Origin of the sequence: Paenibacillus vortex V453 (assembly GCF_000193415.1) — a bacterium.
GTDB lineage: Bacteria > Bacillota > Bacilli > Paenibacillales > Paenibacillaceae > Paenibacillus_AQ > Paenibacillus_AQ glucanolyticus.
On record NZ_ADHJ01000009.1, the window covers coordinates 115,343 to 173,013 of the forward strand.

General features: G+C 50.4%; 48 protein-coding genes and 1 pseudogene (1 of these 49 cut by a window edge). 27 read left to right on the forward strand and 22 right to left on the reverse strand.

Annotation, left to right across the window (positions count from 1 at the left end; translation table 11 throughout):
- The first annotated feature begins 60 nt into the window (after positions 1-60).
- From PVOR_RS04505 to PVOR_RS04520, 5 genes are all read left to right on the forward strand, one after another.
- Positions 61-1,725 (forward strand): extracellular solute-binding protein, encoded by a 1,665-nt coding sequence (locus PVOR_RS04505; protein WP_006207900.1) that lies wholly within the window; start codon positions 61-63, stop codon positions 1,723-1,725.
- Positions 1,726-1,916: 191 nt separating this feature from the next.
- Positions 1,917-3,845: a cache domain-containing sensor histidine kinase gene (locus tag PVOR_RS04510; RefSeq protein WP_006207901.1), complete on the forward strand. Its 1,929-nt coding sequence runs from the start codon at positions 1,917-1,919 to the stop codon at positions 3,843-3,845.
- Complete coding sequence (locus PVOR_RS04515; RefSeq protein ID WP_234972775.1) at positions 3,817-5,151, forward strand: response regulator; 1,335 nt, start codon at positions 3,817-3,819, stop codon at positions 5,149-5,151. The genes PVOR_RS04510 and PVOR_RS04515 overlap by 29 nt, the downstream gene beginning before the upstream one ends.
- Positions 5,121-5,402 carry a helix-turn-helix transcriptional regulator gene (locus PVOR_RS31355; protein ID WP_234972776.1) on the forward strand — a complete coding sequence of 94 codons (282 nt, stop codon included), beginning with the start codon at positions 5,121-5,123 and terminating at the stop codon, positions 5,400-5,402. Before PVOR_RS04515 ends, PVOR_RS31355 begins: the two co-directional genes overlap by 31 nt.
- Positions 5,403-5,545: 143 nt before the next feature.
- Complete coding sequence (locus PVOR_RS04520) at positions 5,546-6,097, forward strand: hypothetical protein (protein WP_006207903.1); 552 nt, start codon at positions 5,546-5,548, stop codon at positions 6,095-6,097.
- A gap of 119 nt (positions 6,098-6,216) precedes the next feature.
- Here PVOR_RS04520 and PVOR_RS30935 read toward each other — a convergent pair whose 3' ends face one another.
- Together PVOR_RS30935 and PVOR_RS04525 are read right to left on the reverse strand one after the other, a co-directional pair.
- A complete protein-coding gene (locus PVOR_RS30935) occupies positions 6,217-6,369 on the reverse strand; it encodes a hypothetical protein (protein WP_006207904.1) in 153 nt (50 codons plus the stop codon).
- Positions 6,370-6,557: 188 nt separating this feature from the next.
- Entirely contained in the window at positions 6,558-7,427 is an 870-nt protein-coding gene (locus PVOR_RS04525; RefSeq protein WP_006207905.1) for an AraC family transcriptional regulator, read from the reverse strand.
- 156 nt (positions 7,428-7,583) lie between these two features.
- On the opposite strand from PVOR_RS04525, the gene PVOR_RS04530 reads away from it, so the two are divergent.
- The 15 genes from PVOR_RS04530 to PVOR_RS04595 all read left to right on the forward strand — a co-directional run bounded on the left by PVOR_RS04530 (position 7,584) and on the right by PVOR_RS04595 (position 25,291).
- A complete protein-coding gene (locus PVOR_RS04530) occupies positions 7,584-8,978 on the forward strand; it encodes an MATE family efflux transporter (protein WP_006207906.1) in 1,395 nt (464 codons plus the stop codon).
- Between the two features lie 154 nt (positions 8,979-9,132).
- Positions 9,133-9,675, forward strand: a complete 543-nt coding sequence (locus tag PVOR_RS04535; protein ID WP_006207907.1) for an RNA polymerase sigma factor — start codon at positions 9,133-9,135, stop codon at positions 9,673-9,675.
- Entirely contained in the window at positions 9,665-10,480 is an 816-nt protein-coding gene (locus PVOR_RS04540; RefSeq protein WP_006207908.1) for a hypothetical protein, read from the forward strand. Before PVOR_RS04535 ends, PVOR_RS04540 begins: the two co-directional genes overlap by 11 nt.
- Positions 10,481-10,962: 482 nt before the next feature.
- Complete coding sequence (locus tag PVOR_RS04545) at positions 10,963-12,183, forward strand: asparaginase (protein ID WP_040680193.1); 1,221 nt, start codon at positions 10,963-10,965, stop codon at positions 12,181-12,183.
- Between the two features lie 191 nt (positions 12,184-12,374).
- Complete coding sequence (locus PVOR_RS04550) at positions 12,375-13,751, forward strand: glycoside hydrolase family 5 protein (RefSeq protein ID WP_006207910.1); 1,377 nt, start codon at positions 12,375-12,377, stop codon at positions 13,749-13,751.
- 194 nt (positions 13,752-13,945) lie between these two features.
- Entirely contained in the window at positions 13,946-14,986 is a 1,041-nt protein-coding gene (locus PVOR_RS04555) for a LacI family DNA-binding transcriptional regulator (protein WP_006207911.1), read from the forward strand.
- A gap of 327 nt (positions 14,987-15,313) precedes the next feature.
- Positions 15,314-16,627: an ABC transporter substrate-binding protein gene (locus tag PVOR_RS04560; protein ID WP_006207912.1), complete on the forward strand. Its 1,314-nt coding sequence runs from the start codon at positions 15,314-15,316 to the stop codon at positions 16,625-16,627.
- A gap of 80 nt (positions 16,628-16,707) precedes the next feature.
- A complete protein-coding gene (locus PVOR_RS04565; RefSeq protein WP_006207913.1) occupies positions 16,708-17,589 on the forward strand; it encodes a carbohydrate ABC transporter permease in 882 nt (293 codons plus the stop codon).
- Positions 17,582-18,412, forward strand: a complete 831-nt coding sequence (locus tag PVOR_RS04570; RefSeq protein WP_006207914.1) for a carbohydrate ABC transporter permease — start codon at positions 17,582-17,584, stop codon at positions 18,410-18,412. Before PVOR_RS04565 ends, PVOR_RS04570 begins: the two co-directional genes overlap by 8 nt.
- A gap of 16 nt (positions 18,413-18,428) precedes the next feature.
- The gene (locus PVOR_RS04575) at positions 18,429-19,670 is read left to right on the forward strand and encodes a Gfo/Idh/MocA family protein (RefSeq protein ID WP_006207915.1); all 1,242 of its coding nucleotides are present in this window, start codon (positions 18,429-18,431) and stop codon (positions 19,668-19,670) included.
- Positions 19,667-21,787 carry an alpha/beta hydrolase family protein gene (locus PVOR_RS04580; RefSeq protein ID WP_006207916.1) on the forward strand — a complete coding sequence of 707 codons (2,121 nt, stop codon included), beginning with the start codon at positions 19,667-19,669 and terminating at the stop codon, positions 21,785-21,787. The genes PVOR_RS04575 and PVOR_RS04580 overlap by 4 nt, the downstream gene beginning before the upstream one ends.
- On the forward strand, positions 21,780-23,054 hold the full coding sequence (locus PVOR_RS04585; RefSeq protein WP_006207917.1) for a Gfo/Idh/MocA family protein: 1,275 nt from the start codon (positions 21,780-21,782) through the stop codon (positions 23,052-23,054). The genes PVOR_RS04580 and PVOR_RS04585 overlap by 8 nt, the downstream gene beginning before the upstream one ends.
- 30 nt (positions 23,055-23,084) lie before the next feature.
- The gene (locus tag PVOR_RS04590) at positions 23,085-23,822 is read left to right on the forward strand and encodes a glucosamine-6-phosphate deaminase (protein ID WP_006207918.1); all 738 of its coding nucleotides are present in this window, start codon (positions 23,085-23,087) and stop codon (positions 23,820-23,822) included.
- A 58-nt stretch (positions 23,823-23,880) separates the two neighbouring features.
- Positions 23,881-24,033, forward strand: a complete 153-nt coding sequence (locus tag PVOR_RS30540; protein WP_155984656.1) for a hypothetical protein — start codon at positions 23,881-23,883, stop codon at positions 24,031-24,033.
- 97 nt (positions 24,034-24,130) lie between these two features.
- A complete protein-coding gene (locus PVOR_RS04595; protein ID WP_040680195.1) occupies positions 24,131-25,291 on the forward strand; it encodes an N-acetylglucosamine-6-phosphate deacetylase in 1,161 nt (386 codons plus the stop codon).
- Positions 25,292-25,487: 196 nt separating this feature from the next.
- On the opposite strand, the gene PVOR_RS04600 is transcribed toward PVOR_RS04595, so the two are convergent.
- Positions 25,488-27,488, reverse strand: coding sequence for an alpha/beta hydrolase family protein (locus PVOR_RS04600; RefSeq protein ID WP_006207921.1), 2,001 nt, complete (start codon positions 27,486-27,488; stop codon positions 25,488-25,490).
- A 327-nt stretch (positions 27,489-27,815) separates the two neighbouring features.
- On the opposite strand from PVOR_RS04600, the gene PVOR_RS04605 reads away from it, so the two are divergent.
- From PVOR_RS04605 to PVOR_RS04615, 3 genes are all read left to right on the forward strand, one after another.
- Positions 27,816-28,400, forward strand: a complete 585-nt coding sequence (locus tag PVOR_RS04605; protein WP_006207922.1) for a nitroreductase family protein — start codon at positions 27,816-27,818, stop codon at positions 28,398-28,400.
- 100 nt (positions 28,401-28,500) lie between these two features.
- The gene (locus tag PVOR_RS04610; protein WP_006207923.1) at positions 28,501-28,872 is read left to right on the forward strand and encodes a hypothetical protein; all 372 of its coding nucleotides are present in this window, start codon (positions 28,501-28,503) and stop codon (positions 28,870-28,872) included.
- Between the two features lie 246 nt (positions 28,873-29,118).
- Positions 29,119-29,949: an aldo/keto reductase gene (locus PVOR_RS04615; RefSeq protein ID WP_006207924.1), complete on the forward strand. Its 831-nt coding sequence runs from the start codon at positions 29,119-29,121 to the stop codon at positions 29,947-29,949.
- 85 nt (positions 29,950-30,034) lie between these two features.
- Here PVOR_RS04615 and PVOR_RS04620 read toward each other — a convergent pair whose 3' ends face one another.
- The 9 genes from PVOR_RS04620 to PVOR_RS04660 form a co-directional block, all read right to left on the reverse strand.
- Positions 30,035-30,640 carry a PadR family transcriptional regulator gene (locus PVOR_RS04620; RefSeq protein WP_006207925.1) on the reverse strand — a complete coding sequence of 202 codons (606 nt, stop codon included), beginning with the start codon at positions 30,638-30,640 and terminating at the stop codon, positions 30,035-30,037.
- Positions 30,641-30,644: 4 nt separating this feature from the next.
- On the reverse strand, positions 30,645-32,147 hold the full coding sequence (locus tag PVOR_RS04625) for an MDR family MFS transporter (protein ID WP_006207926.1): 1,503 nt from the start codon (positions 32,145-32,147) through the stop codon (positions 30,645-30,647).
- Between the two features lie 287 nt (positions 32,148-32,434).
- A complete protein-coding gene (locus PVOR_RS04630; RefSeq protein ID WP_006207927.1) occupies positions 32,435-32,842 on the reverse strand; it encodes a VOC family protein in 408 nt (135 codons plus the stop codon).
- A gap of 351 nt (positions 32,843-33,193) precedes the next feature.
- Positions 33,194-34,255, reverse strand: a complete 1,062-nt coding sequence (locus PVOR_RS04635) for a BtaManbiosPhlase (protein ID WP_006207928.1) — start codon at positions 34,253-34,255, stop codon at positions 33,194-33,196.
- A gap of 55 nt (positions 34,256-34,310) precedes the next feature.
- The gene (locus tag PVOR_RS04640; protein ID WP_006207929.1) at positions 34,311-35,255 is read right to left on the reverse strand and encodes an MTP-1 family protein; all 945 of its coding nucleotides are present in this window, start codon (positions 35,253-35,255) and stop codon (positions 34,311-34,313) included.
- 42 nt (positions 35,256-35,297) lie between these two features.
- On the reverse strand, positions 35,298-36,938 hold the full coding sequence (locus tag PVOR_RS04645; RefSeq protein ID WP_006207930.1) for an alpha-glucosidase: 1,641 nt from the start codon (positions 36,936-36,938) through the stop codon (positions 35,298-35,300).
- Positions 36,939-37,084: 146 nt separating this feature from the next.
- Positions 37,085-37,924, reverse strand: coding sequence for a carbohydrate ABC transporter permease (locus PVOR_RS04650; RefSeq protein WP_006207931.1), 840 nt, complete (start codon positions 37,922-37,924; stop codon positions 37,085-37,087).
- Positions 37,911-38,789, reverse strand: a complete 879-nt coding sequence (locus PVOR_RS04655; RefSeq protein ID WP_234972779.1) for a carbohydrate ABC transporter permease — start codon at positions 38,787-38,789, stop codon at positions 37,911-37,913. The genes PVOR_RS04650 and PVOR_RS04655 overlap by 14 nt, the downstream gene beginning before the upstream one ends.
- 5 nt (positions 38,790-38,794) lie before the next feature.
- On the reverse strand, positions 38,795-40,114 hold the full coding sequence (locus PVOR_RS04660; protein ID WP_006207933.1) for an ABC transporter substrate-binding protein: 1,320 nt from the start codon (positions 40,112-40,114) through the stop codon (positions 38,795-38,797).
- A 374-nt stretch (positions 40,115-40,488) separates the two neighbouring features.
- Between PVOR_RS04660 and PVOR_RS04665 the strand changes: the two are divergent.
- A pseudogene (locus PVOR_RS04665) lies at positions 40,489-41,500 on the forward strand (LacI family DNA-binding transcriptional regulator).
- Between the two features lie 43 nt (positions 41,501-41,543).
- Positions 41,544-43,271, forward strand: a complete 1,728-nt coding sequence (locus PVOR_RS04670) for a phospho-sugar mutase (protein ID WP_006207934.1) — start codon at positions 41,544-41,546, stop codon at positions 43,269-43,271.
- Positions 43,272-43,357: 86 nt separating this feature from the next.
- Here the strand turns inward: PVOR_RS04670 and PVOR_RS04675 are convergent, their stop codons facing one another.
- The 9 genes from PVOR_RS04675 to PVOR_RS04715 all read right to left on the reverse strand — a co-directional run bounded on the left by PVOR_RS04675 (position 43,358) and on the right by PVOR_RS04715 (position 54,397).
- Positions 43,358-45,817 carry a UvrD-helicase domain-containing protein gene (locus tag PVOR_RS04675; protein ID WP_006207935.1) on the reverse strand — a complete coding sequence of 820 codons (2,460 nt, stop codon included), beginning with the start codon at positions 45,815-45,817 and terminating at the stop codon, positions 43,358-43,360.
- A gap of 531 nt (positions 45,818-46,348) precedes the next feature.
- Complete coding sequence (locus tag PVOR_RS04680) at positions 46,349-47,602, reverse strand: anti-sigma factor (protein ID WP_006207936.1); 1,254 nt, start codon at positions 47,600-47,602, stop codon at positions 46,349-46,351.
- The gene (locus PVOR_RS04685; RefSeq protein ID WP_006207937.1) at positions 47,599-48,099 is read right to left on the reverse strand and encodes a sigma-70 family RNA polymerase sigma factor; all 501 of its coding nucleotides are present in this window, start codon (positions 48,097-48,099) and stop codon (positions 47,599-47,601) included. The genes PVOR_RS04680 and PVOR_RS04685 overlap by 4 nt, the downstream gene beginning before the upstream one ends.
- A 311-nt stretch (positions 48,100-48,410) precedes the next feature.
- Positions 48,411-49,172, reverse strand: a complete 762-nt coding sequence (locus tag PVOR_RS04690; protein WP_006207938.1) for a stalk domain-containing protein — start codon at positions 49,170-49,172, stop codon at positions 48,411-48,413.
- A 55-nt stretch (positions 49,173-49,227) separates the two neighbouring features.
- The gene (locus tag PVOR_RS04695) at positions 49,228-49,854 is read right to left on the reverse strand and encodes a hypothetical protein (protein ID WP_006207939.1); all 627 of its coding nucleotides are present in this window, start codon (positions 49,852-49,854) and stop codon (positions 49,228-49,230) included.
- Between the two features lie 167 nt (positions 49,855-50,021).
- On the reverse strand, positions 50,022-51,122 hold the full coding sequence (locus PVOR_RS04700; protein ID WP_234972778.1) for an ArnT family glycosyltransferase: 1,101 nt from the start codon (positions 51,120-51,122) through the stop codon (positions 50,022-50,024).
- Positions 51,123-51,297: 175 nt separating this feature from the next.
- Positions 51,298-51,528 (reverse strand): hypothetical protein, encoded by a 231-nt coding sequence (locus PVOR_RS04705; protein WP_006207941.1) that lies wholly within the window; start codon positions 51,526-51,528, stop codon positions 51,298-51,300.
- 129 nt (positions 51,529-51,657) lie between these two features.
- Positions 51,658-53,514 (reverse strand): bifunctional diguanylate cyclase/phosphohydrolase, encoded by a 1,857-nt coding sequence (locus tag PVOR_RS04710; RefSeq protein ID WP_040680197.1) that lies wholly within the window; start codon positions 53,512-53,514, stop codon positions 51,658-51,660.
- Between the two features lie 265 nt (positions 53,515-53,779).
- On the reverse strand, positions 53,780-54,397 hold the full coding sequence (locus PVOR_RS04715; RefSeq protein WP_006207944.1) for a DUF5317 domain-containing protein: 618 nt from the start codon (positions 54,395-54,397) through the stop codon (positions 53,780-53,782).
- 302 nt (positions 54,398-54,699) lie between these two features.
- Here PVOR_RS04715 and PVOR_RS04720 point away from each other — a divergent pair, with 302 nt between their 5' ends.
- Both PVOR_RS04720 and nfsA read left to right on the forward strand, forming a co-directional pair.
- The gene (locus PVOR_RS04720; protein ID WP_006207945.1) at positions 54,700-54,903 is read left to right on the forward strand and encodes a cation transporter; all 204 of its coding nucleotides are present in this window, start codon (positions 54,700-54,702) and stop codon (positions 54,901-54,903) included.
- A gap of 177 nt (positions 54,904-55,080) precedes the next feature.
- Positions 55,081-55,821, forward strand: coding sequence for an oxygen-insensitive NADPH nitroreductase (gene nfsA / locus PVOR_RS04725; protein WP_006207946.1), 741 nt, complete (start codon positions 55,081-55,083; stop codon positions 55,819-55,821).
- Between the two features lie 103 nt (positions 55,822-55,924).
- Here the strand turns inward: nfsA and PVOR_RS04730 are convergent, their stop codons facing one another.
- Positions 55,925-57,671 carry the 3' portion of a helix-turn-helix domain-containing protein gene (locus PVOR_RS04730; RefSeq protein WP_006207947.1) on the reverse strand. Its footprint extends 572 nt past the window's final position, so the window shows 1,747 of its 2,319 coding nt (coding positions 573-2,319); the start codon falls outside the window, past its right edge; it ends in the stop codon at positions 55,925-55,927.

The window sequence follows — 57,671 nt, forward strand, 5'->3', positions numbered from 1 at the left end:
TGCCACATCCGGCGGGAGTTCTATATAATCATATTTTTAAATAAGAAAAGGGGAAAACACATGAGCAAGATGCTTAAGCCAAAGAGCCTTCTGTTGTTGATGTTCGCACTGGTCATGGCCTTTACAACAGCATGCTCGTCCGGCGGTGATAATAGCGCGTCGGAAAAAGAGGAGGAAAAACCGGCAGAAGAAGTGAAACTGACTCAGGATCAGCCGGGGTGGCAAGTTGACACTTCACCGATTACGTTTGACTGGTACATCAACTTTGCCTGGTTCCCGAACAAATGGGGCGAGGATATTACTTCCCAATACGTAACCAAGAAGACCGGGGTGAATCTTAACCTGATCGTACCGGCGGGGAACGAAGCCGAGAAGATGAATACGATGATTGCATCCGGTACCTTGCCCGATTTTATTACGCTGGGATGGTATGAAGACGCTGTCAAAAAAATGATTGAAGGCGATCTGGTCCTGCCTCTGAACGAATTGGCCGATCAGTATGATCCGTATTTCTATAAAGTATCCGACCCTGCAAAAGTGTCATGGTACACGAAGGATGACGGCAACATCTACGGTTATCCGAATGCTTCCTCATCACCGAAGGACTATGAGAAGTTTGGCGACAACATCACGTCGAACCAAACGTTCCTGGTACGTAAAGACATGTATGAGGCGCTTGGAAGCCCGGAGATGCGCACACCGGAAGGTTTCCTGAAAGCGCTTGAGGACGCCAAGAAAATGTTCCCGGATGTGAACGGGCAGCCGCTCATTCCGTTTGGTCTGCATGATTTCCATGAAAAAGGCAACAGCTCGTTGGAAGGCTACCTGCAGAACTTTCTGGCCATTCCACAGGATAAAGACGGAAAGCTGAATGACCGCACGACAGATCCGGAATATGTAAAATGGCTCAAGACCCTGCGTCTTGCTAATGAAAAGGGACTGATGTCCAAAGATATCTTTGTGGATAAACGTCCGCAAATGGAAGAGAAAATGGCACAGGGCCGTTACTTCGCGATGCTCTACCAGCGCAGTGATATGGCGAACCAGCAGAACGCGCTGTTTGCTAATGATCCGAACTCCGTGTACATCGCGGTTGACGGACCGGCCAACTCCAATCTGGATCAGCCGACCCTGTCCGGTCCATCGATTTCCGGCTGGACGGTTACATTGATCTCCAAGAACGTAAAGGACAAAGCACGTGCCATCCGCTTCCTGGATTACCTGATCTCCGAAGAAGGACAGCGTGACACCTACCTTGGCGAAAAAGGCGTAACATGGGATACGATTGACGGCAAAGACCAGTTCCTGCCTGAAGTTGCGCAGCTGCTGAACAGCGACCGCGGAGCGTTCGACAAGAAGTACGGAGCATCGCATACCTTCTGGATGCTGATGGATACCAATATTACGCCTGCTTGGGCACCTCCGGCTGTAGAGCCGTTCAAGCAGCTGGAAGACTGGACGCGCGGCAAGACGGAAAGCTTCTCGCAATTTGACCAATTGGACCCGGATGCAAGTTCTGAGGAAGGCATTATAAATGACAAGGTCATGAACGAGTGGGGTAAAATACTGCCGAAACTGATCTTTGCCAAAACCGATGCCGAGTTTGATCAGATTTGGAACGGTTATTTGGAAAAACGCGAATCGCTCGGATTTGCCAAAGTGCATGAATACAGACAGAAAGAATACGAAGAGAACGTGAAGAAGCTTGAGGAATTCCTGCAATAAGGATTTCGTTTACGATCTGGTAGATGAACAGAATGAAGGCTTTAGGTACCCTATCCTCGATTTTGTCGAAATAGGGTGCCTTTTGTCGCATCACGAGATAATATAGGGTTTGTATCCGATCGGCTGATGCTGTTGTCCTTGTCCATTCTGGATTAGGGTATGTTCATTACATAAAACGGGATGTGACAGTCATGGTGAAACGAATGGCATCGCTTATTCAATCGTTTACTTATTGGTTTGGCCGCAGGTCCATGCAGAGCCGTCTGGTTGCGGCCTATATATTGATTCTGCTCATTCCGAGCATCATCGTATCGAACTATTTTTTCAAGCAGATTCGGGAGACCTATATTAGCGATGCGCTGAACCAGAACTCATTCCTGCTGGAGATCGAGAAGATGAACATGCTTAACCAGATTGAGGCGATCGAAATGGCTGCACAGCTGTCGATTTCGGATGATGGAATCAAGGAGTATCTGCGGTTGAGTGAAGAACCCGAACCGGCATGGCTGATTGAGTTGGCTTGGGGGCCATTTAAGGACATGCAGCGAATTCAGACGAACAACCCTAACATTACCCACCTTCGTTTATTTACGGATAATCCGAACGTTACGGAGATGTGGCCTATTATATTTCAGGAGAACCGGATTGTCGGTGAGCCCTGGTTTTCTAAAATCAAGGAATTAAACGGTGGGGAACTATGGGTGTTCAACCACCGTGACCCTGATATTTTACAGCGTTACGCAGCGGATGTGTCCGAGGAATTGCCGAAGGTATCCTTGATCCGTCAGGTCCATCTCGGGAGTTACAGCGGAGTGGTCCAGGTTGACATGCTGCTCAAGTACTTTGCTCCGAAGACCTTTGCCGGTATCCTGGATGAAAGCTCACAGATGATGATCGTAGATCAGGAGGGACAGCTGTTCATGGACAGAAGCCAATCGTTCATGACCGGCCATGAGGGCTTGCGGGAAGAGGTCGAGGTCCAATTCGCTAACCTGAGGCAGCAGGCCGATGATCTGGAAAAAACGGTGCATGCGCAATTCAGCGTGAATGGTTCCTCGTTCTTGCTGATTGCAACGCCGGTGGAGCGGCTTCATGCTTACGTGCTGAATGTCGTGTCGCTGGAAGGGGCTCTGAATAACGTATCCAAAGCCCAGGGGCAGATTATAGCAGCCAATATCCTGCTGATCATTCTGCTGTCGATCATTACGTACTACATGAATTCCATCATCCTGAAGAGTTTGAGGCGTTTAACGGAGGCAATGAAAAGAGTCCGCAAAGGGGAAGTCACTGCGGGCCTGACCATACAGGGCGGCGGCGAGGTTGGAGAGCTGGCGCATCATTTTAACAAATTAATCCGAACCATTAACGAACTGATTGCCCAAGGGGTAAGGAAGCAAGCGGTGACCAAGGAGGCAGAGCTTCGGACGCTGCATAGTCAGATTGACTCCCACTTTCTGTACAATACACTTGAGAATATTAAGATGCTGGCGGAAATTGAAGGGCAGCGGACGATCTCGGACGCGCTGACCTCGCTCGGCGGGATGATGCGCTACAACTTTAAGTGGTCGGGAGAGTACGTGAAGCTGAGGGATGAGATCCGTCATATCCGCAATTATATTGATGTGATGAATATCCGTTTTGATGAACCGATATGGCTTGAGCTTAACATACCGTCTGAATTTATGGAGCTTGAGGTGCTCAAGATGTCACTGCAGCCGATTGTGGAGAATGCCGTCAAGCATGCCTGGCCAGAGGCGCTGGATCAGGAGAAACGGGTTAAGATCAACGTGATTGCATGGGAAGAGGACCGAATTACGATTAACGTAACGGATAACGGGATCGGTATTGAGCCGTATCGACTGGGCAGGCTGGGTGAGAGTCTGCGCACGGTTGACAATGAAGACCTTCCATCCGGGGACTACGGAAGGGGAGGGGCACAGGCTGGAGGAATCGGACTTCGGAATGTGCACCAGCGAATCCGGTTGTTCTACGGAAACGATTATGGACTCGAAGTGAAGAGCGAAGAAGGAATATTCACGCAGGTGACCATGACGTTCCCTAAGGTTCTTTTAACAGGAGGAGGCAGTGGACATGAGAAGTCTGATGATCGTAGACGATGAGAAGAATATCCGGCATGGACTGAAAATGATGATTGAACGGGAGTTCCCGGATCAATACGATATCCGGATAGCTGCACAGGGACAGGAAGCGCTGGATTCCTTTCATGAGCAGCCGGCCGATATCGTAATTACAGACATCCGGATGCCGGTCATGGACGGGATTCGCCTGATTGAGGCATTTACTGAGCTGGAGAGCACACTGGGGGTTAAGCCCATCGTGCTAATCTTAAGTGGTTATGATGATTTTGAATATGCGAAGGCAGCGATCCGGTATCAGGTGAAGGAGTATTTGCTTAAGCCGATCCGCCGGGATGAACTGTTCGCCGCGCTGAGAAAGACGGAAGAAGCGTTGCTCTGGCAGGCGGATGTGCATAAACGAATGGCGGCCAGCGAGGTGTATTTTCAGCAGCTGCAGGCCCATCGCCTGAAGGAGTTGTTAGAGCAGCCGGAAGGTTCCCTCAAGGATATGGAAGCTGCGGCGAAAGAGATCGGCTTTGATACGTTTATGAAGCCGTTCCGACTTGCAGTGATGAAGTATAAGTATGAAGACGGCAATGCCATGAACAAGAATGAGCTCAAGCAACTGATTGATCATATAATGGCTTCTGTCGAAGGGCGAATCAGTGCTTGCTTCCTGGACGGCACAGGAAAGGTTGTGCTGATCGGGAGCCCGGACGGTTTATTCGAGGAGCTTGCACGGCAGTTTACCGAGCGAGAGATGGACGGGCTCTTCGTAGGGATCAGCTGCGAGGGTTTCCGGGTGGAAGATATCCGGGCTTGCTACAAGCAAGCCCTGACCGCGATGAATTATACGTTCATACATCCTAACGTTAAGTTGATGAGTCATGACGATATTCAGGGAGCGCTGCATACCTATCCGGTGCCGGAGGAGGATATCCGCAAGCTGGGCAATATGCTGGGTACAGAACGCGAGCGTGAGATCAAGGCGCTGCTGCTGGATATTTTTCATATCGAGGATATGCCGCATGTAGCCATTGATTATTTGGAGCAGGTCAGCAAGCGGATTAATGAACAGGTACTGGATGAAGTGTTTCGAATTTACGGGGAGTCTATGGTGGAGGTATTGAAGCTGTACCGCAAGGTAGGCACGATGGACAATTACCGTCATTTTCACGCGTATTTCAGAAATCTGGAGCATCTGCTGCTTAACGTGAATGAATACATCAAGGGCATCCGCTCCGCCCACAGCGAGCATTCCGAGATCAAAGTCGGCTGTAGAGTTACATGGAGGAGAATTTCCATAGACCGCTTAATATGGCGATGGTCAGCAATCATGTTTCTTTGAATTATTCCTATTTCAGTGAAGCGTTCAAGGCTCATACGGGCGAGAACTTTGTGGTCTTTCTCAAGAAGCTGCGAATTGCCAAGGCCAAAGATCTAATCCAGGATGGGACACTGAAGCTTACAGACATAGGCAAAGCCGTCGGGTTCGAGAACATCAAGCAATTCTCACGTGTGTTCAAGGAGCTTGAAGGGATCTCGCCGCATGAATTCCGGATTAAGGTTCAGACGGATGCCGGGCTGCAGCAGGGATAGCCTGGCTGCCATTTCCTGTGCATCCCTTATCATCCTGCCGTTTTCTGCGCTTGGAAAATGGCGGGATTTTTTAAGTGAGAGGAGATATCCAACCTCTTGGTTTATCCTTTTTATGGTAAAATAAATAGAGTTGGAGGTGTGTCATGTCGAAATCGGCCAAATGGGTCTGGGTATGGATTGTAGCCTTAATTGTTGTATGTACCGTTGTTGTGCTTGAGCATCAGAAGAGGATGGAGCAGGGGGCGAGAATGACCCTGGAAAGCGTATTGGGGACGTCTCTTGCTCAAATATGGAGCCACTATACCGACATCCTGGAGTTGAAGTCGATGCCGCTTCATGAAGCGCGCCTGGCGGAGGTTCGATTGAAGCTTGCGGCGATTGAAGCATATTCCAGGACGGCGGATAAGGCTGTCCATTCTTCATTGTTAAACCCGATTGCGGAGAAGATGCTGACCTTGTCGGATAGCATTCGGGACAGCTACGCAGAGAACGGTCGTTTCCTGGAAGCTGACGAGGATAAGTACGCTCTCATCATGCGGGATTCGGAAGCGCTGCTCTCCCTTATGAGCGAGGTATACTATCTACCAGAGTCGCAGGAGGGTGCCGAGGTGACGCTGAATATATCCAATTACGACGGATTGGTAGCGCTTAACAAACGTTTGGGGCAAGATCTTCATGGTTATTCGGTCAAGTAGAAGGCATTCATACATAGCAAAAAAAGACACCTTACCGGGGTTCCTGGTTCATGCCTGGAACTTAGTCGATGGGTGTCTTTCCTATATACAGGATTATGTAATCCTTGTGTCTTCTATATTTACTGGGCGGCTGTTTCCAGCATGGACAGCGTCATTTCCATTTTGCGGGTGATTTCTTTCTGCCATTTCACGTCTCCGAGCTGGATGGCGAGATTCAGCAGGTCCAGATAGTCATCCATTTGCAGAGAACAGCGGCGGGAAGTCGTTTTCATAAGTCAATCGGCTCTCCTTTTATCTATAGACTCTCCAAGCGAAACAGGTGTAACCTCAAGTGTTGCATAGATTCTCAACACATTCTCACTTGTCCGGTAATGATAATCATTATCATGTGGCTAATTCTCATTATAAAGACTTCCCGCACGGGATGCAAGTCACTTTCTCGAATTTGTCGAAAATGATTTTAATTCATAAAGAACCGCTGTCTATATTTCCGCGGAGATATGCCTTCCTGCTTCGTGAAGCAGGAGGTAAAGTAGGCCGCATGGTTGAATCCGACCTCCTCTGCGATACGACTGATATTGAAATCCGTCTGCATCAGCAGCATCTTGGCTTGCTCGATCCGGTAGCGCTGCAAATATTCAACAGGCGAGCAGCCGAATTCCTTCTGCATGCAGCGCGCAATATACACAGGGTGAAAGTTGATGCGGTCACCAAGCTCCTGCACCTTGAATTCCTCACGATAATGCTTCCGCAAATAAGCTGCGGCCCGTTCGGCGCAAGCGGACGAAGGCGAGGATACCGGCGTATCGAGTGAGGCGGCCAGCTGTTCAATGAGCTCTTGAAAAACCACCTGCTGCCGCCATAAAAATTTGGCCTGATGGCCGTACTGAACCAGCGAGGACATGGTTGCCAGCAGCTCCATGGCTTTCTCCGGTTGAGGCAGGGTGCCGAACTGGGGGATTTTGACGGTAAAATAGTTCGGCGCCATCGCTTTCAGCTCCGGCACCTCCTCTTTTCTTGGCGCCTGGACGGTCTCGTCGGCATGCCAGTCCCCGGAGGTCTGGAAATGGAGCCAGTAATAATCGGTCTCTTCGGTACATCCGTTTGTACCAAAATGATGCGTATCGGGCCGCAGGATGAGATACATGCCCGGTTTGATCTCATAGGGATTGCCATTCTCTGTAACATCAAGCCGACCCTTTATGACAACGAGCAGATCGAAAATGCCGATGTTCTTGCGGTTGGGATGTCCACCATGGATGGGAGCCCGGGTGAGACCGCTATTGATATATTCCGGAAGCGGCGGAACGGTGAAATTCAGGATGGTCATAGGAAAGCCCTTTCGTGATCCTCGAGGTTTGAATTTTTATATTTTTCGTTCGGAAAATGATATTATAACTCCAGTATACCATCTATAATTTGAGAAGGTTAAAGACCGTTTTATCATGAATTGTGTTTAACCCTTACATCATGGGTGGAGGTTGGAATGTTGGATAAAAACACAAGCAAATTTACACTATGGGTCCTTGCGTGGCCTATATTTATTGAGCTGTTCCTGCAGTTTCTGCTTGGAGCAGTCGATACATTGATGGTTAGCCGTATATCTGATGACGCGGTTGCGGTGGTAGGCTTCTCCAATCAGCTCTTTCAGGCGATGACAACGCTGTTTATGACAGTTGCCAGCGGTGCCGGTATCCTCATTGCGCAAAAAATCGGCTCCAGCAAATCAGGGGATGCCCGAACGATCGCGATTATGGCACTAAGTGTGACTACCTTAATCGGCATCGTATGCAGCGTGATCTTATTTGCTGTGCCGGAGCAGATTGCCGCTGTGCTTCAATTGCCGGAGAACCTGCTTCCACTTGCCGGCACCTATATCTCGATTGTTGGGGGCGGCATGGTGCTGATTGCCATGATGGCGACGATGAGCACCGTCATTCGCAATACCGGGAACACCCGAGCCCCCATGTACGTAGCCATTGGCATGAACATTATCCACGTGATTATGAACTACGGCTTTATTTTCGGGGCCTTTGGCTTCCCGCAGTGGGGGCTAACCGGTGTGGCAATTTCGACGGTGGTCAGCCGTCTGCTCGCTGTTCTGCTGCTGCTCTATATATTCCTGCGTTCGTTTGAATACCGGGTCAAGTGGAGAGAATTCCGAGTGTTTGACCGTCCGCTGTTTGGCGAGGTATTAAAAATTGGCTGGCCGCTCGGGGTGAATATGTCCTGCTGGGTGTTCTCGCAGCTCATCATTTACACCTTCATTGCTACGCTTGGCGCTGCGGAGCTCGCTGCCCGCACGTATATGAATACACTCGAATCCTTCTGCTTCCTGCTTGGCTCGTCCATCGCGATGGCCGCCCAAATTCAAATTGCCCATCTGTTCGGGGCAGGACGTACGAAGGAGGCCTACCGAAGCGCCTACCGCGCGCTGGGCTTTGGCACGATTTATGTTGTTGTTAACGGCTTTATCTTGTTTGTATTCGGCAAGCAGCTGCTTGGCATGTTTACCAATGATCAGACCATCATCGCAATCGGGGCCTCTCTGCTGGGCATGAACCTGATTCTTCAGCCGGGCAAAATGCTCAACATGGCACTAGGCAACTCACTCAATGCTGTGGGCGATACGAGGTTCACGATGTATATTTCCCTTGGTTCGATGTGGCTGGTCGCCACGGTGCTGTCCTACGTGCTCGGCGTTCATATGGGCTGGGGACTGATCGGTATCTATTCGTGCATGATCGCTGACGAATATCTGAGAGGTGCGCTGTCTTACTTCCGCTGGCGCAATCAGAAGTACCTGCGCAAGGCAGAGCAGCAGGCAGAGCCGATGAACCATCACACGACCCCAATCGAGCCGATACCGGCACAGGTGTAATTTCAGGGTATAATATTGATAAAGGATACTTCGGCCGTGCGGCATCGAGGTATTCTTTTTTTGTGAGATACTAAAAAAATAAATATCGAAAACTTTTCTCCGGCATGGCAGGGTATTATAAGTGATTGGCCAAGTGGAAGGAGGGAAACACGGTTTGGTACATGACCTTATACAACGACTAAAAACAGAATACAGCGATGAAGGTTTTGAAGAGCTATACCGGTTATATGCGGATCGGGCGATTCGCACGGCAACGGCGGTAACCGGAAGTGCGGCAAGCGCTGCCGATGTGGTCCAGGAAACCTTTATCCGGGTTTACCGCAATCTGGGGTCCTATGATTTGAGCAGGCCCTTCGATCCGTGGTTCAACCGGATTCTCTACAACGAGTGCAACCGGTATTTGAAGAAACATTCGAGGATGGTGCCCTCCGAGATTTCGGAGGAGCGGGATCTTCCTTCGGAAACCGACACCTACGATTTCGACCGGCATGGTGAGGTATACGAGATGGTACAGCGGCTTGATGACGAGCATCGGATCCCGGTGATTCTGAAATATTTGAATGATTTTGCCGAGAAGGATATTGCCGACATGATGGAGCTGAACGTCAACACGGTGAAATCCAGATTGTTCAGAGCAAGAAAGAAGTTAAAGGAATGGATGCTGCAAAAAAGGGGAGGGAATCAGCATGGGACGTGATCCATTGGATAAACAGCTTAAAGACAGCTTAGAGAAGGGTACGGATGATGCGATGCAATATAAAGATGAGATATGGACGTCGATTAAAGAGCGTATTCATAGTGAGCCTGCGCCGCAAAAGGCCGAATCCGAAGCGCCATTCACTCCGCGCGAGTCGAAGGTAAGGCGCCGGCCTCGGCGAAGAGCTGCCGGCTGGATCGTGGGAACCGCAGCCGCAGCAGCGATCGTGTTTGCCGTCAGTTTTCAGACGGTGCCTGTCCAGGCTTTTATCGATCAGGTGAAGGAATGGTTTGCTCCAGAGAAAACGGTGGAGCAGGAGCTTGAAGGGATGCCGGAAACGAGTGTGGATTCCTTGCATGAGGGTGCGGATTACGTGATTTATATAGATGAGAGCCGGTTTAAGATGGTTCATGGAGCGGACGTTGACCGCATTGAATTGAAGGAGAAGCCGACGGATGGCCGCTATCCGGAAGTGTTCATGGAAATCTCGCAGGAGGGCATCGACCCTAAAGCTGCAGCGGAGCGAATCCAGGGTGAGCTGCAAGACTATCCGAAGGTAGAGTCGAATCTGGTCGAGGAACCGGTTCAAGGCTGGGAAGTGCGTGCCATTGGCGGAACCGGCGGTAAAGAGTGGGACGATCCGGTAGTGCGGTATTATGTTTTTGATAACGGGCAGGGCGGCAGCTTTGTTGTGAAGCAGCAGTATTTCCTGGAGGCCTCGGAAGGCTTCGGCGTACGTTTCCGGAACATGATGGAAGAGTTCCATATTACCTCGAATACAAATACAAAGGACGATAAAGAGTAAGGATTATGAATAAAATTAGAATGATGTTGATAGCGTCAGTGTCAGCCCTTGTTATGGGAGGATGCAGCAATGAAACCGCCTTTGGCAGATTGAGGCCGAAGCGTATTCGCTGAATGAAGCAAACCTGCGATGTTGTCGGATTAACATGGATAAAGAGTGAGTTGCAAAAGGATAGTCCAACCGGATGGTGTGGGCTATCCTTTTTTTATTCAATGATAAATACATCGCCTTATATGTAATGTTATATAACACATTGATAAGGTTTATATATAAATAGAAGCCCTCCCGAATCTTGGGATTTAATATTTTCAATTTGTTGAAAATGGCTAAAAATATAAGAATATCGTTTCATATCTCTATTTGTAAACGCTTTTTCTATTACATGTCAATTTTGTTATATTAACTAACATTAAATAGAATAACGCTAACGAATACATATTATTGAGTCAGTTAATATGACATAAACATCAAAGGAGAGTGCAATGATGAAACCAAAGTCAAAACGTCCCATAGCCGTCTGGAGTACCGCTGCAATAACTGCTTTTGTTATTTCCTTATCCCCGATCGGAAGTTATGCGGCGCACGCTGCTGCGGTGACGGAAGTCAAGGGAACGGTTAGTACGCCAGCCCCTGCACAGACCCCTGCGGCGCCTGGAAGAAATACGACGGTTCCTCCATTATCGCAAGCTGCCAAGCAGTCGGCGAAACCTAATGTTCTGGTAGTTGCGACAGGCGGGACATTGGCAGGCCAATCGACAGATGCCACCAGCTTCCAATCTTACCGGGCGGGTACGCTGAAGATTGAAGACATGGTGGGTGAACTCCCGAACACGGACAAGATTGCGGATATCAGCACTCTCCAGTTCGGCAACTCCGGATCCAGCGCCTATACGATGGCGGACTTGTATGATCTATCCCAGACCGTCGACCAAGCCCTGAAGGTGTATGACAGCGTTGTTGTCACAACGGGAACAGATACGATGGAAGAGATTGCGTACTTCCTTGATCTGACCGTGCAAAGCGATAAGCCTGTGGTGATTACAGGCTCCATGAGACCTTGGACGGTTATCGGTTCCGATGCCCAAGCGAACCTGTACAATGCCATCAAGCTTGCCGGAAGCGGCCGCACAGAATCCTTCGGTACCGTGCTCATGCTGAATGATACGATCCATCTGGCGCGCGGCGTAACCAAAACCAATGACTACCGCACCGACACTTTCGAAACGCCGATGCTCGGCGCAGTCGGATATATCGACGATGAGAATATACGGATATATCGTGCCCCGCTTCGTGCAATGAAGGCAGAGGGAGAAGGGAAGCCGGTATTTGACCTGAGCAAAATCACGAAAGCGGATTTGGCGAAGGTTGAGATTGCGGTTTCCTATCAGGAAGCTGGCGGCGGCGCGATTAAAGGCTTTGTTGCCGACGGAGCAAAAGGCATCGTCACTTCCGGTACCGGCGCAGGCGGTATCTCGAGAGAGATGAGTGCGGCCCGTAAAGAAGCGATCGAGAAGGGGGTGGTTTTCGTAACAACGACCCGGACAGGCTCCGGTAGCGTATACGGCGGCGGGGAAGGCATCATTTCAGGTGACAACCTGAGTCCTCAACAAGCGCGTGTGCTGCTGCAGCTCTCCCTGTCCTTTACAGATGATTTCAATACCATCAAAGGCTGGTTTGCAACTTACGGAACGCCTGAAGTGTAATCTCAGTCATTTTTTAGCTGCTCCTTATTCCTACTGAACGATGAAGTTCCTTCCTCCACCATATATTTTGCCGCCAGGGATACCCTGGCGGTCTTTTTTTGTGCATGCAGACAGCAGTAAGACCAATGGGCATGATGGATTGTCACATTCGTGTAACAAACCGGGGTTAGAGTAGGTTCTGAGGTGATGATATGAAAATACAATTCAAAAAAAGAAACGCAGGAGGTATTTCGCAACGCGTTAGTTCCCAAAGTGCGGTAAGGCACCGGGTGAAGAGGCGCTGGAGAGCCTCCGGGCTGCTCCTCCTGGCATCCATTGTAATGCTCGTAGCCGGATGCGGTGAACCCGCTCCTAACACCAAGCCCCCGGTAAATGGGGAGAATGGATCTGGGCAAATACAAGAGGAGCCCAAGGGCAAAATTACATTTTGGAACCAGCAGCGCAAAGGGACAAACTTTATGAACTCCGAATCGCTGCCGGAGAATTACGAAGCCGCCAAGGAACGTTATATCGAGTTTATTCGGCTTGCCCCGGACAAATGGGCCAAGGACCGTGATTTTCTGTTTAATGACCAGCCGGACTTGAAGCCGGACCGTGACTTCCTTATTGGGAATGCAGATCAATATGAAGGTTTGGTGGAGGAGGATTTTGCTAAATTAAAGGGCGATCTGGATGCGGCTGAAGCTCGCGGCTCCAAAGTAGTGCTGACTGTCCTCAGTCTCCCGGGAGACCGCTGGAGGCAGTTTAATAACAAGAAGAACGATGATCGGATATGGGAAGATGAAGCTTATCATGAACAAGCAGCACTTTTCTGGAGAGATCTTGCAAGCCGATTGAAGGATCACCCGGCGGTGATTGGTTACAATCTGATCAACGAGCCGCATCCCGAAACGGCGACGGGCTTTCACGATTTCTGGACTGAGGATTATGCCGAATGGTATAAGGGGGTTGAGGGCACAGCCGCAGACTTGAACAAGCTGTACGATACTATCGTCAAGGCCATTCGAACGGTGGATTCCGACACACCCATTATTTTAAACTCGGGCCTATATGCCACGCCGTGGGCATTCCAATATTTGAAGCCGGTGCAGGATGATAACGTGTTATACGCTTTCCATATGTATGAGCCTTATGAACTGACAAGTCAGAACAAGAAAAAGGGCCTTGCAATTGAATATCCGGGAAAAGTGAAGGTTGGAGAACAGCAAACAGAAAAGGAATTCAACAAAGAAACTTTAAAACAATTTCTGGAGCCCGTTGCCAAATGGGCGGCTGAACATAACGTTCCTGCCAATCGGATTATTGCCGAGGAGTTCGGGATTAACCGGATGGTAACCGGAGCAGATCAATATCTAGCCGATTTGATATCCATATTTAACGAATATGGCTGGCATTGGGCGTTCTACGCATTCAGAGAAGACACTTGGGACGGGATGGATTACGAGATGGGAGATAAAAAGCCGAATTGGAAGTACTGGGAGGCAATTGAAAAGGGAGAGCAGCCGCCTCGAATAGAGATCGACAGTCCGATGTGGGATGCTCTGAAAGAGGGACTTGATAAGCAGTAGTTGCCGAAAAATGTTAAATAGAGAAATGGCGGTGCTCAGGGTAATCCTTGTACCGCCATTTCAATTTATCAGTCTGCTGCCGCTTGACTGAGTAAGTTGATGGGCAAACGAAAGTCCTCCAGCTTCTATTGCTTTCTATGTCAGCTATTTGTATACTTTACTATAGTAAACGATTACTACAAGTGAGGGATACTATGAAGAAGCCGACCACGATACATGATATAGCCAAGATGGCAAACGTTTCTTCGGCGACGGTTTCACGCGTGTTGAGCAACAGCAGCTATCCTGTCAGCAAGGAGCTTAAGGAGCGTATCCAGCAAATCGCGAAGGAATCCAATTATATCCCGAATATGCTGGGTAAACAGCTGAAGAAGAATAGCAGCAATACGATCGGAGTCATCATTCCTTCTATTGTGAATCCGTTTTATTCTTCCGTCATTTTCGGGATCGAAGAGGTAGCCCGGCAGAATAACTTTACCGTTATCGTGTGCAATTCCTTGCAAGATCCTGCGCTGGAGGATGAATATTTAAGGACGATCATGGAGAAACAGGTCAAGGGCTTGATTATCTCCTCGATTTCCAAGGACAAGAGTCAACTGACACAATTGATGAAGCTTGGCTTGAATGTCATCGCAATTGACCAGAAGATCGATGAGGACAACGTCAATCAGATTGAGTTCGACTACCATAAAGCAGGCTACCTGGCGACCAAGCATCTGCAGGAGAAGGGGCATGAACGCATTGGTTATGTTACTTCCAAGCTGGATCGTCCTAGCCGCCGAAGCATTCACCAGGGTTACATGTCGGCCATGAAGGACGCGGGTTTGAAGCCGCTGGTGGTCGAGTCTCAGACTGAGGAAGTGTACAATGCCATCACCGAATTCGATACCGGCAAGCAGCTGACGCAGAAATTGCTGGAGCACTCGCCGCAGCCGACGGCGATTTTTGCATGCAATGACATGATGGCCTTCGGTGTGATCAACGAGCTGTCCCAGCGCGATATTCAGGTGCCGGAGCAGGTTTCGGTTATGGGGTTTGACGGCATCGACGTGGGACAGATGATTCATCCGCCGCTCACGACGATTAAGCAGCCAGATTATGAGATGGGGAAGATGGCCTGCAAAATGCTGCTGGATATGATGCAGGGCGATGACAGCCCGATGTTTGACGTGATGCTTCAACCTAAGCTGCTGGAGAGAAAGTCGATCCGGGATATCCGGGGCGAGGGGAAATGATGCAGCGGAATAAAGCCTGAGCAGGTATTGCTCGGGCTTTATTTTTTGCGTTAAAAAGATATCGATTACTGAATAATGACTTGATCCCATTCAGTAACAACATGTGGAAAACTATGCCTAATAAACCTCGTAATACCTTATACAAAGCCTGACCTCGGACTTGTGAAATAAAAATCATTATTTAGATAATAGAAAACTCTATTCAAGAAAGGGCTTCCATGTTATACTCGGTACAGAAATCGATTACTATAAATTTTAAAACATTTGGAATGAGCTGGAGCAGAAAACACGCAATCCTATTTTTAAACAAAAAAAGGAGGGTTTTCAATGTCGAAGAAGTTTAGTGCGATCTCCCTGATGCTGGCGTTTATGATGATTTTCAGCGCATGCTCCTCATCCGGCGGGTCAACCGATGGGGAGGCATCACCTGATCAATCAACAGACAATAAAGAGAAAGTGACCCTGAAGATTGGGCTGCCTGGAAGCTACGAGGTGACGAGCAAGGAAATTATCGATGGATTTATAACCTCCCATCCGCACATTAACGTTGAAATTCAAGAAGCGCCGTGGGGGGACTTCACATCCAAGATCGCCACACAAATCGCAGGCAACACGATGCCGGATGTCTGGTTCCAAGAGAACGCTACCATACTTAGCTACGGACAGCGCGGTGTAGCAGAGGATCTATCCTCCTACATTGAAGCGGATCTGAAGGCAGACGAATATATCGACGGTTTGTTCTCGGCCAAGGCACCCGACGGCAAGGTCTGGGGTGTGCCTCATGGCATTAATCCGATTGCACTCGCGTATAACCAGGATGTTTTCGAGAAAGCTGGCGTCGCGGTGCCGACGGATGACTGGACCTATAACGATCTGATCGAAGCCTCCAAGGCACTGACGGTCAAGGAAGGAGACAGAACGAGTCAATTCGGATTTATCGGATCGTTCTCCATAACCAACGGATGGTTCCCTTGGATCAAGCAGGCAGGCGGATCCGCACTGGATGATACCTTGACGAAATCGCGGTTTGACGACCCCAAGACTGCAACCGGGCTGCAGCAGTTGTACGATGGGCTGGACCAGGGATATTTTGCGGACATCGACTTTCTGAAAGCGAACGGCGGCGAGCTCGAAGTATTTGCAAGCGGCAAGGCGGCGATGTATTTCCTCCAATACAGTTTGCAGGTGAATATGAACGAGAGCTTTGCGGATACGAACTGGGATGTTGTCAAAATTCCGAAAGGCGTTGACGGCAAGCGTTATGTTCCGATGGTAGCCAACACCTGGCTTGTCTCCTCCAGAGCGAAGCAGGAATCCAAGGGTGCTGCCTGGGAGTTCCTGAAATATTACCTCAGCGACGAAGTACAGGACATGATCGTCAAGACGGGTTCCACATTGCCTGTGAAGAAGTCAGCGTTGGATCAATTGAAGGACAGTACAACGAAACCGCTGAACAAGGCAGCTTTCACGGACGGCATTGATGAAGGCGGCGTTACCTTGGATGAAAATGCTACCTGGAGCGAATGGCGCATTCTGGTGCAGCAGGTGGTCAATGAAATCATGGTAGGCAATGTTTCAGTTGAGGACGGCGCGAAAGATATTCATACCAAGGTTCAGGAAGTGCTGGACTCCAGTAAATAGCTTCATGGGATCAGAGCGGGTGCAGTCTTGACGAAGTAGCGGATTGCACCTCTTTCCCGCTATCGAAAGGTAGGTGTGTCATGCAGAAACAAGGATACTGGGGCTATATATTCACATTGCCATTTGTCGTTAACGTCGTGGTATTCCTCTTATTTCCGATTGTGTTCTCCACGTATATTTCCTTCACGGAGTGGGATTTGTTTAACGCGCCAAGATGGATCGGGCTGGACAACTGGGTTCGCGTCTTGAACAAACATGAGTTCTGGGTGTCCATCCGAAATGTATTTGTGTTTGCGCTCATTTTCGTACCGATTCAGACAATCATGGCGTTTGTGATCGCCTTTATGCTGAATCAGGCCATTCGGGCCAAGGGATTGTTCCGCCTGTTCTACTTCCTGCCCGTCGTAACCCCGTGGATCGCCGGTGGCGTGGTATGGGTATGGATGTTCAACTACCAATACGGTGTCATCAACTGGGCACTGGAATCCATGGGGCTCGACCCTGTGAAATGGATTGATAGCAGTAATTGGCTGATGGTGATCTCCAGCATCGCAATCGTTCAGGTCTGGAAGGGTGTAGGACAATCCATGATCATGATTCTGGCAGGCATGCAAAATGTTCCGAAGGAGGTGCTGGAAGCCTCGCAAATCGACGGCGCCAATGGCTGGAAGCAGCTGACGAAGGTTGTGTTCCCGATGGTAACGCCGATGGTGTATCTCGTGATGATTTTGTCGACCATATCGGCGTTTCAGGCATTTGATGTGTTCCTCGGTTTGTTCGGGTCCATCACCACGGGGATCCCGGAACGGAATATGGTTCCGAATCTGCTGGTGTACCGGGATGCGTTCCTGCTCTTCAAAATGGGCCCTGCATCCGCCACGGCGTGGCTGCTGTTTGTCATCATTCTAGTCTTCACCCTGTTCCAGAAGTATTTCGAGAAGAAGTGGGTGCACTATGACTAAGACCACTCACCCCTTACTTAAGGTGCTTATGTACCTGCTGCTGATCGTTGGTTCGGTGTTTATGGTGTTCCCATTCATATGGATGTTGTCTACGTCGCTGAAAACGGTAGGCGCCATTTCGCAGATGCCGCCGCAGTTAATCCCGAATCCGATGAATTGGGATAACTATATGACGATATGGAACAAAATCGACTTCGGTCGTTACACCATGAACAGTTTTTTCATCGTTTCGATCGAGATGGTAGGTTCCTTGGTCTCCAGCGCATTTGTGGCCTTTGGGCTTGCGATGTTCACCTTCCGTCTGCGGGGTCTCATCTATATGATCATGCTGGCAACCTTGATGATACCGTCTCAAGTGACGATGATTCCAACCTATTTCATCTGGAAAGAATTTGGCGCATTGAACTCGTATTACCCTTTGATTGTGCCCAGCTTTCTGGGCGGGGCGTTCGGTATTTTCCTGATGCATCAGTTCATCAAGTCCTTGCCTAAAGAGCTGTATGAATCGGCTACGATTGATGGCTGCAGCCCTCCGGGCATATTCTTCAAAATCTATCTGCCGCTGTGCAAGCCGGCACTGGCTGCGCTGGGGGTATTCACCTTCATGGGCGCGTGGAACAACACGCTGGGACCCTTGATTTACTTGCAAGACAAGGAATTATATACACTGCCGCTCGGCTTGCTCTACCTGAAATCGGAGAATGTCAACCAAGCGCTGCTGATGGCAGGGGCCGTCATTACGACACTGCCTGTTGTCTTGGTTTATCTGTTCGCGCAGAAGCAATTTGTTCAGGGTATCGCTTCGACAGGGCTGAAGGGCTGAAGGAGGAACTTACGACATGAAGAAGTACGTGCTGGTCGGCGCTGGATCCAGAGCGCTGTATATGTTTGCTAAGCCGATGGTAACGGACTGGAGTCACATCGCGGCCTTTGAAGGCGTATATGATGCCAATCCGCTGCGGGCGCGCTTTCTTAGCGAGGAGTGCGGAGGAATTCCCGTATATGACGATTTCCACGGGATGATCGCGGCTGCGAAGCCGGATGTGGTCATCGTGGCGAGTACGGATTATACGCACCACACTTATATCGTGCAAGCTTTGAGCGCCGGGTGTGATGTCATCAGCGAGAAGCCGATGACGATTGATGAAGACAAATGCCGTGAAATTCTGCAAGCGGAGCAGGCGAGCGGCAAGAAGGTGACGGTCACCTTCAACCTGCGGTTTGCGCCATATTTTGCAGCCGTGAAGGAACTGCTGCTTCAAGGGGCGATCGGCGAGATCTACCACATGGATCTGGAGTGGTTTCTGGACCGAAGACATGGAGCGGATTACTTCCGCAGATGGCATGCCGAGATGAAGAACAGCGGCGGACTGCTGGTGCACAAGTCCACGCATCACTTTGACATCATGAACTGGTGGATGGACAGCCGTCCCGCTGAAGTGCATGCTTTCGGAACGAGACGGGTGTATGGTGACGATCGGCAGGAGCATGGAGCAAGGTGCCTGACCTGTCACCGGAAAGCCGATTGCGAGTTCTATATGGATATCGAGAAGGACCCGTTCATTGAACAATACTATCATCAGGCTGAAGAAGAGGACGGATATATTCGGGACCGCTGCCTGTTCGACAGCCGGATCGATATTTACGATACGATGTCGGTCAACGTCCGGTATGACAATGATGCGATGCTCACCTATTCCCTGGTCGCATACAGCCCGTATGAGGGATGGCGCGCCGCAATCAACGGCAGTAAAGGGCGAATTGAAGTCTCAAATATATACAGTAATGCGGATATGAAGCAAGGGGAAGCAAGCAGGATTCATATTTACCGAACCGATGGCTCCGAGGAGGTTGTAGAGGTTAATACCTCGGCCGCCGGTCATGGTGGCGGTGATGCGAAGCTGCGCAAGGCGCTGTTTGAAGGGGGAATTGACGACCCGCTAGGGCAGCAAGCGGATAGCTCGGTAGGCGCGGAATCCCTTCTGATCGGCGCTACGGCCAACCGCTCCATTGCCGAAGGCAGGGCCCTTACGCTCCCGGATATATCACCGAATTTCGTTAATGGGAGCTCGTTGAGATGAACAGCGTGCAGGAACTGGAGCAGTATATCTGTACTTTATATGACACGCGGGATCAGTTGAAGACGCATGTATTTGACCGCTCCGATGCTGCATTTGCAGCCGGGGACGCCATACGGGATGCCATCGTCACGCCCGAGGCGGCAAGAGTGCGACAGGTGGAGATCAGGGAGGCTTTCCTGAGGTCCATCGGCGGGCTTCCCGATGTCTCTGCGAATCCGGAAACGGAGGAAGGGCCGACAACCGGGGAGGATAAATCGCTTGACAGCGCTCCGCTTAAGGGACGTTCGATCCGGAAGGCGAGGGGGTTCGGTGAAGCGTCAGGTGTCAGATCGGATCCCTTCCTTAAGGGGCGCACGACCGGTGTGACTCGTGGGGCTGGCTTTCAGGTAGAGAAAGTCGTGTTTGAGTCCAGTCCGGGATATTATGTCACCTCGAATCTGTACCTGCCCGATCATCGGGAGGAGCGGTCCGCGGCCGTCCTCTTCCTGAGCGGTCACGAGTTCGAAGGCAAGCACAACGCTTATTATCAGCGTGTCATCCAGCAATTTGTCCGGGCGGGCCTGATTGTGATGGCTATCGATCCGATAGGACAGGGAGAGCGCCTTAGCTTCTGTAACTCGGAGGAGAAGGAAGGGAGCCGCATTTGGGGCACGCAAGAGCATCAGCAATGCGGGTTTCAGTGTCACTGGCTCGGAGACAGCATTGCACGCTATTTCGTTCATGATGCCATGCGGGCCGTGGATTATTTGTGCGAGCGGCCTGAGGTGGATGAGGCAAGGATTGGCGTAACGGGAAACTCCGGCGGCGGAACCCAGACGGCCATGATGATGGTCTGCGATGAACGCATTGCGGCGGCAGCTCCCGCCACCTTCATCATGAACCGGCAGCTGTATATGCATGCCGGGGGCGTGCAGGATGCCGAGCAGGTATGGCCGGGATTAACCAGACTTGGTTATGACCATGAGGATCTGCTCATCGCTTTTGCGCCGAAGCCGCTGCTTGTGCTGGCGGTGGAATATGATTTCTTCCCGATTGAAGGTACGCGGCGTACCGTTGATCGCAGCCGGCGTTTCTGGGAGCTGCTGGGTCACCCAGACCATGTGCAGCTTGTGACCGATGCCTCCACGCATCGCTATACGGACCGATTGGCAGAGGCCGCGGCAGCATTTTTTGTTCAGCATCTTCAGGTGAGGGTGAATGCAGCTTATGAAATGAAGATAGAGGCATTGCCGTCGGAAAATCTGTGGTGCTGCTCCAGCGGTCAGGTGTACCGGGATTATGCGGATGCAAGATCGATCAGGAATTTCAATGAGGATCGCTGCGATCGACTGGCCCAGGCGCGGTCCTTGCTGCCCACGCAGCAAAGACAGGATCAAGCAAGGAAGTGGCTGCAGGAGAGGATCTACGCTTTCCGCAAGCCTTGCGAATTGAATCCGCGCGTGATCCGGCTAGGCGTGGTGGAGGGTCTTGAGGCCGATTACCGTCTGTGGTGGTCGCAGGAAGGCATCATGAACAGCGGTTATGTATTCCGACTTGCCGGGGGTGCAGTCGGGCGAAAACAGCCGTTGACCGTTGCTGTTTGGCGGGGAGGGACCCGCCGATTGAAGGAGCACTGGGAATGGATTCAGGAGACGTGTCGATCCGGCTGCGCTGTACTGGTGCTGAATACGTCCGGGGTCGGTCCCCATGAGCCTTATCCGATATACGGAAAGCCTGCACATTCCTATTTCGGGGTGCTGCATAAGCTGGCCGATGATCTGATCTGGCTCGGGGATAGCCTTGCCGCACTGCGCACGTTCGATGTACTTCGATGTGTAGAAGCCGTCTCGCACTTTGATGAATGGCAGGGAGGAGTCATCCCGTTCTATGCCGTGGGACGGGAAGGGCTTTACGTGCAGCTTGCGGCTGTGATCGATCCGGGGATTGGACAGGTTAAGGCCGTTGACTCTTTGAGCAGCATCTCGAAGTTGGCCAGTGCACGGCAGCTTGAGGAAGAGGGAGCGATGAGCGTTGTGTTTCCCGGCATGTTGAAGGTGCTTGATCTTCCCGAGCTAAACGAACCGCAGGGCGATGACCGCGGGCAACGAGAGAGAAAGGAAGTGGAAGGACATGAGTAAATCAAAACCACTGACCGTCACACTGATCGGAGCCGGACTCCGGGGCATGATCTATAGCAGTTATGCACTCCAGCGGCCGGATGAGATGCGGATTGTGGCGGTTGCCGATCCGGATGAGGTGCGGCGAAGCCGCTGCCAGGCCAAGTTCGGGCTGGCCGATGAGCGATGCTTTACGAGCTGGGATGAGCTGTTTGCAAGGCCGCGGCAATCGGATGCCGTCTTTATCTGCACAAGGGATCGGGATCATTATGAGCCGACCATGAAGGCGCTGGCGGCGGGATACCATGTGCTAGTGGAGAAGCCGATGTCGCCGGAATGGCAGGAATGCATCGATATGGGCCGGCAGGCGGAAGCCTATGACCGTACGCTAACGATCTGCCATGTTCTTCGGTACGCCCCCTTTTTCCAGGAGGTTAAGCGGCTGCTCGATGAAGGACGGATCGGCCGTTTGATGTCGATCCAGCATAATGAGAACGTCGGCTACTGGCATCAGGCGCACTCGTACGTGCGTGGATATTTCAATAACACCGAGTCCTCCAGCCCGATGATTCTGGCGAAATCCTGTCATGATCTCGACATCATGCAATGGCTGGCCGGAGGCCAATGCCTGAGTGTGGCATCCTATGGCCATCTGTCTCATTTTCGCCCGGAATCCGCTCCGCCCGGCGCGCCGAAGCGCTGCCTGGACGGATGTCCGGTGTCTCATGAATGCCAGTATTATGCGCCGAACACCTATCTGATCGAGAACGCAGGCTGGAAGGGCGAGGCGGCAAGCAACGATCCAAGTTATGAGGCCCGTTACCAAGCGATGCTGGAGGGGCCTTTTGGCCGGTGCGTCTATCATTGCGATAACGATGTCGTGGACCATCAGGTGGTCAGCATGGAGTTCGAGCATGACATTACGGCCGTGTTCACGATGAGTGCATTCACGGAAAAATGCAACCGCACGATCAAGCTTATGGGTACCGAAGGCGAGATTCGAGCCACGATGGAGACCAATGAAATCGAGATCCGCCGCTTTGGCAGCGGCAAGTCGGAAGTGATTCAACTCGTCGATCCGGAAGGCCATGTAGGCCATGGCGGCGGGGATATGCGCTTGATCCAGGATTTTGTGAAGTCGGTGGGGTCCCAGGGCCAGCATGACAGCTCCACTTCGGCCAAGGCGTCGATACAGAGCCACCTGATGGCGTTTGCCGCCGAGCGTTCCCGAGTAGAGAAGCGCATGGTGAGGCTGGAGGAATTTTTGCATAGCGGCGCTCTGGCTTGAATTTCTGTACAACAAGGAGGAATTATCATTATGCAGTTGAACATATTGGAGCATGCGGAGCAAGCAGGTTTAGAGGCAGCCCGCGCTTGCGAGGCCATTCTTCGCGATACGATCGCGGAAAAAGGAAGTGCGCGCATCGTCCTGTCAACAGGCGCGTCACAGTTTGAGTTTTTGTCGCATTTTGTGAAGCTGGATATGGAATGGAATAAGATCGAGATGTTCCATTTGGATGAATATATCGCACTGCCGGAATCTCACCCCGCGAGCTTCCGTAAATATTTGAAGGAACGCTTTCTGGCCTACGCGAATGTCGGCAAGGCATGGCTGATTAACGGCGAAGGCGATCCTGAGGACATGGTGAAGCGGTTGAATGAGGAAATTGTGAAAGCGCCTGTGGATCTGGCCTTGATTGGAATCGGAGAAAATGCGCATATTGCCTTTAATGATCCGCCGGCTGATTTTGATAACGAGTCGCCTTATACAATCGTGAACCTGAGCGATACGTGCAAGAACCAGCAGGTTAGGGAGGGCTGGTTTGCATCGAATGAGAAAGTGCCTCAGCAAGCGATTACGATGACGGTCAAACAGATTTTGAAGAGCCGCCATATCGTATCGGTTGTGCCTCATCAGGCAAAGGCGGCTGCTATTCTGAATACCATTCAAGGCGGAGTAGATAACCAGGTGCCCGCCACGATATTGAAGACCCATCCAAGCTGGATGCTGTATCTGGATAAAGCATCGGCAGCGCCGATTTATCAGTGGGCTTAATTATTCAGATTAGGGATGCTGGTGTAATGCGTGCAGAGCTGCTGATTCCGTTATACGAGTGTGTAAACCATCCGGTGTGCTCGGCAGCATGAAAAGAGCGCGCAAAGCGGGTGAACCGAAAGTTATGCTCATCTGTTCTCTGTCTGGAGCGGAGGAGCATGTCGATGAAGCCATGATCACCGCTTCCGCTGCCTGGGAAAGCGTCATATGAACAAACCTGTGAGGGTAATTGTGTAATTTAATGAACTTGCACAGATATCGAGTTCATTTATGCGAAGAACAAGTATAGAACAGTTAGGGGGACGCCTATGTTGTGGCGAGGTAAGCTCCCGCACACCGGGGCACTGGTAGAAATAGAGGCTTTAGATGGACGAATCGCGGATGTGCGGCCGTTGGGTCAGCATGAGACATCAGTGGAGCTGCCCTGGATCAGCTGCGGCTGGATCGATTTGCAGGTCAATGGTTTTGGCGGCTGCGATTTGAACGGCACCGTGACATCGAGGAGTGATATCGAAGGCGTGACGCTGGCGCTGCATCGCCGGGGCGTTGCTTCCTATTTGCCAACCGTCATTACAGGCAGTTACGACCGGATGCGTCAGGCATTCACCGCTTTATCCCAATATGTCCAATCCAGGCATTTGGGAAGTGCCTCAATTGCAGGCATTCATATGGAGGGACCTTATCTATCCGGTGAAGACGGTAGTCGTGGGGCGCATCCGAGAGAGTACGTCCGAAATCCGGATTGGGATGAGTTTCAGCGGCTCCAGGATGCGGCGGACGGGCTAATTCGGATGGTAACACTTGCGCCGGAGCGTGAGGGGGCGGTTCCTTTTATTGAGAAACTGGTTAAATCAGGCGTTGTGGCAGCGATCGGGCATACGATGGCTACCGGGGAGCAGATCGAGCAAGCTGTGCAGGCAGGGGCGACGGTGTCGACCCATCTGGGGAACGGCTCACAGCCGATTCTGCCGCGGCACCCCAACTATATCTGGCATCAGCTGGCTGATGACCGGTTATGGGCAACCTTTATCCCGGATACACACCATCTGGCACCGTCCGTGCTGAAAGCCATGCTGCGGGCTAAACGGGAGAAAGCAGTGCTCGTTAGCGATGCCGTCATGTTCGGCGGCATGGCCCCCGGACAGTACAGCAGCCTCATCGGAGGCGCAGTGGAACTGACGGTAGACGGCCGCCTGCATATGGTAGAGAATCCGGCGATACTGGCCGGTTCCGCTTCTTCCCTGGACGTCGGTATTGCGAATGCGATTCGCTATACGGACATGACGCTGGCGGAAGCGATAAGCGCGGTCACAAGCCGCCCGGCAATGGTGTTGAATGTGCCGCAATTAGGCGAGCTGGACATTGGTCGTCCGGCGAACCTGACACTGTTCGATTGCTATGCGGACGGGACGAATATGTCTGTTCGGGAGACCGTAGTTGCAGGTGAGACGGTGTATAGATCTGTTTGATGTCGGGATGGTGAACGAGAGGGGGAGCGTGGGAAGTATTTCACTTTCCGTCGGGGTGTGAGTGTAAAGTATGAGCGCGAACCGCCGCGCCCGCAGGCTCTACAGATCAGCCGCGCTCCTTCGCCCAGCCGAACAGCCATAAAAAAACCATCCCCGATGTGGCGCGACTCACACGGGGATGGTTTTTGGCTTTGTTCTATTTTTCGATATGTTCTTCGAACCAGCGGACAATATGGCTCAAGCGTTTTACCCGCAGATGCGGGTGGCCGCTACGGGACAAGTTGTGGTCCGCTCCCGGGAAGCGGATCAGCTGGGTTTCCCGCCCGAGCCGCTTCAAGGCGATGAACAGCTGTTCGCCCTGCTCGATCGGGCAGCGGAGATCCTGTTCTCCATGAAGGATGAGGAGCGGGGTTTTCATGTCCTTCACGTAAGCGAGAGGTGAATGCTTCCACAGCTTCTCCAGATCATCCCACGGATTGCCCCAAATCTGATCCTGCGTGAATGAATAACCGATATCGCTGACCCCGTAGAAGGAAATCCAGTTCGATATTGAACGCTGGGTTACTGCCGCTTGGAAGCGGTCGGTATGACCCACGATCCAGTTGGTCATGAAGCCGCCGTAGCTGCCGCCGGTGACACCAAGACGGGAGGCATCAATATATGTGTAGGTATCGAGAACATAATCCACAGCTTCCATCAGGTCCTGATAGTCACGTCCGCCGTAATCTCCTCTGACAGTATTAACGTGTACCTGACCGTACCCGTGCCCGCCCCGGGGGTTTGTATAGAATACAGCATAACCGGCTGCAGCAAGCAGCTGGAATTCGTGCATGAACGTGTGAGCGTACATGGCTTGAGGTCCACCGTGAATCTCAAGCACGGCCGGAACTTTGGAGCCTTCGGTAAAGCCTGCAGGCTTCATGATCCAGCCTTGAATCGGCCAGCCGTCGGAGGTATGGAACGTAAAGGACTCCGGCGTGCTTAACGTAATCTCATTCCAGAGCTCTTCATTGCAGTGGGTCAGGCGGCGTTCTTTGTCCTCGGCTGCAGAGTAGCTGAACAGATCGCCGGGCTGGAGCAGGTCAGCAGCGGCAAAAATGATTGTATCCTCAGGAGTTAAAGCAAATTGATATACCTCGCGTTCACCCGATACCACCAGGTCAAAAGATGAGCCGTCCAGAGCAAAGCGTCCGATATGCACACCGCCGTCCTGGCTAAGCTGGAGGTATACCGATTGACCGTCCTTGCTGAACAGAGGAGGCGTTCCTGCACCGGATCTCATATCACTTACAGCGGCGTGCCCTAGCTGAACATCCATGTCCGTAAAGAGGACACGGGATTCTCCACCGGAGAGCGGAACGAGATGAATCTTGGTCAGCGTGGCAAACCCGCAGCTGAGATCGCTGGCGAGCATAAGAACATACTGCCCATCCGGAGTGAAAACAATGGACCCGATCGACAGCGTTCCGTCCGTTATTTCGGTTACGGATTTGTCCGTGAGGTCCATCACGAATACATCGTTGGTCAAACGCAGATCGGGATCCGGGAACTGCTCCGTGGCTAGACTGTTGCTGTATGCGATGTGGCCGCCATCCGGCGACCAGGCGAAGGCATATACGTCATAATCGCCATCAGTTATTTGCTTGCATTCCTCCGTTGCCGGATTCACGATATATAGATGATTTCTACGTCCATTCCACAATCCGCCGCCATCGGCTTTATATTTAATGCGGTTAATGATCTTTTCTTCGGGCAGCTTATTTTTATCGTCTTTGCCTTGGTCTTCGCTTTCGGTAGACTCCGCTGCTTCCGCCTCACTTCGAATCAGAAGGCGCGTGCTGTCCGGTGACCATTTAAATGCACTGACACCATGCTTCATGTCGGTAACCGGGCGGGCTTCCCCTCCGTTGGCAGGCATGATCCATATCTGTGGCTTGTCGCCTTTTTTACGCAGGAAGGCGAGCTCTGACCCGTCGGGGGACCAAGCAGGTGCAGCATCGGCTTCGCCGGATGTGAAGGGAATGTCCTGGGTTCCAACTGTAGGCAGCAGACGGATGTGGGAGCGGTAGCCGTCGAACTTTTCGCTGACGGATTTATGTACGTATGCTATAGCTCCGCTTGCGGGAGAGACAACGGGGTCATTTACCCAGTGCATCCGGTACAAATCCTCCGGGGTTATAAGTCGCTTATCAGTCATGAATCATCCTCCTAATCTTCTCTGTGAGTTAACCCTTATTATCCCAGATAATGGTATGAAAATCTAGACAAAAGAGAGAGGTAGATTGTGAACATTTCAATCCAAATGCTAGTAAAATAGAGGGGGAAATTACAATAATACTAGGTAATGAGATAGCGGTTTCGTAGTGAAAAGGTCCAGTTAATTTTCAGCTGGTCAATTTATATATGAAATGTGGTTGATAGACTCCGCAGCAGTTCCTCTTCTCTTTTTGTTATAATTGAGATAGACTCTCAATTAGGAGTATGTAAAAAAGATCAACTATATATAGCTCGGGAGGAATCAGATATGAATGTAAGTGAAGCGATCCGTACGCGCCGCAGCCTTGGCAAAGTCAAGCCTGACGCCGTGCCGCAGGAATGGATTGAGCAAATCTTAGAAGCAGGGACCTGGGCGCCGAACCACAAGCTCACGGAGCCGTGGAAGTTTTTTGTGATGCAAGGAGAGGGACGGGACGTTCTGGGTAATGCTCTTGGAGACATACAGGTTGCAGGTGGCGACGATACCAGCGAAGAGGTGGTAGCTACAGCTCGTGAATCGGGACGCACGAAGGCCTATCGTGCACCGCTTGTCATCGGTGTGGCGGTTGAGCCTTCCACGGACCCGAAGGTGATTGAGCTTGAAGAGTACGGAGCGGTGTTTGCAGCAACTCAGAATATGCTTCTGCAAATCCATGAGCTTGGTCTTGGTGCCGTGTGGAGAACGGGTGAGCCGTGCTTTCATGCCCTGATGAACCAAGCGTTTGGTTTGAAACCAGACGATAAAATGCTGGGCTTCCTGTACATCGGATATCCGGATATGGAGCCGAAGCAAGGGAAACGTCAACCGGCAGCGAATAAGACCGTATGGCTGAATAGTGCTGCAGACCTGTAGTTTATCTACCCTCGGCAGCGAAAATCCGGTATAATTAACCCTAAGTTTGTCGAAGGGTGTAATGGCATCCGGGCGATTGACACTAGGGGAGTGTACATGGATGAAATTTCGATTCAAGTTGTGGGATCTGGGCAGTAAACTTATTTTTATAGCAACCTGTTTAGCGCTGGCTTCCTTCTTTTTTAAATGGCTGGATATTGGCGTGGCTGCAGAGAACGGCTTTTTGCAGGGCGGCGCGTTTTTCATAGTATGTTTTATCTATCCATTTCTGAAAGTGGTTCGCGAGAAGAAGATGAACAAGATTATTGCATACGCTTTTGCGCTTGCAGCGATTATCTTGACCATGATGTACGTATCGTCCAAAACGGTCGATTTTTTTGGGCAGACAATCAGAGGGGCTGCTGCGGGGCCGTATCTGTTCATGGTATCGTGCGGGCTGCTGAGTTTTGGGATTTTCAAACGCAAATATTAGATTCCTGCTGCATGCACCTGCAAATTATAAGAATCAAGGGCTGGACCTGGAAGTGGCTGATGGCTGCTGGGGACGGCCCTTTTTTCTCTATTAAGCGTGATCACAACCGGATCAGATGGAAAAAAACACAAACCGAACATGAAGCCCTGGCATGTGATGTAACATTGAGCGGGATACTGGGCTTTTGATATACTTAAGAGAGCGGCTTTTAACCGCAGTATTACACATCAGGGAGGGATTTCTTCAATGGCCAATCAAACTTTTACCGATGGACCTACTTTGAATGACGGCGTCAAAATGCCGTGGCTGGGCCTCGGCGTATGGAAGACCAAAGAAGGCGAAGAGGTTATTCAATCCGTAAAATCAGCAATCGCTGCAGGATACCGCAGCATCGATACCGCAGCTGTCTATGGCAATGAAGAGGGCGTGGGGCAAGCTATTCGCGAATCCGGCGTTTCGCGGGACGAGCTGTTCATCACAACCAAGGTATGGAATGAAGACCAGGGTTATGAGAAGACCCTGCAAGCTTTTGAGACGAGCCGCAAGAAGCTGGGACTGGATTTCATTGATCTGTACCTCGTGCACTGGCCGGGAAAAGATAAATACCTCGATACGTGGAAGGCCTTGATTCATCTGCAAAGGGAAGGACTTGTCCGTTCCATCGGCGTCAGCAACTTCCAAATCCGCCACTTGCAGCATATCATGGAGGACACCGGCGTTGTTCCGGTTGTGAACCAGGTGGAATTGCACCCGCTGCTCTCCCAGAAGGAGCTCCTGGGGTACGCGCGCGAGAATCATATCGTTCTGGAAGCATGGAGTCCATTGATGCAAGGCAACCTGGATCAACCGGTGCTGGCCCAGATCGCGGAGAAATACGGAAAAACAACGGCGCAAGTCATTCTGCGCTGGGATATTCAGAATGGCATTATTGTCATTCCAAAATCGATTAAAGACCATCGTATCCGTGAGAATGCCGGCATTTTTGATTTCGAGCTTTCCGCAGCGGATATGGCGGCCATTGACGGTTTGAACCAAAACAAACGTTTTGGCTCCAATCCGGACGAATTCCTGTTCTAGAATCTGCCTCTATCTTATAAAAAGAGCGAGTACAACCCTTTTGACGGGAAGTTCTCGCTCTTTTTTGCATATTCCGAGATAGGACCTACAGGGATGAATTGGCTCCGCGATCCTCCTCATCGGAGGCATCCTCCGGAAACAGCGGTTCGCCTATCGTGCCAAGCTTTCCTTGCACGAGGTCTTCATGCAGTCTTTTTAGCCAGTTCAAGTCGGTCCTGGCGTGTTCATACAGCCCGATCATGAGGTGCTGGGCGCTGCGGGGAACGATATGTTTGTGTTCCTCATACAGTTGGTACGCATGATTCACCCGATGCTCCGCATCCCGGATACGGGATTGCAGGATAGGGGCAAGTACGGCTGGGTCTGCGTGGCGTGAGAAAGGCAGGGCGATATAGAGCGGGTGGTGCACAGGCTCGATGTCCCTGAATTTCTTGAGCAGCAGCTGTTCAAAAAGCTTGCGTCCGGCATCCGTGATCCGGTAGATGGTTTTGTCCGGCCGGCTGTCGCTGTGTATGGTTTCGACCGCCTCAATGCATCTGTCCTCGGCGAGCCGGTCTACTGCGTAATAGAGAGAGCCCATCTGAAGTTTGGTATACTGATCCATCCCGCGATCCTTCATCTTGATCCGGATCTCGTACGGATGATAGTCACCCTCCAGCAGCAAACCCAGAATGGCTAGTTTCATCGACATTCCACTAGGCTCCCTTGGCCTTACTAGGAACGGCCACCCGTTCGTTGCCCATCATGAGCACAAACACCAGAGCCAGCACCGCTGGCACAAGCGCCCACATAAACGTATTTGCGATGGAATCGGCCAATGAAACCGTGACTTGCTCGCGTACGTTCGGAGGAAGCTGGCCCATCACCTCGGGCGAAAGCACCACATCCGCATTCAGCGGGACACCGGCCGGTGCATTCCCTGCGGCTTCAGCAAGTCGGCTGTTCAGGCCATTGCGCTGAATGATACCGAAAATGGTGATCCCGACCGTCATGCCGAACGAGCGGAGGAAGGAGTTCGTCGAAGTGGCTGCACCACGCTGTCTGGCATCGAAGTTATGGATGGAGGCCATGCTCAGGGTGGAGAACGAGAACCCGACGCCAAAGCCGGTCAGGACCATGAAGATCGTCAACAGGTAGCGAGGCGTATCAGGATTTATCGTGCTCAGGCAGAAAATACCCGCAATAAAGCAAAACACCGACAGGATCATAATGTTCCTGAACGAAGTTCGAGTTGTGAGCATACCGCCGCCTTGGCTGCCGGCAACGCTGCCGAGCATCATCGGCATCAGAATGAGGCCGGAATTGGTTGCGGTTCCGCCATACACCCCGCTAACAAAGATCGGAATGTAGATGGTTGCCACGATAAAGGTTGCGCCATAGAACAAGGCTACGATATTGCTCGAGGCAAACAGGCGCTTGCGGAACATCTGGAACGAAATGATCGGCTCAGCTGCCCGGGTCTCCGCGAAGAGAAACACAACGAACAGGGCAATGAATCCCCCGAATAAGCCCAAAATTTGCGGTGAGTCCCATGCATAGGTTTGCCCGCCCAGCTCCAGACCGAACATTAGGCAGATGATGGCACCTACAAGCGTTGCGGCTCCCGTCCAGTCAATCTTCTGCTTGGCATGCGAACGGGTCTCCTTATAGGAAGTCATGATGAAAATAAAGGATACGATCCCGATTGGAACGTTGACGTAGAATATCCATTCCCAGCCAACGCTATCGGTAATAAAAGCACCCAGCAGCGGTCCCATAATGCTGGAGGTACCGAATACGGCACCGAGCAAACCCGTCATTTTACCGCGCTTCTCCGGCGGGAACAGGTCAAACACGATGGTAAACGCAATCGGCATAAGAGCACCGCCGCCGATTCCTTGAATCGCCCGGTAAATAATAAGCTCTGTCATGTTGTTGGCCATCCCGCAGAGGGCGGAACCGATCAGGAAGACAACCAGCCCGAATATAAAGAACCGTTTCCGCCCGTACATATCGGACAGCTTGCCGAAGATCGGTGTACCGGCCATTACGGCAACCATGTAGATCGAGGTTACCCAGACGACTTGGTCGAAGCCCTGAAGATCGCGGATAATCGTCGATAAAGCCGTGGCTACAATCGTGTTATCGATGGCGGCCATGAAGATGCCCAGCAGCAGACCGGCCACGACCAATTTGATGTTACTTTGTTGTGCATTCATGTTAAGAATACTCCTTTTCCATATTCAACTATGTATATATTATTCAAATTTGAATAATTCGGTGGTTATATTGTAGCCGGATTAGCAGATGTTGGCAAGATGTTTAATGGCACTGCCTGTCCTTACATTCTGGACAAGAAAAAACAAGGCCAACCCCCTAATTGCGGGATGACCTTGTAACGCAATCAAGCAGCTGCCAGAGCGTATCTTTACATCAAGCTGCCTAGCAGAAATTTTGTTATTCCTATGCGGTATTTCGTGTGATAACAGGATGAGAGCGAGTATATTCAGCTGTTCATCTGCGGGGATCTGGCGTCTAGCTGCATGAATTCGATCCGGTTACCGTCCGGGTCCCTGGCCCAGCACTGCATATTGAAGTCTTTCCCTTGAACGGGTTCAACGTCGAGTGTTATGCCCTGCTTGCGAAGATGCTCCGCCAAGCTGTCGATATCTTGAACCTCAAGACAGAGATGGGAGAACCCGACAGGCCGCTGTACATGTGCCGGTTTATTTTGACCACCGTAAAACAACTCGATAAACTGTCCATCACACACCTTAATGTACTCAATCCATGGCTCGCCCTGATCGTTCGGGATATCAAAAGCGCGGGTAAAGCCAAGAACGTCGCAGTAAAAATGCAGGGACTTCTCCATATCGGCAACATCAAACGCCAGATGGGCGATTCCTTTAATCATGACGGCATTCCTCCTCGGTATGAATATAAGCTTGAGATCAGATGATTTCATAAGACTATTGTAGCCCATTTTGTATACGCTTCCATATATATATTTGCAAAATCGGAGAAATAAACCCGGATGTTATCCTTGGGGATCAGCTGCTGTGCTTCTTCAGGCTAAGTCATTTCGGCATCCCGTGTAGTGTGATATCAATATACCATCATATGCAGATGCCAAAAAACCAAGACCTGCTAAAGCTGGCCTTGGTTTGGGTGTCAGCATCACGCAGTGGTGTTATCTTCATGCTGCTGTGTCAACAAACATGATGCGGTGTTTCCATCAGCATGGCCTGTTGGACAGGCAGACATTTTATTCGTAAGTCAGGCTATCCAAAATTCCCTTCACGCTCAGCTCAGCGCAAGCCATGGACGTATCGGCTACGCCGTAATACATCTTCACGACATCGCCATCCACCAGCGCGCCGCAGGAGAAGACCACGTCTCCGAAGAAACCGTTCTTCTCATAATCGGCTTCCGGCTCCATGATCGGATGATTGGAGCGGGCAATTACTTTGGATGGATCGTTCAGATCCAGCAGCAGGGCGCCCATGCAGTAGCGGTGATCGAGCGTTGCGCCATGGTAGAGCTCCAGCCAGCCCTTTTCCGTGCGGAATGGCACGGCTCCGCCGCCCATACGGCCGCTGTCCCACATGCCGTCACGGAGTCCGGCAAGATGTTTATGGTTGCCCCAGTACAAGAGGTTATCGGATTCTGCAATCCACATTTCCGGATTACCCGTACTCTTTGTGGTCGGGCGGTGCAGCGCATAGTATTTGCCGCCTATCTTCTCGGGGAAGATCAGCACGTCCTTGTTGTCCGGTCCGAATATCATCCCGTGATGCGTGAAGTTCACGAAATCCTGTGTGGATACCATCGATTCACCGACACCGACCGGGGACACGGCGGAGAAGTAGATATAATACGTATCCCCAATTTGCGTGACGCGTGGATCTTCGATACCGAAGGATTCCAGCGACTGCGCTGGATAGACCAGCGGCTTGTCATCTATGGTAAATCGATGTCCATCTTTGCTGCGAGCCACTCGAATATAAGACAAGGATGTCAGATATTCGAAGGTGGCGCTGTGATTCACATTGCGAATGACGCGAGGGTCTGAGAAGTCATAACGCGGATCATCGGTACGGAATTCCAAAATATCCAGCTTCTGCGTTGCTGCGTTGAATACAGGCGCTTTGACAATCATCGGGTCAGCACTGACCGGACGTTCCGCAACGCGGAGCAGCAACAGCACCTCACCGTTATATTCGGCTACGCCTGCGTTAAAAGCGCCAATTACTTCAAAACCTTCATGATACGGCTTCACATCAGCCGGTGTAATGAGAGGGTTCTCCTCATATCTGTATATATTCATGGTTGTTTACCCCTATCCAAATAAGCGTTTTTTTTATATGAGAACGGCTGTAATGTTACTGTTCGAACTTGAGGAACGGGTCCTGAATGGTGATGCGATGTGCTTCGGCATCGCTGATTCCGGCATAGAGATCGGCGGTTCCGTTCGAATGGCGAACGAGACCTCCGCTGAATACGACGTCAGCCAGATCCGGACGCTTGGTTTCCCCCGACAGGAATTCGGCACGTACAGCAATCAATTCCATATCACTGAATTCGCCAGTCTGCGGGTCGAGGGCAAACACCATGGGATAATAGTGGCGATCACCGGCTTCATCGAAGCTGGCCACATGACCGAGTACGCCGACAAGCCCATTTCTCAGAATGTGCAGTTCGTTAGCCCCGCCCCATTCTGAATCGATAAATTGATCTGGCAAGAGAGGAGCATCGTTCACAAGCTCTACCGTCACATCATCCAGCGACTTTACCTTGGTGAACCCGATTTTACCCCGGCCGCCTTTTTCACCTTGAGGACGGGTGAACACGCCAATCTCACCGCTTACCAGCTCCGCGAGGCGTAGATCCTTCATTGCATCGGGGCCTGTGAAGAAAGGGGAGAGCTCATTCAGCGTTTTGCCTTTCCGGAACACGGTTCTCCACATCAGCGCATTCTCCATCGCAGGATGCGGGAAGATCTCAACGCCCCCCAGCACCAGTTCGCCTTGGATGAAGGTAAAGAACGGATCCTGCAGCGTGAGGACAGGTGCGCCCCCCAGGGGCATCCAAGCCCCGTCCTTTTCCATAAAAAAGTGAATTTCCGAATGCTCGCTGTCCCGCGATTCCACCCGGCCTGCAATCACGGTGACCCCATCGATCCGGAATGGAGCCGTGATGTTATACACGTCTTTGTCGCCTACGCCGGTAAAATGCAGTTTAACCGGGTTTTGAACGTTAGACTTCCTGTCTTGATATTCTTGCAACAGCACTTTGCATGTTTTCACTGCGGATTTATTCATTGCCACTGTCATGCAGCCTCCTTATATAAACCATATAATAATTGCGTCCTAGGAAAGCCAGACCACTGCCGTATGAGGGGGGATTTCGATAAGAGACCCGCCGATCGGTACAATCTCGTCACTAGCCGCTGCCATCTCCAGCTTCTTATCGGACCAATAGGAGAGGTCCAGCCTAAGCGGCTCGCTCCCGAACTGGAGCACGATGACGGCTTCATCGCTACCGGAGCGTTTGGTATATGCGATTGCGTCACCTGTCAATCGTTCGAGTTTAACGTATTCACCGGCCGCGATGGCCGGATATCGGCTTCGGAGCGAGAGCAGCTTTTTATAAAAAGAATAAATGGAATCTGGCTGCTCCCGCTGCGCTTCCGTATGAATCCGTTCGTGCCCGGGACCCATCCCGATCCAGGGTGCCGCTTCCGAAAAACCGCCGTAACGGCTTCCATTCCACTGCATGGGGGAACGGGAATAATCGCGGCTCTTGGCCCGGGCGATGCTTAATGCTTCTTCTTCCGTTTTTCCATTCTTAAGGGCGATCTCATAATGGCTGATGCCTTGAATATCCCGCATATCCTGGATTCGGTGCGCGATATGGTTTCTCATCCCGATCTCATCGCCATAATAGAGGAAGGGGATACCCTTCGCGGTTAACATAAGGGCTCCCATCAGCTTGGCTCTCTGTTCTTCCAGCTCCGTATTACCTTCGCCGAATCTCGAAATGTGGCGCTGCATATCATGGCTGCTGAAGAACAAGGTTGGAAGCTGGTCAGATGTATGTTGGTCTTCCATCAATTGGAGCTCTCGATATAAATCCGCTGGCCGGAATCGTTCCTGGCTGCCCAGATTGAAATTAAACACCACATCGAGCAGACCGCTGCCGCTGTATCGGCGCAGGATGTCCATATCCTCAGAGCCGACTTCACCTACCATAAAAATGCCTTCCCGTTCATGCACATAGCCGCAAATGTCGCCGATCGCCTCCAGGATCCCATCCTGGTTCTGATCGTATCGATGGACCTGTCTGCCTTTCTCATCTACCGGATTATCCAGGAATTCGCCCGAGACTTTAAGAAAATTGATGACATCAAGCCGGAAGCCGTCGATTCCCTTCTCCAGCCAAAATCCCATAACATCCTTCATCGCCCGGCGGACTTCCGGGTTGGCCCAGTTCAGATCAGCCTGTTCCTTCGCAAAGGCATGGTAGTAATACTGCCCCGTGCCTTCATCCCATTCCCAGGCGCTTCCGCCGAAAAAGGATTCCCAGTTATTCAGTGCGCCTTGTTCATCAGGAGACTTCCAAATATACCAGTCGCGTTTCGGAGAGAGGCGAGAGGATCTGGATTCCTGAAACCAGGCATGGGCAGATGAAGTATGATTCAGCACAAGATCCACAATGACCCGGATGCCCCGCTGATGAGCCTCATGAATGAAATAATCGAAGTCTGCCATCGTCCCATATTGCGGATCGACCGCGTAATAGTCTGAAATATCGTAGCCGTTATCGATCTTGGGAGACAGATAGAAGGGAGTCAGCCATATCCCGCCGATTCCTAGCTCCTCCAGGTAATCCAGCTTGGATGTGATTCCGGGGAAATCTCCGATGCCATCCCCATTCCCATCACAGAAGCTGGGCATATAAATTTCATAAAAGACGGTTTCCTGCCACCACTTTTTTGGATATCGATCCATACGTTCTCCACTCCCGGATGAAAGGTGTTTTCTGTTTTCACCCTTTATTTAAGAAGAAGCCCGAATAGCAGGTTGTAATGTAAAGTACAGACCTCTTAAACGAGCTTCCTGCAGCCATCGGACGTTATTTCGAAAATATCCTGTTTTTATTTGAGACTGAACTGCATGCCTTCCTTGAACTTTTTGCCGAAGATTGCAAACATGATAATAATCGGCACGGTGAGCAGGACGGATGCAGCATACAGCGGACCAGGATAACTGCCATACGGTCCGAACATCTGGGACAAGAGAACGTTGAGTGTCAGCATGTTGTCGCTGCGAACAACGATCATATCCCATAGAAGCTCTGTCCAGCGCTCCATTAGCAAGAACAGGAAGATAACCGCGGTTATGGACTTGGACATGGGCAACATGATTTTGTACAAAATTTTAAAATCCGATGCGCCATCCAGCTTCGCTGCTTCAATAAAGGCATCCGGAACAGCTTTAAAGAAGTTGGTGTACATGAAAATCGCCCATAAACTGACGGCCTTAGGAATGATCATGGCCCAGTACGTATCGTAAAGTCCTACCTTCTGGATGATGAGGAAGTTTGGAATCAGCAGAATGATCGCCGGGAAGAACATATGGAATAACACGAAGTTATTCACGGTATCGCGTCCGCGGAATTTCAATTTGGACAGCGCATAGGCTACCATGATTCCGAACAACATCATAAGGAAGGTGGAGGCAACTGAAACGATGACGCTGTTGAAGAATGCATTCATCCAGGGACGGGCAATGCCGACCTCGCCGCCGGTCAGGAGCCATTCATAGGATTTTAAAGAAAATTTGCTTGGAACGAGCTGCCTGTCCACTTGTGCCCAATCCGCAAACGAGTTGAGCACCATGTACAAGTAGGGGTACACCATGACGAGAAGCAGAAGGGTGGCCAGTACATAGCGGCTCGCGAGACGACGTTTACTATTTTTCTTAGACCCAACCATTTCGTTTCCCCCAGCTTTCCAGCAGTTTACGAATCACGAAGATCGAGATGAACGTGACAATCGATGCCATAATGGCAATCGCGGATGCATATCCTGCTTGCAGATTCGTAAAGGCTTGATTAAAGATTTCCATCTGCCATGTATTGGTTGCGAAGTTCGGTCCGCCACCCGTCAGCTGGTAAACTTCTGTAAAGATGCCGAAGGTTACGCCGAACGAAAGAATGAGTGTTGTATACAGGGCAGGGTACAAGAGCGGCAGTGTGATTTTCCAGAAGCGCTGTCTGTCGCTTACCCCATCAATGGCAGCTGCTTCATACACTTCTTTGTCAATGCTTTCAAGACCCGACGTCAGGATCAACGCATAATAACCTGTGAACTTCCAGGCCAGAATCAAACCGACGATAAACAGTGCAGAGAAAGGTGAGCCGAGCCAGTCGATATTAATCCCGAAGGTGCCTCTTAAGAACTCGTTGACCGGGCTGTTGTAAGATAGAAAGCCTTGTACGATCAGGGATGCAACAACTCCTGAGGATAGATACGGCAGGAAGAACCCGATCAGGTATACGCTTTTGAATTTAGGCAATCCCTGAATAACAACGGCTACGGCCAGCGACATGGCGGTTACCAGTGGAACAAACAGCATCATGAATTTGTAAGTCACCCAGAAGGCGGATTGCACACCGGGCGCTGCCATGGCTTTTCGGAAATTGTCCAGTCCCACAAAATCAAATTCGGGGGCGATAAGATCCCAATTCGTAAAAGAAAGGTACAAGGACCAAAGCAGTGGTCCCAGAAAAAATACCAGTCCGAAAATAATGTAGGGACTGGCGAAAAGCCAGCCCAACTTATTATTTTGCTTATTAATCATGATTAAAGTTCACCTTCAATCGCTTTCTTCATGTTATTCCAACCGGTTTGCGGATCGATTTCGCCGCGAATGACCTTATTGAAGGCCTCTTGTCCAATTAAAGTTTGCAGTTCATTGAATTTTGGATTATCCATGGCAGGAACGCCTTTGGATACCGCTTCCGCATACAGAGCCAGCTCCGGTTTTTCAGCGAGGATCTGCTTGAAGCCTTCCACTTCATTCAGATCATCACGTGCCGGCGGCAGGTTGGTTTGCTTAAACCATTTCACGTCATTTTCTTCATTGGCATAAACCCATTTCAAGAATTCGGCAGCAGCTTGCTGCGACGCTTCAGGAGCACCGGAGAAAATCACGAGGCCTTTTGCATCCGCATAGGTTTTGGCATTGGCCGGATCCATATGATCCGGAACCGGAGGCAGGGTCAGGGTGAAGTTCTCTCCATATTTAAGTTCAGGATACTTCGTTGCCCACATATCGAATGTCCAAGGACCGATATCAGTGAACACACCGGCGCCGGTTTCGAATGGATCGGTTGCATTCTGGGCCAATATGCCGCCAGCCTTGCGAAGATCATCGACAAAAGTCAGCATTTCAACGCCGGCTTTATCGTCAGCAACCAGGTTTTGGCCTTCAATGAATTTGTTGCCGTCTGAAGCTGCATTGTAGAGCAGGAAGAAGTCAAACCAGCGTTTCCAAGCTGTAGGGTCCGCAAGGTCAGCGCCTTTGGCCCACATATATTTATCCGGATATTTTGCTTTCAGCTTCGCTGTTGCTTCCAGAACCTCACTGTAGGTTTGAGGCGGCTCATTATATCCGATTTCTTTGAGGAAATCGGTACGCCAGCCAATGAGCATCGGGTTAGAGTAGATCGGCAGTACATATTGATGGCCGTCTGCAAATTCCCAAGGGGCAATCGTTTCCGCCATGTTACGGGACTCTACCATCTCTTTAAATTGCGGCAGTTCATCAAGAGCGACCAGCGCTTTACTGTTGGATAGCTGCGCAGCGAATCCACGATTGATATTCTCTGCTACCGTCGGTGCATTCCCGCCAGCAATGGCAGCCTGAATACTCGCTTCGGAACTTGGTGATTCTTTAATGGCGCTAACGTTAACCTTTACGTCCGGATTCACAGCTTCGTATTCTTTGGCCATCTCTTGCCAAAATGCTTGCTGCGGCGGGTTAGGAGCGGCCCAGAACTCAACGGTAGTTACACCATCAGCGCTTTGCCCCCCGCTGCCGCCGCCATTACCACAAGCTGCGAGGACCGTTCCACCTACCAATGTAATTGCCAGAAGCAAAGAAACTCTTGATTTTTTCATGTTGACCCTTCCTCCCAAATGCAATGTGTCTTCCATTAACGGAAGTTTAAATCGCTATCTTTGTAACGTTACAAAATATAATTACTCATTACTGAAAGCGTTATATCAACATTATTATTCATGAATCATGCTTTTGTCAACGCTTTATCATGTAGAATACAACAAACAATTAATTCCTGTGAGGTAAATTACACAAATATATCACTTTACACATTAAACTTGTAATGTTAAAATAATGTTTGTAATGTTAAGCCAAGAAGCTTTCAAATCTCTGATGGTTTTCGGTATAGTATGATGAGAATCCATTCACCCTATACAACTATTCTTACTATAAAGAGAAAGGAACGTTATCCTTGACTAAGCCAAAAATTACGATGCAGGATATCGCAGACCACTTGCAAATCTCCAAGAACTCGGTTTCGCAAGCACTATCAGGTAAAGGCGGTGTCAGCGAGGAGACGCGCAAGCTCATCATTCAAGCGGCGGATGAGTTAGGCTATGTCTATACGGGTAATCGCAAACGATTCCCGGACCAGGAGGACAAGGAAGAATCTACAGGCAGTATTGCTCTTGTAGCAACGGATTTTGCCTTCTCGATGCGGGGCTTTTTCGGGGAAATCTACCTTACGATAGAAAATGAAGTGCAGAAGAGAGGGAAGAAGCTGCTCATTCAATCCATTTCCCAGCAGATGATGAAGGATCAGACGCTCCCCCCCTTTTATTGAGGGAAGAGAAGTGGACGGGATTCTGATCCTCTCGCATCTCAGTACCGAATATATGAACACGCTAATCGACACGGGGATTCCTACCGTGCTTATCGATCATCACCATCCCGAAGTGCAGGCCGATGCTATTCTTACGAACAACCGGTTCAGTGCCTATCATGTCGTTAAACATCTCTACGAGCTCGGACATAGAGACATTGGTTTTGTTGGAAATACGTCCTTCTCTCCAAGCTATTACGAACGCCTTGAAGGATTCAGACTTGCCCACTATGAACTTGGGATGGAACTCCAACCGAATTGGATTCTTAGCGATGCGCAGGAAGATCAGGAGTTTATGGAGAAGCGGCTGCAGGAGCTGGATGAACAGCCAACCGCATGGTTCTGTGTGAATGACGGTCTTGGTTTTATCGTGAATTCCACCATTCGTAATATGGGTTATCATATTCCGGCCGATATTTCGATTATCAGCTTTGATAATGGCCAGCTATCCAGATTGGCTACGCCGAAGACCACCACCATGGGGGTAGATCTCGGTCTGTTCGGTAAAACAGCGATCCGGCAGCTGTTCTGGCGAATGAAGCAGCCCGATGCGCCGCACATGGAGCTGCTGCTGCCGACAACACTCATTGAGCGCGATTCAACGGCAGCCCCGCGCGATTGACTATAATGAACGGATGATTCCCAAGATGGAGGCTGAGTTTAGCATGACCATTCAAACTCAAGAACGAGCGATACAGGCTTACGAACAATGGCTGAGCAGCCGGGTAATTGACGAAGGGTCCAAGGACGAGCTTCGCGAATTAACGCATAACGAGAATGAAATCGTAGATCGTTTCTATAAAGATCTGGAATTCGGAACCGGGGGACTCCGGGGAGTCATCGGCGCAGGCACTAATCGAATCAACATTTATACCGTGGGAAAAGCGACGCAAGGACTTGCTGCTGTGCTGCAAGAGGAGTATGAATCGCCTTCAGCAGTAATCGCTTACGACTCCCGGCATTTCTCACCGGAGTTTGCGCTTGAAGCCGCTTTGGTGTTTGCCGGGAATGGCGTTAAGGCTTATGTATTCGATTCACTTCGTCCGACACCTGAGCTGTCGTATGCGGTTCGGCATCTGAATGCGGAGGCGGGAATAGTCATTACGGCCAGCCACAATCCACCGGAATACAACGGATATAAAGTGTTCGGTGCGGATGGCGGGCAGATCACACCCGATACGGCCTCCAGGGTAATCGAAGCGATCGGACGCATCGGCTCTTTCGAGGAGATCGTTAAGCTGGATCGGGTAGAGGCCGAAGCCCAGGGCTTGCTCGTATGGCTCGGCCAAGAGATTGATGATGCGTATACCCTTGCTGTTGCAGGTGTGAGCCAAAATCCCGAAATCATTCGTGAAGCGAGCGGCGATTACCGGATTGTATTTACGCCCCTGCACGGAACTGGTAATGTTCCCGTACGTGCAGTGCTGCAGCATCTTGGATTTCAGCATGTGGATATCGTGCCCGAACAAGAGCAGCCGGATGCCGATTTCTCAACCGTACAATCGCCTAATCCGGAAGAGCATGCCGCGTTTGAGTTGGCCATCACCCAGGCTAAGGCGTGCGGCGCCGACCTCATCCTCGGTACCGATCCGGATGCCGACCGTATGGGCGCTGTGATTCAAGACGATCAAGAGGAGTATTTTATCCTCAGCGGTAATCAGTCGGGCGCTATCATGTTGCACTACTTGCTAGAATCCATGAAGCAAAAAGGAACGCTGCCGGAGAACGTTGCTATCATCAAAACGATTGTAACCAGTGAGATGGGAGCTGCCATAGCAGCAGCTTATGGAATGTCCGTATTTAATACGCTGACCGGGTTTAAATATATTGGTGAGAAAATGACGCAGTTTGAGAAAACCGGAGAATTTGAATGTATTTTTGGCTATGAGGAGAGTTACGGCTATCTTGCCGGTAATTATGCCCGTGACAAGGACGCTGTCGTTGCCGCAATGCTCATTGCGGAGGCTGGCGCTTATTATAAAGCGCAGGGCAAGTCCTTATATGAAGTGCTCCAGGAACTCTACGATACCTATGGCTATTTTGCCGAGAAGCTGGAGACCAGAACGCTTAAGGGCATTCAAGGCGTACAGCTGATTGAGGGCATCATGAGCGCTTGGCGCGAATCGGCACCAAATGAAGTAGGGGGTATCGAGCTTAGTCAAATCGAGGATTTCAGCCTGGGACTGTATGATCTACCGCAAGAGAATGTGCTGAAGTTCCGTCTCGCAGATGGAAGCTGGTTCTGTCTTCGCCCATCCGGCACGGAACCGAAGATCAAGATGTATTTTGCAGCTCAGGGAAGCACCAATGAGGAGGCACAGGCGAGGATCGCTGCGCTTACTCAAGATGTCATGGCTCGAATTGATGCCTATATCGAGCCGTTTCAGAAATAGAGAAAGTAGAATAAAGGACTGAACCTGACCGTTCGATGAAGAACGGGGAAGGCTCAGTCTTTTTTGATCATGATGTTTTTCCAACATTACGAATTTGGGCGCCTTTGATGCACCGGGACCTCTTTTTGCCCCCGTTTCATAGGTGATTGGCATAGGGGACAGGACTTGTTCTCCCGGTCTCGTATGTTAGCAGAGGTAGGGGTGCTGACCCGCTGCCAGCCCTTACAGTTTGGGCTGGTGCACAGCCACACATCAACGATCTCTGTAGCAACGCTGGCAGCCTGACTGAGCGAGCTGGAAGCCGAAACCGAGCGCGAGCTCTGGTTTCTGTGACCAGCAGCACTCACAAGGGCTGGTCTGGCAGAAGGGGACAGGGATGAGTGCTTGTCCGAGGCTTCTATGCTAATCGTCCGTTTAGCCGTAAAGGATGGGCGGGCCATCGATCCACCGACCTTGCCAGGTATGCTATTTCCTTGCTTGCTCTGTTCATCTGTGAGGAACACATCCCGGAAGAAGCGGGAAACCTCCGCTTTCCGTCCCCGATAAAAGCCGGGTGAACTGATAATCAATTCATCCCGTGCTCTTGTGATGGCTACATAAGCCAATCTCCGCTCTTCTTCCAGCGCGTCAAGCGCCTTATCCTCTTTGCCCGATAGAGGGCGCTGATCGTCCCTGCGCTCAGCATCCAGAGCCGACGTATGCGGGAGGATGCCTTCGCTTGCCCCGATGAGACAGACCGAGGGAAACTCCAGCCCCTTGGATTTATGGATGGTCATTAACCGGACCGCATCTGCGTGCTCGTCCCGTTTCATAGCCGCCATTTCCTTATGAACGATGATCAGCCGGTCGACAAACTCGACGAATTCGCTGATTTCGCTGAAGCGCTTTGCCGAAGCCTCCAGTTCATCGAGTCCCTCCTGTATAAATTCCTTATGGAGGGTCATCTCCTGACGCTCGTCCGCCTCCAGAAATTTGTCGTAGAATTGCCGCCTCATTTCCTGCACGGCTTGAAGGGGCTCCATCGCCTTAAGTCCCTTGATGAGCTTGGAGCGCGTCCTTATATTCTCGATCTGAAAATCCTTAAGACCGGGAAACGTGAGCAGGTGGGAAAGAGGACCTTTCTTGGGACGCGGAGCATCCTGCTGCCGGATGAAGGCCATGCCCTTGTCCCGGTTGATGTAAAGGGTGTGGAGCATACCCTCCATCGCCGTGAAATTGCGGCGGTCCAGCGACAGCCGCAGATGGTCCATGAGCGGTTTGACAATCCACTGCTCATAGAACAGATCTCCGTTCTCGTAATGAATGAACGGAATCTCCCGCATCACGAGCTGCTCGAAGATCGCTCGGCTGTTATTCGCGGTCCGGTACAGAATCGCATGATCACGATATGGCTTCCCATGCTCCTGAACCTGCGCGGTGATATGGGTCAGGAGCAGCTCCGCTTCTTGGTCGGGATCGCCGGGACGAAGATACAGCGGCACGCCGCTGCTCTTGCGGGTGGACCGAAGCTGCTTGGGCCGGCGGCGTTCATTGACGCGAATCATTTCATTCCCGAGCCCGACAATCGAGGAGAGGGAGCGATAATTAATATCCAGCGTCACCACCTTGGCCCCGGGGAACGTCTGGTCGAATTCCAGAATGAATTCGTTGCGCGCGCCGTTGAAGCCGTATATGGTCTGGTCATCGTCACCGACCACCATCAGGTTGCGGTGGGGAGCGACGATTTTCTTCAGCAGCTCATAAGGCAGCAGTCCTGTATCCTGAAACTCGTCGACCATGACATAACGATACCGCCGCTGAAGGGAGGCAAGAAGTCCGGGGTCATTAGACAGCAGACGGTAGGACAAGACCAGAATATCGTCAAAATCCATCTGGCCATGATCTTCCTTCCATGCTTCATATCGGGCGAAGATTTGTCTTTGCTCCACTTCGGCAGGGGTTTTCACGGACAAGTCGTCAAGACCGGTCAAACTCATCCTGTAAGCGGACCACAGCGATAGCAGGGTTTCCGCCTCGTAGCTGTCCTGTAATCCCATTTCCCGCAGGATTCGCTTCATAATGAATTGCTGATGCCTGGAGTTGCTGAGAATTTCTTGTTTGTAACCTCGCGTTCGCAGCAGGTACAGGAAGAAGGAGTGAAAAGTTCTTGCCGTTACCTTGGCGGTTTCATTAGCTCTCAGGCCGGGAAGCGCCATAATACGCTCCTTCATCTCGGCTGCTGCCTTGGATGAGAAGGTGACCAGCAGGATGGAAGCAGGATCGACCCTCTGGGCAGCGATGAGGTAGCCTGTCCGGCTGACCAGCACGGAAGTCTTGCCGGAGCCGGCTCCGGCAAGCGTGAGCAGCGGTCCTTGCGTATGTCGTACGGCCTGGATCTGGGCTCGGTTCAGCAGCAGCCCCTGCGATTCCAAGCCGCGAAAAAAAGCCGCATCCGGCGCGTCATCGCTGATCAGGTCCTGGCTGTTCTCGAAGGAAGCCAGCTTGGCAAACGGAATATCCTGACGCTCACCGCCGTACGGGCGTTTATAAAAGGGTATGGATGTCATGAAATTCACCAGTCATTTCGTATTTCGGTTATAGTCTTAACCAGTTTACCGGATTCTCGCAAGTCTGGCAAAGCGCAGGATATGGATGAGACATGGGCTGGCAGCCATTGAAAGGGAGTTTGATACTGTGAATAGGACTAACTTTATAGATCGGAAAGTGTTATATTGATGGAGAAATTTTAACATGCGAAATCTAAAGGAGGGGCCCCATGCTGGTTGTTATTGTATTATTACAGCTCATTATCATCGGCATTCTGCTGAACATAAACGGCAAGCTTAACCGCGCGATTACATAACTGAAGCTATGGAGAGGGATCGTAAAGTGCGGGAGGAGCGGGAGAAGCAGCAGCGAATGGAGGCATTGTCGCTGAGAGCAGCGATAAGGGCAAAGATCCCTTTATGATCTGAATTATTTATATGAATAATAAAAAAAATCCCGGATTCCTCTCAGAAGCGGGAGACCCGGGATGAGGTAACGATGATATATGATCTGTCATTTCATCCTAATTCCTGTAACAGGATAGTCATCATTCACTGTGCATCGCTCCAATTCCACAGCTGTACTTCCCCGACCCGCAGGTCACGCACCCAGGAGACCTCCCGGAGGGTGAGCAGTTCCTTGACGGGGCCGGTTATGACAGCGCCATAGAGGTGAACGCCGTTTTGCTCCACATAAGCTAAGGAAGCGTCTACGTCTACGAACGGAGCAACCCGCTCGGCAATCAGTTCGTACTCCTGCAGAAGCCGCAGCGATTTCTTGAAATGCTCATTCCGAAGCTCCCCGTCCCCGTAGGTTTCTACTGAAGGGTAGTGTCCGCCACTGGACACGACTTTGCCGAACCAGCCTCTTTTTTCTTCCTTATAGGAGGTCACGGTCAAGTCGTCATGATGCCAGACAGGGTAAGCCGGGAAGCCGATGGGATTCGAGATTACTTCGTCTTCCCCACCGAATCGGGTATCCGGTCCGTTGTCAACCGCAAACCAGACGGACTCCATATTCCGGTTCTCAAATTGCTTCAGCAGCTCGTCGGTTGTGAAGAAACGGTTAAATGAAACATAGGCCTCGGCTACAGTACCCTCCGGCAGTTTTTCAAGCCGGGACCAGTCACCGCTCTTGGTGGAAGAGTCACCGCTCTTTGGTTCCTCAAGCTTTTCTCGTTCAGCTTCCTCTTCGCCTGCAGAAGAAGTCTCTGAGCTATCTTTTGGACGATAGAAAATCTGTGACGAACCCGAGCTGCCATCTCTCCAATCCATTTCGACCGACGGCAGTCCAAACAGGAAGTTGACGGTGTATTGACCCACTGCAACCCGTTCACTCCCCACTTGTTTGAGCATGTCCCCGGACATTTCCTGACTGAAGAAGGTTTTGCCCTGACTGCTTAGCGAAACATCTATGTTAGGTTTGGAGATCGAGATGGCGGAAGCAATGGCATCCCGGTATTTATCGGTTCGGTCCGGGTCGCCAGCACTATAAAATAGCGCCGTTACAATGGAACTAATGACCGTAACAATCAGAAGCAAGGATAATACCGTCAGCGTGTTGGAGACCCGTGCTCTCCATTTGCCTCGGCGGACGATCCGCTTTTCTTTTTTGGGGGAGAGGGCGCTTTGATCGTCGGGGCGCTTGGGCATAGCATTATTAGAGCCTGTATTATCCATCCATTCATCCAGGAAAGCCTGGTATTCTTCCAGCTTTTCCATTTCCCGCTCGACTTCGAATTTTTCCTCGTCACTCAAACGGCCGTCTGCGTAATCCTTCAGTCGCTGCTTGAATTCTTCGCTCATAACGTCTCTTCCTTTCGTTTCATGTCTCGCAGCCGCTGTCTGGCCCGAAATAGCAAAATCTTGATATGGGATAAGGTGATGCCCATAATATCCGCCGCCTCCTGGTAGGTGAATTGATGAAAATCCACCAAGATAATCGCCTGGCGCTGATTCTCCGGAATAGCCGTCAGCATCTGGCCGATTTCATGCCGGACTTCTTGCTGTAGGAGGGTGTTCTCCGGCGTATCACGGTCAACCACCTGTTCGAAAAAAACAGCTTCCTTCACGGTACTGCGGCTGGCTTTGCGTTGATAATCCACATAAGCATTATGGGCAACCCGAAATAGCCATGGCTTGATTCGTTCTTCCTTCCAATCCTCCAGATACAGATAAGCCCGGTAGAAGGTTTCCTGAACCAGGTCCTCTGCCGTATGGTGGTCATAAGAGAGGGAGTACAAGTAACGGTAAACGTCTTTCACATAATGTTGATAAATCGACTCCAGACTGTTCAGTTTCATGTCCTCCTCTCTATATGAAACACGTATAACCGGAGCAAAAAGTTACAAGGGATATAAAAATGGAGGCAGGCCCAAGCTCGAAAAGCGCAAAGGCAAAAGTAAAAGCAAAAGAGCAAAAGTAAAAGCAAAAGAGCAAAAGCAAAAGCAAAAGCAAAAGCAAAAGCAAAAGCAAAAGCCCGCCAAGTTGAGCGGGCTCTTTGTATCAAACTATAGGTACGACAAGGGAGTGTGCCTGAGCACCAGAAGCAGTGGGCTCAAGCAAGCGAGATTCAGCATCCATGTATCATTAGGCAAGCAGTTAGCGCCTTGTATCACTTCCTGTTCTTGTCTTGGTAAGCTGTCAGCGCTTTGTACTGCTTGCTGTCCTTTTCGGCATAGTCCAGCGCCGTTTTACCGGACGCATCTTGGATTGAGGCATCCACATGGTGCTGGTTCAGCAGCTTGTCGATGTAAAAGTCATTTTTGTTGATGACGGCCAGGTGAAGCGGTGTCTGACCGTCGAAATTTCGCAGGTTATAATCAAGCTCTCCGGCTTTCCCATCCATCTGAACAAACGGGTCGTATAGGGAGGTATCGCCGTCTACGATCAAATAGTGAAGCAGCCCGTTGCCGGTTGTTTCATCCTGGGAATACAGTCTGGCTTCCCCGGCAGCAATAACAATATAAATCTTTTGCATATTTAATTCGCCGTTGACCTGGATCAGCTTCCCGAGATTTTTCACCAAATGGCGTTCTTGGGCAGGTGCTCCTTCAGACTCGGAAGGTGCAGTTGGGCCGACCGGGATGGCCTCTCCGTTCGAGGATTTTGGAATAATTTGTACCCCCTCGGTACCGACAGAGCCGACCTGATACCCAAGCGCTTCCGAGAAGTCCCGCACAGGGACATACAGCTTGTTCTGAATGACAACGGGAGGTTCGGACAGCTTGACCTCCGAGCTGTTCACGACAATTTTAGCAGGGGATGGGACGGCTTTCAGATATACAGCAGCGCCAACGGCGGTACCCGCTGTCAGCGTCACACCGACAATCGCGCCGAGTGCAAAAGCAGGAACAGAAGAGAAACGTTTTTTCATAATATCCTCCCACGGTGGTTTATGGACTTTTACACCATTATATACCAATCCAGTATTATCTCAATTGAATGTCTGGATCAAAGACGACGATTCTCTGTTCATCCAAAGCCATTGTCAACAGATCAGCCTTCAGCTGCTCCTTACTGGTAATGGTGTCAGGCTGGTTTGTCTTCATCTCCGTCGTCAGTTTATTCACTAATCGTTCGATTGATAACATATCCCGATATTCAGGCGGGGAGTAGTCTTCCCAGTATTGATCTTCGCTGATGCCCATCGTATCCAGCATGCGCAAGTGCTGCTCTTGCACCTGCCGCGGCTGGCTCTCAAGCGTCTTTCGAAGCTGCCTTGCTCTTTTAACTCCATCCTGAAGGCTTGCTGCAACGCCCTCGTCGTCAGCCAGCTGCAGCATCAATTCCTTTGTTGCCATCTCTTTGAGGAGTGTGGAGTCATCAGGCAGCGGCGTGTCGCTCTGTGTGAGGTTATTCTTATAGGCGGATAAATCTGTACGCGTGATGTAGGTGGAGTCGACTTGAATCAACGTCTGTCCATTCAGGTCTTCGCGCATGCGATGTTTCTGGCCGGAGCGATCGGAAGCATCGGTAAAGCACAGGATGGTGCTTATCGTCAGAACGCTTGCTACGGCGACACTGAGAATGGTGATGAATTTACGGTTTAATTTCATGCTGTCAATCCTCCTGGCATGAATAAATAGCAGCTTTAATACTAATATAGACGTTTCATCAACCGGAAAGGTTATGCAAAACTATGGAAAAACACCTGAAGGCACGAAATCAAAAGTGCTTTCAGGCGTAGGTGGCCGCTGTGATAGGATCGGCTTCGTATTGATGCCTATTTGCGGAGCAGGCGGGATCTATGCGCGTATATGATCGCTTTGTCTGCCAGAAATGCAGCGTATAGAAGCAGAAAGACTGAATAAGGAAAGCCGGTTCCGTCCAGGCTTGGAACGAACCATTCGGCGGCAATGAAATACAGCAGTGTCAGCAGCACCGGCAGCTGCCGTTTCAGGCGGTATTTCCACACAGACCAGATCACGCCGGCAACCCCGGCGAACAGCATAACGAGGCGTACGGCATCCAATGCGGATTGTACGACTCTTCTTGCTTCCTCATTACCTATGGCAGCCGCATACTTGGAGGTGCGGCCGGCAAATATGCTTCGGAAGAGGTGAACCAAGGGGTTGCCTTCAATGTATCGGGATTCCAGCCACAGTGAGGCGAGGTTCCACGGCCCGGACATATACCTCAACCGATTAAAAAGCGGGATGTTCAGCCACCATGGAGACAGGATGAGCAAGTAACCGGCACTAATCAGAATAATGCCTCCGGTTACGATTTTGACCGGGCTACGGTACTTGATCCAGAAGGGAATGAACAATACCGGGTACAGCAGTGCCTGCAGATTGTAACAAGCCATAAGAGCGGTAAGTGCACCGGCAGCGGCATACCAGCCAGCCTGCCTCAATTCAAGCGCTCCAATTACAGCGCAGGCCAGAAGCAGCATTAAGGTTTGCATCGTAATATCCGGCAGGATCAGACGCACTGCGCCGTAAGCCGGCCAGAACAGAGCATAGATGAAGCACGACAGAAAGGCGATTCGCGTATTGAACATGTAGCGGGACAGCACAAATACCAAGTAAACGGAAAAGGCATGAAAGATGCATTGGAGCAGCTGGTACGCGACCAGAGCAGCATCCATGCTGCCGAATAGAGCAGCAAGTCCGGCAATCATAAGCGGCACACCGGGCATGACGCTGGAGGAATGGTCTTCAAGGTCTCCACCGGGGTGGCTGATCATGGCCGCACTTTGGATATATCGTTCTTCGATTACACTGCTAATGCTCGGTGAGGGTTCATGTCGGCCAGTCAGCACCAGCAGACAGGACATCACCAGAACCGCTGCAATCAGTATCAGCAGCAACCTTCGCTGCACACGGTTTAATGTCCATATGGAAAACAAAGGCTCCACTCCACTCTTTATATTATCTGAAGGTTAATCACATACATACCCTTATATATTAAAGAAAATTCAAGGAAATAAAAAGGCTCCGCAAAAAACGGAGCCATAAGTTCAAATGACGTTCGATTTAACCAGGATCTGTCCCATTCTAGAAGCCGCTGTGATATTTATCGGCGCTGGAAGATCGTTTCTTCGATGTGCCGTCCCGCTGCTTCTCTTCCTGGCGCTCCAGCCTGGCATCTTCCATCGGAATCGGGTCCACATGCTGCTCGCTCTCAAATTTATCGAACAGGCTTTCTTTTTCCGTTGGATATTGTTCAGGGTGATCCATGTTGCCGGGACCGTTATCAAGCGGTAGATCCTTCTTTTTATCAGCCACTGATCTCACCTCACTATCATTGTGATACTACCTTTATACCTTATTTGAGGAAGCATCAAACATCGAAATGACGGAGGGAGGGGGATGGTCCACTCAGGAGATCACAGGAGATCACTCAAAGTATCCACTTCATGATGTCTCCAAACCAGCTGCGGGCTGCTGCTGTGTTTCGGCTTTAAGCCTGAGATAATGAACAAACAGTTCAACAAGTTCCGGATCAAATTGTGTGCCGGAGCATCGGTGCAGTTCCTCAATCCCTTCTTCGAAGGTTTTGGTTTTCTGGTATGGGCGTTCCGTTGTCATCGCATCAAAAGAATCAATAATAGTCAGCATGCGGCACAGCTTGGGGATTTGAATGCCCTTGAACCCGTGCGGATATCCGCCGCCGTCGTAACGTTCATGATGCAATTCAATATAAGGAACCAGTTCCTTGAACTTCTCGTTGGTTTCCGCAATCCGTTTACCCCAGCTGACATGTCGTTTTACGGTTTCCCATTCCCCGGCAGTGAGCTTGTCCCGTTTGTTTAAAATACCCCAAGGGATTTCAAGCTTGCCAATATCGTGAATGAGTGCGCCGAGTACGAAATTGCGCCGCTCCACACTATCGAGTCCGAGCACTTCACTCATATCCATGGCGTAGCGGAAGACGCGCTTGGAGTGCTTGAACGTATCCACGTCTTTATACAAAAAGAGTTTAAGCTGCTGCTCGATATCGCGGACGTCATCCGCGAAGTCAATCTCGGATTCTTTATTGGCACCGCTGCCGTATACATGCACGTTGTTTTTACCCTGCTTCTTGGCGTAGTACAGTGCCTGATCGGCAAGCTCGACAAGCTGTGACTTGTCATGGATGTCAATCCGGTACGTGGCAATGCCGGCAGAGTAGGAGAGACAACCGGACGGGAAAATTTCGACCCCTTCGAAATAGGTATCGTTCAGCTTTTTGCGGAGTCTGTTAATGAAGGAACGGGCTTTGTTCTCATCATAGCCTGGCATGAGGATGGTGAATTCTTCACCGCCGAAGCGAGAGGCCACTACCTCTGCCACTTCGGATTCCACCTTTAGGTAATTGCCAAGGAAACCAAGGAGCATGTCTCCCTTCAAATGCCCGAACTGATCGTTGTACTTCTTGAAATCGTCAATATCAATCATGGCCAAAGACAGTGGTGTATCATTTGCCTTGGCTTTCTTGATTTCGTCTTCAAGCAAATTTTCGAAATAGCTGTGATTATATAATCCTGTTCGCTGGTCTTTGATTGCTTTTTCTTGAACTTCATTGTACATGGAGAATAATTGTTTGAAGGAATAGGAGAGCATAATACTCAAACCTATGAACAAAGTTAAGCCGAACACGCCATTATGAACGATAAGAACGGAAAGAACCATGGACAGGATGAGCGTGCTTAAATAGACAAGCAGGGTGTCTTTTATGAAGGATTTAAGGATGTCATATAAAGATCCCCGATATAGCAAATAATAGTAGAAACCAAGGAGAAACACGTTAATTATAAAATATACGAGCAAGGCGCCGAGGTAAGCTCCAAAATGATTGTTTAGAATAGGTCCTGTCTGACCTCCTGCGGCGTTGAACACAAGGGAGGATCCGACGATCATAAGTGTATATATAGAGAAGTTTACGAAATGCTTCCAGAATGGGATTTTTCTGTCATATAGTGCTATTGCCAGAGTGTTAAACAGAATGACAGAAAGAGCGAATGGTGCTCCGTATATGAAAATGCAAGCCAAATAAACAGACGAATCCATGGATTGCAAATTACCCTCAGGCGGTAGCTGAAAGGTGAAGTAATTTAATATTAGGGCGGCACCTAACATTGCATAAACCCATACCCACTGTGAAGGGGAGTAATATAAAAATTCTCCTCGATGTACTAGTAGAAAGGTTAAACAGCCCATAAGTGAAATAAACACAAAATACAGCTGTCCTGGAAGTTCTCGAGAAATCTTAGGACGCTTAAATATGGACATAACGGTTTCTCCTCAAAAAAAGCATGGTGTATTCTCCACATTTTAAGATATAATGCGTCGCAAAACAACGAAAAAGATATAAAAAAACAGGCTGGAGTTCTCAGCCTGTTTTTTTGAAATAAGTCTTATTATCCCAATCTATAACCGGAAGTCAGAGCGACAACAACGGAAGCAACGATGATTGCATTCAAAACGATGCGGTTATACTTGATTTTATCAGTTTTCTTCATAGTTCTCCCTCCTTTCCAGATGGTATGATGTATTATTAATTTTGTGGTTCAACTTGTTCAGTAGTATCGGATTTTCGAATTATATTTTGAACGGTGGTATTCTTGCCGGAAGTCATGAGATGCACGATGTAGAGAAAAATACCAATGTTCATAATAATATCGCCGATACTGATTACCTGCGTTCTTGGATAGGGTGGGGATAACGGTATGATATCACCAAGAAGAGACAGGCGAGTGGAAGCATCCATTAAATAATGTTTGGTTGTAGCTGTCGCATCCATGAGCATGTCCACGTATATTGGATCAAGAACAGAAGCGGCACTCATGGATACGGGCATTCTGCCACCATTGACCGCCATGACGAGAAAGTTGAGGAAGACACCGGCTAATATACTGCCGAAACCTTTCTGATCCCGGTTCATCCAGAGGAAGATCATGCCGGCAACATAGATGAGCATAAAAATATATCCACTTGCGGCTGCCAGCCAATCAGAATTCTCTTGAAAACGGAATATGAGCAGCTGTACGATCAGGAGAATTGGGAAGATTAAGCCGCCCTTCAGACGTATCTTGCTGAATTGCAGCAGTCCGTGGCGGAGTCCGCCTCGTATCAGTCCGACAATTAACCCTAGTATAATGCCGTCAAATACCATGATAGAATTCCTACTTTCATAGTTCAGTATCTCTGTAATAAGATAGTTCGACAGCGAAGTGGTAATTCCTGCAACCAGATTCAAATTTTATGGAAAAATTTCGGAGAATCATTTAAAAAGCTTGTCCCTTTATGTTTGAATCTAAGAGTTTATATACATTATAACAGATTAAAAGGATAAATCTTCCTACTTTTTTCGTGTTTCTATTGCAGAAAGAAGCAAATTTATGAACTTTACATACCTATGGGGGGTATAGTACAGTTAAAGTGTAACGAATATCATGTAAATAGGAGGACAACATCATGAAACAGGTGACATTGACAGTGGAAGGCATGTCTTGCAATCATTGCGTGAACTCGGTTGAAGGCGCGCTGAAGAGTGCGGGAGCGTCAGGCAAGGTCGATCTTGCATCCAATACAGTGGCTGTCGAATATGACGAGAGCAAGATTAGCCTTGAAGCACTGAAAGAAGCGATTGAAGAGCAAGGGTATGATATCGTATCCTGATGGAGCCCATTAAATTCCAAAGCTGAGAGCCTTGGCTGAATATGAAACCGGATGCCGGATACTGGTATTCCGGTTTTTTTGCTGTAAAGTCACAGGCTGTGTGAGCTTGCGCAGCCAGATTTGAAGTTTCATAATAGATGGAACCATTCTTATAGAACATGAAGGAGTGAGTACCCGATGAATGATACATTGTCACTGCTGATGAATCATCGATCGATTCGCAAATACTTGGACAAGCCGGTGTCGGAGGAGCAGCTAAGGGCCGTTGTGGCAGCAGGCCAGATGGCATCCACATCCAGTAATGTTCAAGCCTACAGCATCATTGCGGTTACCGATCAGGAGAAGAAGCGGCGGCTGGCCGGCTTGGCCGGTAATCAGGCCTATATTATAGAGTGCCCCGTATTCCTTGTGTGGTGCGCAGATCTTTATCGTTTGAAAAAAAGTACAGAGGCGCATTCGGGTGACAAGGAGACGTATGAAGATTCCACCGAGAATTTCATTGTGGCCACCGTGGATGCCGCTTTGGCTGCGCAGAATGCCGCGATTGCTGCGGAATCGCTGGGTCTTGGCATTGTGTACATCGGAGGGGTCCGCAACTCGATAGCTGATTTCTCCGAGGCATTGGAGCTGCCGGACCTGGTCTATCCGGTATTTGGCATGTGCCTCGGCTACCCGGACCAGGATCCGGGGCTTCGTCCACGCCTTCCGGTAGAAGCGGTCCTGCACCGGGACAGCTACAATCCGGGAGCCATTGAGGAAGTAAGAAGTTATGATCAGGTTTCCGCGGATTATCTATCCAAGCGGACAGCAGGCAAGAACAGCACGCCGTGGTCTGAACTTATGGCCAAACGCTTGGCGGAGCCGGTAAGACTGCACATGAAGGACTTTCTGAACAGGAAGGGTTTTATGAAGCGTTAATATAATGAACAGAGCCGCTTTAGGGTTGCTTCCCGCAACCCTAAAGCGGCTTTTTCAATGTTTCCCTATATGGAGAGCGGTTCTTCATAATGCCTGTGCCATATCATTTGCCAATTCCCTGCTGACGGTATTGGCCGGGCGTGATTCCTTCGAGTTTTTTGAACATCCGATTGAAATAAGGGGGCTGATACCCCGCGGCTTCCGCAATCTCATGAATGCGAAGATCCGTGGTCAGCAGCAGCTCTTTGCAGCGGTTCATTCGGAACGTTGTCAGATAGTCGATATAATTGGTGCCCGTCATCTGCTTGAATGCTTTGCTCAATTGGGATGCGCTGACGCCGGCCTCCATCGCCATGACATCCAGGGAGAGGTCCTGCATCCCGTTCTGCTCGATTTGCTCCAGCACGTTTTCGACTAGCGATTTCATGGAGCTGCTGAAGTTCTTGGTCAGCTGCTCGAGGTAGGGCCCGATGATTTCGCGTTGGAACCAGTCCACACAGGCCTTCGGGTCCCGAAGCAGGGACATCTGTTCCTGCAGATTGGAGAAATTATACACCTGATACGGATTTAAACCGGCCTGCAGCATAGACCGGTGAACGCTTGTGATTAAACGCATGAGCCCATGATGGACATGCCACTCCGAGCCTCCTCCGGCCTGAAGCGACGTTACGAAGCGGCTTAGGGATCGAAGCGCATCCCTCTGAAGTCCGAGATTCAAGGCATGAATGAAATCCTGCTCCAATTCCAGCGGATAGTCGATCCAGTCATTTTTCTGGGAAAGCACCGTGTCTGCTTCCAGCAACTGGCTGCCTGCATCGAAGGAGCGGTAATGCAGCGCCCTTTTGGCCTGCTCGAGAATATGAGGAACATCGGTCCAGGTTGAGCTTGGTCCCCCTAATACGATGGTTGCCGACATGCGGAGTGTATCGCGCAGTGCCCGTATGATCTGATCGCACAGCAGCTTCATCCTGTGCATCTGCTCGTCGGCTGTGTGGGAGTCTGGAACGATCAAGATGACACCGAAGGAGCCGTCGAAGAAATTGATGGGATGCATATACGCGCTTATGTCCTCGGCCAGCTCCTGGATGACGTTCAATGCGGCATAGGTAAGTAGATGCTGATCGTTTTCCGTTAGAGGCGCGCGGTCCTCCCCGTGAGTATGCTGCTGCAGCACCATCGCGGAGAAATGTTTATGGGTAATATCAAGCTCCATCTCTTGCAGCTTGACCACATACTCGGGCTCCGTCAGGTGAGAGGCTTGTCCGCTCAGAAATTGATTGATATAAGCCTCTCTGATCGAGGGCAAGGATCGCTTCCATTGATTTTGCAGTGTATCATGCGAGAATCGGTACTGTTTCCACTCATGTTCAATATAATCCAGTTCATTGTATCGCGAGTTCTGCTTGGTCTGATCGCCGCCAACGATATTCAGCATCTTGCGGATCGGACGGTACATGCTCTTGGAGGCGAACCAGCTTGCGCCCAGGGAAGCCGCAAGCGCAAAGGCAAAACAGATCAGAATGATATGGGTATAAGGCTTCGTGGGAGCGATGATGTTGGATTGCGGCGTTCCGGACACATAGGTCCAATTCTGCTGCATTTTCTCAAATTGAACGGTATTCACCAGCAGTACATCCTGATCGACTGGAACCTTCATCCGCAAATGATTTGTGTGTTGGGCATTCTGAGGCAGCTTCAGCTGTTCAAGAATCGCGCTCATCGCCTTTGGCATATTGCGGCTCATTCCGGATTCCCCGATGATATGGCCCTGGTCATCCAGCAGGAACGAGAGATTCTCGCTATTGCGGATCACATGCAGCTTCGACGGATCGATGTAGATGACAATCGCG

What these genes read in the sequence shown, in the direction of transcription:
- PVOR_RS04505 (WP_006207900.1), top strand. Translation starts at nt 61, where the DNA reads ATGAGCAAGATGCTTAAGCCAAAGAGCCTTCTGTTGTTGATGTTCGCA.
- PVOR_RS04510 (WP_006207901.1), top strand. Translation starts at nt 1,917, where the DNA reads ATGGTGAAACGAATGGCATCGCTTATTCAATCGTTTACTTATTGGTTT.
- PVOR_RS04515 (WP_234972775.1), top strand. Translation starts at nt 3,817, where the DNA reads ATGAGAAGTCTGATGATCGTAGACGATGAGAAGAATATCCGGCATGGA.
- PVOR_RS31355 (WP_234972776.1), top strand. Translation starts at nt 5,121, where the DNA reads ATGGCGATGGTCAGCAATCATGTTTCTTTGAATTATTCCTATTTCAGT.
- PVOR_RS04520 (WP_006207903.1), top strand. Translation starts at nt 5,546, where the DNA reads ATGTCGAAATCGGCCAAATGGGTCTGGGTATGGATTGTAGCCTTAATT.
- PVOR_RS30935 (WP_006207904.1), bottom strand. Translation starts at nt 6,369, where the DNA reads ATGAAAACGACTTCCCGCCGCTGTTCTCTGCAAATGGATGACTATCTG.
- PVOR_RS04525 (WP_006207905.1), bottom strand. Translation starts at nt 7,427, where the DNA reads ATGACCATCCTGAATTTCACCGTTCCGCCGCTTCCGGAATATATCAAT.
- PVOR_RS04530 (WP_006207906.1), top strand. Translation starts at nt 7,584, where the DNA reads ATGTTGGATAAAAACACAAGCAAATTTACACTATGGGTCCTTGCGTGG.
- PVOR_RS04540 (WP_006207908.1), top strand. Translation starts at nt 9,665, where the DNA reads ATGGGACGTGATCCATTGGATAAACAGCTTAAAGACAGCTTAGAGAAG.
- PVOR_RS04545 (WP_040680193.1), top strand. Translation starts at nt 10,963, where the DNA reads ATGATGAAACCAAAGTCAAAACGTCCCATAGCCGTCTGGAGTACCGCT.
- PVOR_RS04550 (WP_006207910.1), top strand. Translation starts at nt 12,375, where the DNA reads ATGAAAATACAATTCAAAAAAAGAAACGCAGGAGGTATTTCGCAACGC.
- PVOR_RS04555 (WP_006207911.1), top strand. Translation starts at nt 13,946, where the DNA reads ATGAAGAAGCCGACCACGATACATGATATAGCCAAGATGGCAAACGTT.
- PVOR_RS04560 (WP_006207912.1), top strand. Translation starts at nt 15,314, where the DNA reads ATGTCGAAGAAGTTTAGTGCGATCTCCCTGATGCTGGCGTTTATGATG.
- PVOR_RS04565 (WP_006207913.1), top strand. Translation starts at nt 16,708, where the DNA reads ATGCAGAAACAAGGATACTGGGGCTATATATTCACATTGCCATTTGTC.
- PVOR_RS04570 (WP_006207914.1), top strand. Translation starts at nt 17,582, where the DNA reads ATGACTAAGACCACTCACCCCTTACTTAAGGTGCTTATGTACCTGCTG.
- PVOR_RS04575 (WP_006207915.1), top strand. Translation starts at nt 18,429, where the DNA reads ATGAAGAAGTACGTGCTGGTCGGCGCTGGATCCAGAGCGCTGTATATG.
- PVOR_RS04580 (WP_006207916.1), top strand. Translation starts at nt 19,667, where the DNA reads ATGAACAGCGTGCAGGAACTGGAGCAGTATATCTGTACTTTATATGAC.
- PVOR_RS04585 (WP_006207917.1), top strand. Translation starts at nt 21,780, where the DNA reads ATGAGTAAATCAAAACCACTGACCGTCACACTGATCGGAGCCGGACTC.
- PVOR_RS04590 (WP_006207918.1), top strand. Translation starts at nt 23,085, where the DNA reads ATGCAGTTGAACATATTGGAGCATGCGGAGCAAGCAGGTTTAGAGGCA.
- PVOR_RS04595 (WP_040680195.1), top strand. Translation starts at nt 24,131, where the DNA reads ATGTTGTGGCGAGGTAAGCTCCCGCACACCGGGGCACTGGTAGAAATA.
- PVOR_RS04600 (WP_006207921.1), bottom strand. Translation starts at nt 27,488, where the DNA reads ATGACTGATAAGCGACTTATAACCCCGGAGGATTTGTACCGGATGCAC.
- PVOR_RS04605 (WP_006207922.1), top strand. Translation starts at nt 27,816, where the DNA reads ATGAATGTAAGTGAAGCGATCCGTACGCGCCGCAGCCTTGGCAAAGTC.
- PVOR_RS04610 (WP_006207923.1), top strand. Translation starts at nt 28,501, where the DNA reads ATGAAATTTCGATTCAAGTTGTGGGATCTGGGCAGTAAACTTATTTTT.
- PVOR_RS04615 (WP_006207924.1), top strand. Translation starts at nt 29,119, where the DNA reads ATGGCCAATCAAACTTTTACCGATGGACCTACTTTGAATGACGGCGTC.
- PVOR_RS04620 (WP_006207925.1), bottom strand. Translation starts at nt 30,640, where the DNA reads ATGTCGATGAAACTAGCCATTCTGGGTTTGCTGCTGGAGGGTGACTAT.
- PVOR_RS04625 (WP_006207926.1), bottom strand. Translation starts at nt 32,147, where the DNA reads ATGAATGCACAACAAAGTAACATCAAATTGGTCGTGGCCGGTCTGCTG.
- PVOR_RS04630 (WP_006207927.1), bottom strand. Translation starts at nt 32,842, where the DNA reads ATGATTAAAGGAATCGCCCATCTGGCGTTTGATGTTGCCGATATGGAG.
- PVOR_RS04635 (WP_006207928.1), bottom strand. Translation starts at nt 34,255, where the DNA reads ATGAATATATACAGATATGAGGAGAACCCTCTCATTACACCGGCTGAT.
- PVOR_RS04645 (WP_006207930.1), bottom strand. Translation starts at nt 36,938, where the DNA reads ATGGATCGATATCCAAAAAAGTGGTGGCAGGAAACCGTCTTTTATGAA.
- PVOR_RS04650 (WP_006207931.1), bottom strand. Translation starts at nt 37,924, where the DNA reads ATGGTTGGGTCTAAGAAAAATAGTAAACGTCGTCTCGCGAGCCGCTAT.
- PVOR_RS04660 (WP_006207933.1), bottom strand. Translation starts at nt 40,114, where the DNA reads ATGAAAAAATCAAGAGTTTCTTTGCTTCTGGCAATTACATTGGTAGGT.
- PVOR_RS04670 (WP_006207934.1), top strand. Translation starts at nt 41,544, where the DNA reads ATGACCATTCAAACTCAAGAACGAGCGATACAGGCTTACGAACAATGG.
- PVOR_RS04675 (WP_006207935.1), bottom strand. Translation starts at nt 45,817, where the DNA reads ATGACATCCATACCCTTTTATAAACGCCCGTACGGCGGTGAGCGTCAG.
- PVOR_RS04680 (WP_006207936.1), bottom strand. Translation starts at nt 47,602, where the DNA reads ATGAGCGAAGAATTCAAGCAGCGACTGAAGGATTACGCAGACGGCCGT.
- PVOR_RS04685 (WP_006207937.1), bottom strand. Translation starts at nt 48,099, where the DNA reads ATGAAACTGAACAGTCTGGAGTCGATTTATCAACATTATGTGAAAGAC.
- PVOR_RS04690 (WP_006207938.1), bottom strand. Translation starts at nt 49,172, where the DNA reads ATGAAAAAACGTTTCTCTTCTGTTCCTGCTTTTGCACTCGGCGCGATT.
- PVOR_RS04695 (WP_006207939.1), bottom strand. Translation starts at nt 49,854, where the DNA reads ATGAAATTAAACCGTAAATTCATCACCATTCTCAGTGTCGCCGTAGCA.
- PVOR_RS04710 (WP_040680197.1), bottom strand. Translation starts at nt 53,514, where the DNA reads ATGTCCATATTTAAGCGTCCTAAGATTTCTCGAGAACTTCCAGGACAG.
- PVOR_RS04715 (WP_006207944.1), bottom strand. Translation starts at nt 54,397, where the DNA reads ATGGTATTTGACGGCATTATACTAGGGTTAATTGTCGGACTGATACGA.
- PVOR_RS04720 (WP_006207945.1), top strand. Translation starts at nt 54,700, where the DNA reads ATGAAACAGGTGACATTGACAGTGGAAGGCATGTCTTGCAATCATTGC.
- nfsA (WP_006207946.1), top strand. Translation starts at nt 55,081, where the DNA reads ATGAATGATACATTGTCACTGCTGATGAATCATCGATCGATTCGCAAA.